This window comes from uncultured Arcticibacterium sp. (assembly GCF_964021845.1).
Lineage (GTDB): Bacteria > Bacteroidota > Bacteroidia > Cytophagales > Spirosomataceae > Arcticibacterium.
The window spans coordinates 288,358-346,028 of sequence record NZ_CAXHZC010000002.1 but is presented as its reverse complement, the minus strand read 5'-3'; the positions used below and the strand labels follow the sequence as shown (position 1 = coordinate 346,028).

54 protein-coding genes (2 of these 54 only partly in view) are annotated in these 57,671 nt (G+C 37.1%); 22 read left to right on the top strand and 32 right to left on the bottom strand.

Annotated elements, in window-relative coordinates; translation table 11 throughout:
* The 3 genes in view from AADJ06_RS08210 to AADJ06_RS08200 are tightly spaced (at most 12 nt apart) and all read right to left on the bottom strand, a layout consistent with a single transcriptional unit that may run on beyond the window.
* On the bottom strand, positions 1–829 hold the 5' portion of the coding sequence (locus AADJ06_RS08210; protein WP_341225947.1) for a S41 family peptidase. The gene continues 221 nt to the left of window position 1, outside the view; only the first 829 of its 1,050 coding nucleotides appear in the window; it begins with the start codon at positions 827–829; its stop codon lies beyond the left edge, outside the window.
* Between the two features lie 6 nt (positions 830–835).
* Positions 836–1,597 (bottom strand): hypothetical protein, encoded by a 762-nt coding sequence (locus tag AADJ06_RS08205; protein ID WP_341225946.1) that lies wholly within the window; start codon positions 1,595–1,597, stop codon positions 836–838.
* A gap of 12 nt (positions 1,598–1,609) precedes the next feature.
* Positions 1,610–4,048 carry a TonB-dependent receptor gene (locus tag AADJ06_RS08200; RefSeq protein WP_341225945.1) on the bottom strand — a complete coding sequence of 813 codons (2,439 nt, stop codon included), beginning with the start codon at positions 4,046–4,048 and terminating at the stop codon, positions 1,610–1,612.
* A 259-nt stretch (positions 4,049–4,307) separates the two neighbouring features.
* Between AADJ06_RS08200 and AADJ06_RS08195 the strand changes: the two genes are divergently transcribed.
* The 5 genes from AADJ06_RS08195 (at position 4,308) to AADJ06_RS08175 (ending at position 9,289) form a co-directional block, all read left to right on the top strand.
* Positions 4,308–5,132 carry a nucleotide-binding protein gene (locus tag AADJ06_RS08195; protein WP_341225944.1) on the top strand — a complete coding sequence of 275 codons (825 nt, stop codon included), beginning with the start codon at positions 4,308–4,310 and terminating at the stop codon, positions 5,130–5,132.
* Positions 5,133–5,392: 260 nt separating this feature from the next.
* Positions 5,393–6,406, top strand: a complete 1,014-nt coding sequence (locus tag AADJ06_RS08190) for a phosphotriesterase (protein ID WP_341225943.1) — start codon at positions 5,393–5,395, stop codon at positions 6,404–6,406.
* Between the two features lie 204 nt (positions 6,407–6,610).
* Entirely contained in the window at positions 6,611–7,333 is a 723-nt protein-coding gene (locus AADJ06_RS08185; protein WP_341225942.1) for a tRNA-uridine aminocarboxypropyltransferase, read from the top strand.
* 13 nt (positions 7,334–7,346) lie between these two features.
* Entirely contained in the window at positions 7,347–7,754 is a 408-nt protein-coding gene (locus AADJ06_RS08180) for a DUF3592 domain-containing protein (protein WP_341225941.1), read from the top strand.
* A gap of 95 nt (positions 7,755–7,849) precedes the next feature.
* On the top strand, positions 7,850–9,289 hold the full coding sequence (locus AADJ06_RS08175; protein ID WP_341225940.1) for an SDR family oxidoreductase: 1,440 nt from the start codon (positions 7,850–7,852) through the stop codon (positions 9,287–9,289).
* 39 nt (positions 9,290–9,328) lie between these two features.
* Here the strand turns inward: AADJ06_RS08175 and AADJ06_RS08170 are convergent, their stop codons facing one another.
* From AADJ06_RS08170 to AADJ06_RS08160, 3 genes are all read right to left on the bottom strand, one after another.
* Positions 9,329–11,107, bottom strand: a complete 1,779-nt coding sequence (locus tag AADJ06_RS08170) for a hypothetical protein (RefSeq protein ID WP_341225939.1) — start codon at positions 11,105–11,107, stop codon at positions 9,329–9,331.
* 88 nt (positions 11,108–11,195) lie between these two features.
* Complete coding sequence (locus tag AADJ06_RS08165; RefSeq protein WP_341225938.1) at positions 11,196–12,158, bottom strand: FecR domain-containing protein; 963 nt, start codon at positions 12,156–12,158, stop codon at positions 11,196–11,198.
* Positions 12,155–12,760: an RNA polymerase sigma-70 factor gene (locus AADJ06_RS08160; RefSeq protein ID WP_341225937.1), complete on the bottom strand. Its 606-nt coding sequence runs from the start codon at positions 12,758–12,760 to the stop codon at positions 12,155–12,157. The genes AADJ06_RS08165 and AADJ06_RS08160 overlap by 4 nt, the downstream gene beginning before the upstream one ends.
* Before the next feature lie 131 nt (positions 12,761–12,891).
* Between AADJ06_RS08160 and AADJ06_RS08155 the strand changes: the two genes are divergently transcribed.
* Positions 12,892–13,614 carry a head GIN domain-containing protein gene (locus AADJ06_RS08155; protein WP_341225936.1) on the top strand — a complete coding sequence of 241 codons (723 nt, stop codon included), beginning with the start codon at positions 12,892–12,894 and terminating at the stop codon, positions 13,612–13,614.
* A 74-nt stretch (positions 13,615–13,688) separates the two neighbouring features.
* On the opposite strand, the gene AADJ06_RS08150 is transcribed toward AADJ06_RS08155, so the two are convergent.
* On the bottom strand, positions 13,689–14,555 hold the full coding sequence (locus AADJ06_RS08150) for a DUF3471 domain-containing protein (RefSeq protein WP_341225935.1): 867 nt from the start codon (positions 14,553–14,555) through the stop codon (positions 13,689–13,691).
* A 134-nt stretch (positions 14,556–14,689) separates the two neighbouring features.
* On the opposite strand from AADJ06_RS08150, the gene AADJ06_RS08145 reads away from it, so the two are divergent.
* On the top strand, positions 14,690–15,652 hold the full coding sequence (locus AADJ06_RS08145) for a methylenetetrahydrofolate reductase (RefSeq protein WP_341225934.1): 963 nt from the start codon (positions 14,690–14,692) through the stop codon (positions 15,650–15,652).
* 63 nt (positions 15,653–15,715) lie between these two features.
* On the opposite strand, the gene AADJ06_RS08140 is transcribed toward AADJ06_RS08145, so the two are convergent.
* Together AADJ06_RS08140 and proS are read right to left on the bottom strand one after the other, a co-directional pair.
* Positions 15,716–16,144, bottom strand: coding sequence for a peptidylprolyl isomerase (locus tag AADJ06_RS08140; RefSeq protein WP_341225933.1), 429 nt, complete (start codon positions 16,142–16,144; stop codon positions 15,716–15,718).
* Between the two features lie 42 nt (positions 16,145–16,186).
* On the bottom strand, positions 16,187–17,656 hold the full coding sequence (proS, locus tag AADJ06_RS08135; RefSeq protein ID WP_341225932.1) for a proline--tRNA ligase: 1,470 nt from the start codon (positions 17,654–17,656) through the stop codon (positions 16,187–16,189).
* Positions 17,657–17,875: 219 nt separating this feature from the next.
* On the opposite strand from proS, the gene AADJ06_RS08130 reads away from it, so the two are divergent.
* Together AADJ06_RS08130 and AADJ06_RS08125 are read left to right on the top strand one after the other, a co-directional pair.
* Positions 17,876–19,120: a hypothetical protein gene (locus tag AADJ06_RS08130; RefSeq protein ID WP_341225931.1), complete on the top strand. Its 1,245-nt coding sequence runs from the start codon at positions 17,876–17,878 to the stop codon at positions 19,118–19,120.
* A 164-nt stretch (positions 19,121–19,284) separates the two neighbouring features.
* Positions 19,285–20,790 (top strand): hypothetical protein, encoded by a 1,506-nt coding sequence (locus AADJ06_RS08125; protein ID WP_341225930.1) that lies wholly within the window; start codon positions 19,285–19,287, stop codon positions 20,788–20,790.
* 1 nt (position 20,791) lies between these two features.
* On the opposite strand, the gene AADJ06_RS08120 is transcribed toward AADJ06_RS08125, so the two are convergent.
* Positions 20,792–23,290, bottom strand: coding sequence for a M43 family zinc metalloprotease (locus AADJ06_RS08120; protein WP_341225929.1), 2,499 nt, complete (start codon positions 23,288–23,290; stop codon positions 20,792–20,794).
* A 76-nt stretch (positions 23,291–23,366) separates the two neighbouring features.
* Positions 23,367–26,570 (bottom strand): PAS domain S-box protein, encoded by a 3,204-nt coding sequence (locus AADJ06_RS08115; protein ID WP_341225928.1) that lies wholly within the window; start codon positions 26,568–26,570, stop codon positions 23,367–23,369.
* A gap of 103 nt (positions 26,571–26,673) precedes the next feature.
* On the opposite strand from AADJ06_RS08115, the gene rsmA reads away from it, so the two are divergent.
* On the top strand, positions 26,674–27,447 hold the full coding sequence (rsmA, locus tag AADJ06_RS08110) for a 16S rRNA (adenine(1518)-N(6)/adenine(1519)-N(6))-dimethyltransferase RsmA (RefSeq protein ID WP_341225927.1): 774 nt from the start codon (positions 26,674–26,676) through the stop codon (positions 27,445–27,447).
* Here the strand turns inward: rsmA and AADJ06_RS08105 are convergent.
* Together AADJ06_RS08105 and AADJ06_RS08100 are read right to left on the bottom strand one after the other, a co-directional pair.
* Entirely contained in the window at positions 27,436–28,488 is a 1,053-nt protein-coding gene (locus AADJ06_RS08105; RefSeq protein ID WP_341225926.1) for a response regulator, read from the bottom strand. The two genes, rsmA and AADJ06_RS08105, sit on opposite strands and share 12 nt — an antisense overlap.
* Positions 28,485–29,684 (bottom strand): PAS domain-containing sensor histidine kinase, encoded by a 1,200-nt coding sequence (locus AADJ06_RS08100; protein ID WP_341225925.1) that lies wholly within the window; start codon positions 29,682–29,684, stop codon positions 28,485–28,487. The genes AADJ06_RS08105 and AADJ06_RS08100 overlap by 4 nt, the downstream gene beginning before the upstream one ends.
* A gap of 184 nt (positions 29,685–29,868) precedes the next feature.
* On the opposite strand from AADJ06_RS08100, the gene AADJ06_RS08095 reads away from it, so the two are divergent.
* The 3 genes from AADJ06_RS08095 to AADJ06_RS08085 all read left to right on the top strand — a co-directional run bounded on the left by AADJ06_RS08095 (position 29,869) and on the right by AADJ06_RS08085 (position 31,559).
* Complete coding sequence (locus tag AADJ06_RS08095) at positions 29,869–30,234, top strand: hypothetical protein (RefSeq protein ID WP_341225924.1); 366 nt, start codon at positions 29,869–29,871, stop codon at positions 30,232–30,234.
* Between the two features lie 30 nt (positions 30,235–30,264).
* On the top strand, positions 30,265–30,489 hold the full coding sequence (locus AADJ06_RS08090) for a DUF2905 domain-containing protein (RefSeq protein WP_341225923.1): 225 nt from the start codon (positions 30,265–30,267) through the stop codon (positions 30,487–30,489).
* Positions 30,490–30,605: 116 nt separating this feature from the next.
* Positions 30,606–31,559 carry a sugar phosphate isomerase/epimerase family protein gene (locus AADJ06_RS08085; RefSeq protein WP_341225922.1) on the top strand — a complete coding sequence of 318 codons (954 nt, stop codon included), beginning with the start codon at positions 30,606–30,608 and terminating at the stop codon, positions 31,557–31,559.
* A gap of 62 nt (positions 31,560–31,621) precedes the next feature.
* Here the strand turns inward: AADJ06_RS08085 and AADJ06_RS08080 are convergent, their stop codons facing one another.
* The 10 genes from AADJ06_RS08080 to AADJ06_RS08035 all read right to left on the bottom strand — a co-directional run bounded on the left by AADJ06_RS08080 (position 31,622) and on the right by AADJ06_RS08035 (position 41,766).
* Complete coding sequence (locus AADJ06_RS08080; protein WP_341225921.1) at positions 31,622–32,317, bottom strand: sulfite exporter TauE/SafE family protein; 696 nt, start codon at positions 32,315–32,317, stop codon at positions 31,622–31,624.
* Position 32,318: 1 nt separating this feature from the next.
* Positions 32,319–32,750 (bottom strand): FixH family protein, encoded by a 432-nt coding sequence (locus AADJ06_RS08075; RefSeq protein WP_341225920.1) that lies wholly within the window; start codon positions 32,748–32,750, stop codon positions 32,319–32,321.
* 64 nt (positions 32,751–32,814) lie between these two features.
* Positions 32,815–34,245: a cytochrome c oxidase accessory protein CcoG gene (gene ccoG / locus AADJ06_RS08070; protein WP_341225919.1), complete on the bottom strand. Its 1,431-nt coding sequence runs from the start codon at positions 34,243–34,245 to the stop codon at positions 32,815–32,817.
* An 11-nt stretch (positions 34,246–34,256) separates the two neighbouring features.
* Entirely contained in the window at positions 34,257–35,069 is an 813-nt protein-coding gene (locus AADJ06_RS08065; protein WP_341225918.1) for a cbb3-type cytochrome c oxidase N-terminal domain-containing protein, read from the bottom strand.
* Positions 35,070–35,081: 12 nt separating this feature from the next.
* Positions 35,082–35,264: a CcoQ/FixQ family Cbb3-type cytochrome c oxidase assembly chaperone gene (locus tag AADJ06_RS08060; RefSeq protein ID WP_341225917.1), complete on the bottom strand. Its 183-nt coding sequence runs from the start codon at positions 35,262–35,264 to the stop codon at positions 35,082–35,084.
* Positions 35,261–37,405 (bottom strand): cytochrome-c oxidase, cbb3-type subunit I, encoded by a 2,145-nt coding sequence (gene ccoN / locus AADJ06_RS08055; RefSeq protein ID WP_341225916.1) that lies wholly within the window; start codon positions 37,403–37,405, stop codon positions 35,261–35,263. Before ccoN ends, AADJ06_RS08060 begins: the two co-directional genes overlap by 4 nt.
* Before the next feature lie 17 nt (positions 37,406–37,422).
* Entirely contained in the window at positions 37,423–37,890 is a 468-nt protein-coding gene (locus AADJ06_RS08050) for a hypothetical protein (RefSeq protein WP_341225915.1), read from the bottom strand.
* A 167-nt stretch (positions 37,891–38,057) separates the two neighbouring features.
* Positions 38,058–38,195, bottom strand: coding sequence for a cbb3-type cytochrome oxidase assembly protein CcoS (gene ccoS / locus AADJ06_RS08045; RefSeq protein WP_341225914.1), 138 nt, complete (start codon positions 38,193–38,195; stop codon positions 38,058–38,060).
* A 3-nt stretch (positions 38,196–38,198) separates the two neighbouring features.
* Entirely contained in the window at positions 38,199–40,616 is a 2,418-nt protein-coding gene (locus AADJ06_RS08040) for a heavy metal translocating P-type ATPase metal-binding domain-containing protein (protein WP_341225913.1), read from the bottom strand.
* A gap of 79 nt (positions 40,617–40,695) precedes the next feature.
* Positions 40,696–41,766, bottom strand: coding sequence for a L,D-transpeptidase family protein (locus tag AADJ06_RS08035; RefSeq protein ID WP_341225912.1), 1,071 nt, complete (start codon positions 41,764–41,766; stop codon positions 40,696–40,698).
* 124 nt (positions 41,767–41,890) lie between these two features.
* Between AADJ06_RS08035 and AADJ06_RS08030 the strand changes: the two genes are divergently transcribed.
* Complete coding sequence (locus tag AADJ06_RS08030; protein WP_341225911.1) at positions 41,891–42,619, top strand: sulfite exporter TauE/SafE family protein; 729 nt, start codon at positions 41,891–41,893, stop codon at positions 42,617–42,619.
* An 8-nt stretch (positions 42,620–42,627) separates the two neighbouring features.
* On the opposite strand, the gene AADJ06_RS08025 is transcribed toward AADJ06_RS08030, so the two are convergent.
* The 9 genes from AADJ06_RS08025 to AADJ06_RS07985 all read right to left on the bottom strand — a co-directional run bounded on the left by AADJ06_RS08025 (position 42,628) and on the right by AADJ06_RS07985 (position 50,833).
* Positions 42,628–44,142, bottom strand: coding sequence for a hypothetical protein (locus tag AADJ06_RS08025; protein ID WP_341225910.1), 1,515 nt, complete (start codon positions 44,140–44,142; stop codon positions 42,628–42,630).
* Between the two features lie 8 nt (positions 44,143–44,150).
* Positions 44,151–44,645 (bottom strand): metallophosphoesterase family protein, encoded by a 495-nt coding sequence (locus tag AADJ06_RS08020; RefSeq protein ID WP_341225909.1) that lies wholly within the window; start codon positions 44,643–44,645, stop codon positions 44,151–44,153.
* 3 nt (positions 44,646–44,648) lie between these two features.
* Entirely contained in the window at positions 44,649–45,161 is a 513-nt protein-coding gene (locus tag AADJ06_RS08015) for an NADH-quinone oxidoreductase subunit C (RefSeq protein ID WP_341225908.1), read from the bottom strand.
* Positions 45,162–45,168: 7 nt separating this feature from the next.
* On the bottom strand, positions 45,169–46,092 hold the full coding sequence (locus tag AADJ06_RS08010; protein WP_341225907.1) for an aspartate carbamoyltransferase catalytic subunit: 924 nt from the start codon (positions 46,090–46,092) through the stop codon (positions 45,169–45,171).
* Positions 46,093–46,133: 41 nt separating this feature from the next.
* Positions 46,134–47,336, bottom strand: coding sequence for an ROK family transcriptional regulator (locus AADJ06_RS08005; protein WP_341225906.1), 1,203 nt, complete (start codon positions 47,334–47,336; stop codon positions 46,134–46,136).
* An 84-nt stretch (positions 47,337–47,420) separates the two neighbouring features.
* Positions 47,421–48,707, bottom strand: a complete 1,287-nt coding sequence (locus tag AADJ06_RS08000; protein ID WP_341225905.1) for a hypothetical protein — start codon at positions 48,705–48,707, stop codon at positions 47,421–47,423.
* 33 nt (positions 48,708–48,740) lie between these two features.
* Positions 48,741–49,061 carry a Dabb family protein gene (locus tag AADJ06_RS07995; protein ID WP_341225904.1) on the bottom strand — a complete coding sequence of 107 codons (321 nt, stop codon included), beginning with the start codon at positions 49,059–49,061 and terminating at the stop codon, positions 48,741–48,743.
* A 111-nt stretch (positions 49,062–49,172) separates the two neighbouring features.
* Positions 49,173–50,372, bottom strand: coding sequence for a prolyl oligopeptidase family serine peptidase (locus AADJ06_RS07990; RefSeq protein ID WP_341225903.1), 1,200 nt, complete (start codon positions 50,370–50,372; stop codon positions 49,173–49,175).
* On the bottom strand, positions 50,369–50,833 hold the full coding sequence (locus AADJ06_RS07985; RefSeq protein ID WP_341225902.1) for a MarR family transcriptional regulator: 465 nt from the start codon (positions 50,831–50,833) through the stop codon (positions 50,369–50,371). Before AADJ06_RS07985 ends, AADJ06_RS07990 begins: the two co-directional genes overlap by 4 nt.
* Before the next feature lie 92 nt (positions 50,834–50,925).
* Between AADJ06_RS07985 and AADJ06_RS07980 the strand changes: the two genes are divergently transcribed.
* From AADJ06_RS07980 to AADJ06_RS07945, 8 genes are all read left to right on the top strand, one after another.
* Entirely contained in the window at positions 50,926–51,510 is a 585-nt protein-coding gene (locus AADJ06_RS07980; protein WP_341225901.1) for a Maf family nucleotide pyrophosphatase, read from the top strand.
* A gap of 96 nt (positions 51,511–51,606) precedes the next feature.
* The gene (locus AADJ06_RS07975) at positions 51,607–51,855 is read left to right on the top strand and encodes a T9SS type A sorting domain-containing protein (RefSeq protein WP_341225900.1); all 249 of its coding nucleotides are present in this window, start codon (positions 51,607–51,609) and stop codon (positions 51,853–51,855) included.
* A 7-nt stretch (positions 51,856–51,862) separates the two neighbouring features.
* On the top strand, positions 51,863–53,050 hold the full coding sequence (locus tag AADJ06_RS07970; RefSeq protein ID WP_341225899.1) for a hypothetical protein: 1,188 nt from the start codon (positions 51,863–51,865) through the stop codon (positions 53,048–53,050).
* 199 nt (positions 53,051–53,249) lie between these two features.
* The gene (locus AADJ06_RS07965; RefSeq protein ID WP_341225898.1) at positions 53,250–53,774 is read left to right on the top strand and encodes an RNA polymerase sigma factor; all 525 of its coding nucleotides are present in this window, start codon (positions 53,250–53,252) and stop codon (positions 53,772–53,774) included.
* Positions 53,758–54,324: a hypothetical protein gene (locus AADJ06_RS07960; RefSeq protein ID WP_341225897.1), complete on the top strand. Its 567-nt coding sequence runs from the start codon at positions 53,758–53,760 to the stop codon at positions 54,322–54,324. Before AADJ06_RS07965 ends, AADJ06_RS07960 begins: the two co-directional genes overlap by 17 nt.
* A 1-nt stretch (position 54,325) precedes the next feature.
* Entirely contained in the window at positions 54,326–55,177 is an 852-nt protein-coding gene (locus AADJ06_RS07955) for a hypothetical protein (protein ID WP_341225896.1), read from the top strand.
* A 1-nt stretch (position 55,178) separates the two neighbouring features.
* Positions 55,179–56,501, top strand: a complete 1,323-nt coding sequence (locus AADJ06_RS07950; RefSeq protein ID WP_341225895.1) for a hypothetical protein — start codon at positions 55,179–55,181, stop codon at positions 56,499–56,501.
* Between the two features lie 10 nt (positions 56,502–56,511).
* Positions 56,512–57,671: the 5' portion of a hypothetical protein gene (locus AADJ06_RS07945; RefSeq protein WP_341225894.1), read on the top strand. It continues 196 nt past the right edge of the window; 1,160 of the gene's 1,356 nt are visible here — the first part of the coding sequence; it begins with the start codon at positions 56,512–56,514; its stop codon lies beyond the right edge, outside the window.

Below are 57,671 nucleotides of genomic sequence, written 5' to 3'. Positions count from 1 at the left end.
CTATAAAAGTAATTTTATCAAAAGCTCTCAAATGCAATAGAAGAATTTCCGCGGCACTTACCGTTATCTTGTCTGTGAGTACTATGAGGGGTTTGTCGTAATGTTCTTTGCCCATTACTTCTGTGTAGTATTCTCTTTTTTCGGAGAAATCGGAGTGTTTTGGGCCGTTTCTGTCCTGCACTGTGTAGACCAACTTTCTTTTATCTGCAAACCTGCCCGCTATGGCTTGTGCCAAGACATCTTCGCCGCCGCCATTACTTCTGATGTCTAAAATCATGGCTTTGCTGCTGCCGATATCTTTTAATACGTCATCCATGAAGTCGTGGTCTTCTAAGCTGATGTTTGACAAATACACATAGCCAATATCTTGGTCTTTTATCCTTCCGTAGAAATGGTTTTCTTCATCATCTTGGTTCGGAATGTTCTGTAAATTTTCTATGTACTTTTCTTTGACCAAATCCACACTGAATTCCTTTTCTATTCGCTCATCTTCTTCAGAGCCAGAAGCGTAAAAGTCTATGTCGCTGTTAAAATTTTCATGTACTCTCGCCACAAATGTGTGGGAGTCGTCTAGATAGCCAATCATACTTTTAAAAATATTAAAAAGCTCTTGGTCGGAAGTCTGCATATTCACCATTGGTCTATGGGCGGCATACACGCTGTCCCAGTCCCAGCCTCGTATTTGAAACAGACTATAATGTTGGTCAAAGTCTTGCCAAAATAGTTCAAAATTGGCCTCTGGATTATTGACAGCATCTTCACCGATTAAGATTTTTTCACAGGAGAAAAGTGTACTGATTATCGTGATAAGTATTATTACTTTTTTCATTAAAAATTAGAGTGTAAATTTGGTGGAAAGGCTTAATTGATTATTTGCTATTGCGGTTTTATCTGGAATTTCTGTGGTGTAATACCTGAATTGATAGGAGAGACCGACCGCCATTTTAGGGCCTAGCTGATAACTGTATTTCGCTTGCCAGTTTATGGCTTTAAAATCATTGATTGACGTAAGTGTACCTCGGTCGTATAAAATGATTTTTGCTGCTTTATCGGCATTGTCAGAAATGTATTTATCCCAGCCAGAGTATTGCGGCCTAACCATATAACCTACCAGGGGGATGCTTAGTTTACTCTCAAAGCTGTGTTTGGTTTTAAGCTTATAATTCAGGATGGCGGCAGCTTCCAAGCTATGGTTACTAAAGAAAGTGATGGCCTCTGTGCCGTCAAATAAATCAGCGTTGATGTAGGAATGTAACTGTCCACCTAGGTTTAGGTTAAGCCTTTTATTTAGCACATTTTTCAAATAGCCTAATTCCAGATTAACCTGATAATCGTTTGTGTCAAAAAAAATGGAATAATCAGATTTTAGTGTTGAAATAGCTCCGCTAAATTTTGCCAAGAAAATGTCATCTCCAGAATTTACTTTTCTGTATTCTACGCCGAAGGTTGTTCCATAGCTATGGTAGTTGACAGGGGAGAATACACGGTCTTTAAAGAACCCCTGATTTACGCCTAAATCTATACTCAGGCTTTTCTGCTGTGCTTTGGAAGCAAAGCTGCATAGGACTAAAATTATAATTGTATTAAAAATCTTCATGTTGTTCATCTCTTAAAAATACACCCTATAAATAACATTTGGCAGTAGAGACAGCGGTGCACCATAACCAATGTTATTTGGTTCGTCGCTGTCATAATATTCATAAAGTTTGGCTTGGGTATTATTTACGTTCATAACATCTATCGCAAACTCATGTGTAGTTTTAAGTTTATTGATTTTTAAACTTACCGAAGCGTTTATTTGGAACACATCGTCCAATCCCTTTTGATAGGCTTTAGTGAAATCATAATAGTTGTCGTTAATTCTATCTACGTTTAAGTTGCCCGCCTCATCTCTCAGCAGCGGTATTATTTTACGAGCTCCCACATAAAAGAATTTGGCATTAAGAGCCAGGGTTTTGTTATGCTTTTTGCCAAGTTGCACAAACTCTTTCCCGACCAAAGCATTAAAGGCGTAGTTGCCATTAAAACGTGTATTTCGCTCTATGTTTTCCAGCGATTTATATTTGGAGTTATATACAGAAGCGGTAAACATATAATAGAAATTATTAACAAAGAAACGCTCTATGGTAAGCTCTACACCATAGTTTTTACCAGTGCCAGCATTTACTAAAGCCTTGTCTCTAAAGCCCTCAGTTTCGTTAATGGTGGCGTAGTAACTGCTTGGGTCGTTTTCTACCGGTAGGTCATAGAGGTCTTGGTAATATACCTCGAGCTTTCCCATTAAGTTTTGAGTGAATTTTTTCTCATAAGCCAGTACGAAATGATTAGCCTTCAGCAGCTTCAAATTCTTGTTTGGCTCTGTTATTTGACCATTTTCATTTTCCACTTTTGCATAGTAATTAGAAATATGCTCCATGGTGCTGTGTTTGCCAAAACCTGCATTTAAGGCGGCTCCGTTTGGTAGTTGCCATTTCATGCTCAGGCGGGGCTCTAAAGAAGTTTCGTTGGTTAAAGGCACATAGAAATTATGCATACCAGACACAAAAGTGATGTTTTTGTTCAATCTGTATTTCCAAGCTACATAGCTTCTGTAGGTGCTAATGCTCTTATTAAAATCTATGGCGGTAAAGAGAGCTTTGGTTTCGTCTTTTGAGTATTGGGTTTGGTAATTATTGGTGGTATAAATGTATTTGGTACCTGCCTCTATTTTGTGTTTCGCGTTTATTTTGGTGTTTACTTTTACACCAATTCGCACACTGTGGTTGTTTAGCTTGCTGTTGTAGTCTGTATATTGGTTTGAAGTGGTATCTCTCAGGAAGCTTCCGTCTAAATCAAATAGCTGACCCGTGCTAGATTCATAGTCGGTTTCTTCAATGCCGCTGCCAGAATAAGCCATGGTGGTTTCTAAAAAGGTGTTATTGTTAAACGGCAATACATGGTTTAAACCTGCGGTAAACAAATTGTTTTTATTGTCGTAGGTACCATTGGCCGTGCCATCAAAAAGTAAACTTTCAGAGAAATATTCATCGTAATCATACGTGTAGTCTTCCGTGATGCTGCTTAAACCTCCCATACCGAAAAGCGAAAAAGCTCCAAGTTTTTTGGTGGGCAAATTGATTTTAAAAGCCGCATCTTGGTATTTGGGTACACCACCAAAATCTACCAAACCAGCACCATCTAAAAGTGCCAAAGAAGAGTAGCGATAGTTTATCAAATAGGAGCCAGCGTAGCCTTTCTTAAATGGACCTTCTAGGGTGGCGTCTATACCTAAAGCACCTATGCCAAAGGTATATTCTCTTTTTTCGTTGTTTCCTGAGCGAAATTTTACGTCAAAAACACCAGAAAGCACATCGCCATATTCTGGTGAAAAAGCTCCTGTGTAAAAGTCGGAGTTGGCGAGTAAATTACTATTCAGTGCACTAATAGGGCCACCTGTGCCTCCTAAAGCACCAAAGTGATTTGGGTTAGGAATTTCTACACCTTCTAGCCGCCACTGCACATATTTTGGCGAGTTTCCTCTTACCACTATGTCGTTATTTCCTTCTGGGTTGGCGGTTACACCCGCAAAAGAAGAAACCATACGGGCGGGGTCATTAAAAGAGCCAGCGTACCGCTGCGTTTCGTCCACGGTTACGGAGCGAGCACTTATTAAAGACATGTCGTTGTTCAAATCACCTTTGTTTTTGGTTGCTTTTACCACTACAGCATCCATTTGTGTGAGCGACTCCTGCATGGCCAGTTCCAGCACCACCTCTTTACCGGAAGTAAGGGTAATGTTTGGGATGATTTTTTCTTCATAACCCACATAGGTCAATTTCAAATTTACCCTACCAAGTGGCACTTGGTCAAAACGAAAGTTTCCGTCCACATCTACTGTGGTTCCTGCTATGGGATTAGTGCCTAGAATAGTGACATTGGCACCGATGAGTGGAAACTTGCCGTCAATATCGGTGATGTTTCCACGGAGGGTTTGTGTTAAAATTTGGGCATTGGTTTGGAAGGCGATGCACGCCAAAAGTAATGCAGTAATAAGTGATAGCTTTTTCATTGTCTGTTTTATAGTTTACCTCACCCCCAGCCCCTCTCCATGAGGAGAGGGGAGTGTTTTGTGGCGAATTCTATACATAGACAAGTGAGTGGGCTTTTACCCCTATTGCCGAATAATCAATTTATGATTTGGAGGTGTTTTTATTGGGCGGGAATGGGTATTTTGCGTTCATATCTATTTATGCAAGAATTTAAAATAACATATGGCTTTAAAACCTGACTTAATTCTTTTCTTTCTCCGGAATATACGAGTTTCGAATATGAAAACATTTGGTAGTGAAGTGGCTCATCTGTTTGAACACTTGGAGTTGGAAGTTAAGGACAACCAAGTTTTTGACAAGTATGAAGCCGAAAGAAAGAAATGGGAGGATTGGCCTAACCAAGGTGGTAGTTCATTTGGGAATTGGAGCCTACCGAGCCAATTCGAAGAAGCCAAGTCGCTTGTGTATGTCTTATATAGAAGAGTGGCTAAGCTAGGCCCAGTGGGTTATGATTTACCTGTCAAGATGATTTATAATTCACACGGAGATATAAATGGCATCGTATATAGTTTTAATGAACAATTTCTTGAATACTTTGAACTAGTTCTACAAGAAATAGTCAATGCCAATCCAGAGGTTGAGTCTAATGACGTCGAAAAAGTTGAAGGGGATACCGTATTTATTGTGCACGGACATGATAATGAATTGAAAACGGAAGTTCAGCTATTATTAACGAGGGCTGGAGTAAATAACATTGTTTTGCATGAACAAGCTGATAGGGGAAGGACAATAATTGACAAGCTAGTTGGTGAATCGGAGTCATCAAATTATGCCATTGCTTTACTTTCACCTGATGATTTAGTAAGTGATGGGACAAAAAGAGCAAGGCAGAATGTGATATTGGAAATAGGTTATTTTATAGGACGTTTGGGGAAGGAAAGAGTAAGACTTCTAAAAAGAGGAGAAATAGAAATTCCTTCTGACCTTCAAGGGGTTCTTTATGAGAACTATGACACTTCTGGTGCGTGGAAAATGAAAATTTGCAAGGAATTAATCGCTGTTGGAATTCATGTTGATATGAAATCAGTAGCTGAAAAATTATAAAAGCCCCGCCCGCTCCGCAAAGTCTTTTTGACTTTGCATAACATGTCTTTCGGTCTTCAGACCGTTGCGTAGAATTCACTTTAAGCTTGGTCTAATTTATAGGCTCTGCCATATTATAAAGAGATCTTAATCTCCTCCGAAATGATTATTGTAAATTTCATAGTCTGCCGAGAAGAGACGCTCCAATAGGAGAATAGTTTTTTTGCGTTTCAAGCTATGTGATATAAGTTAGAAATACTCAAATTAGATGACCTTACTTTATGAAAACTGTGGTAGTTAAAATTTTTCTAATACTCAATTTGGTAGTGTTACAGTTAGCTTGCCAAAATGATAAAAAGCTAAATCAAATAAACACCGTTAAAGGCCCCGTTGATGTGTCGGAATTAGGGATTTCCTTAACTCATGAACACATTATGTCAAACTTTGGCAGTGAAATGGATGAGGCCTTAAATTATGATAGCGTCAAATTGTTCAATCAAGTTATCCCTTATTTAAAAGAATTAAAAACATTAGGTGTTCAATCTATTTTTGACTGTACCACAGAATATTTTGGTAGAAGAGTTGACTTATTAGAGGTAATATCAGACTCCTCAGGAGTTCAAATCATCACTAATACCGGATTTTATGGAGCGGCAAATGACCGATACATTCCTGCCTTTGCTTATGAAGCTAGTGCTGAATCCATCTCAGAAATTTGGATTGATGAATTCGAAAATGGAATAAAAGGTACAGCTATTAAACCAGGTTTTATAAAATTGGCTTTTGATGACGGTATGCCCCCTTCTAATATTGACAAAAAACTATTTAGTGCTGGATTACTAAGCCATCTTAGTACGGGCTTGACTTTGGCTGTTCATACTGGAGCAAATTTGGAAGCCGCAAAACTCCAGATGGAGCTTCTCAGTGAATATAATATTCACCCTAGTGCTTGGATTTGGACGCATGCTAGTAAGCTGGGAAATGATGAAATATTAATTGAATTTGCATCTAAAGGAGCATGGATTTCGCTTGATGGGGTCAATGAAAATAATTGCAAAGAATACATAGAGAGAATGCAGCTTTTCAAACGAAAAAAATTATTGAATAAAGTATTATTATCTCATGATGGTAATAGCTTTCGCAATGGTGGCGGTATGAAAAAGTTTGAGGCGATTTTTAAGAACCTAATTCCTGAAATGCGTAAAAATGGATTTACGGAAGATGATATCAATCAAATAACGGTGCGGAATCCCAAAGAAGCTTTTGGTATTAAAATAAGAATGACAAAAAATTAGACTCGATTCTATCTAATAAAGGCTTTTCCCTTAGCGGGTTCTTGCCTGAGGTTCTTTCCGACGTTTTCAAATGAATATATTTTAATTTTCTCTGAAATGATTGTCGTATAATACAGAGTCCGCTCTGGTGATATGCCGCGAGAGGGGGAAATCAGTTAACTTTGAACCTCAGACAGAATAAGTTTAAAGAAGAAATACTCCATTTTGCAAGTAGAAACAAGAACCAATTGTTACCGATGCATGCGAACTTCAAGTTCATGCATTTGTAAACACCTTAAGCCTTTTGAGACTAAGACTCGTTTTATTATTCTCATGCACCCTAAAGAGTATAAAAAAGAAAAAAGCGGAACGGGGCATATGACAAAGCTTCAGTTGGAGAATTCAGAGATTATAGTCGGTGTAGATTTTACCAATAATAAACGTGTAAATGACATACTTAATGAGCAGCAAAATGATTCCTTTTTACTATATCCGGGGAAAGATAGTTTCAATTTATCGGTAAGAAAGAGTTCAGAAATGATTTCTTTTATGGGCGATAAGCCACACATCTTCCTTCTGGATGGTACATGGCCCTGTGCCAGAAAAATGCTTAAGCTGAGTAAGAACTTGCAAAAGCTAAAAAGAGTTAGTTTTGATAATAAGATTACATCAAAATTTATTATAAAGCAGCAGCCAGATGCCCTTTGCCTGAGTACTATTGAGTCCGTTTATACGGTCTTGAATTTACTTAAACAAGGTGGCATGGAAAATTGCGAGACGAAGGATTTTCTTGTTCCTTTTGAAAAAATGATTGACTATCAGGTGGAGTACATGCTAAACCCCAAAAATAAGAATCTTGGTTCTACTGAAAACCTAGTCATTACTCCTAAGATTAATTACAAGAAAAACCCTCAAAGAAGTGTTGTTTTTGAGCAGGAAGGAAATTAGAAAAAAAATGAAAATGATTGCATACGTATATACCGGTTTATTGGCCCTTGGGGTAGTGTTGTTTTATTTCTCTTATGTACAATTCTCCAAAACGCAGGAATTGGTAAATACGGGGGTAAAGACTAAGGCGGAGGTAGTAGATTTAGTTCCCGTTCGTGGAGATAAAGGTTATACTTATAAACCGGTGTATCAATATACTGACCGCTTAGGAAAAGAAACTTCTTTTATTAGTGATGTGGCTACCAGGCCGGCAGCTTATGAGGTAGGAGAGTATGTCAATATTATATATGCTCCAGATAGTGATTTCAGAAAAGTAGTTTCTTATTGGGGTTTGTACCGATATGCCATTCTGCTTTTATGTTTTTCCATTCCTCTCATGATTATTGGCGGAGGGTATTTTCTTTATGCAAGGGCTTTATAGACGAACTTAAAAGGTATTACTTTAAATTCTTTATAAGCTGAAAGGAAGGAAGCTTCGTAGCTTGACTATTGTCTTTTAAAAAATTCAGTAAATAGATGAGAATACTTTTAACGGGAGCTACGGGCTATATTGGGAAAAGGCTATTGCCTGCTTTGGTTAAAGATGGGCATCATGTTATTTGCTGCGTTAGAGATGTTAATCGCTTTAGTGTTCCTGATTCCATACGGTCTTTTATAGATGTAATTCAAGTTGACTTTTTGGATGCTAGTACACTAGTCAATATTCCTAAAGATATAGATGCTGCTTATTATCTCATTCATTCTATGTCTACTTCTAATAAGTACGAAGAGCTAGAAGAGGTGTCGGCTACCAATTTTAAGAATGCCTTAGGTGGCTCAGCCATAAAACATGTTATTTACTTAAGCGGAATAGCCAATGAAGATAGTCTGTCAAAGCACTTAAAGTCGCGTAAAAATGTGGAGGATATTTTAGGTGAAGGGGCGTTTAAATTGACAACACTCCGGGCTGGAATAATCATAGGCTCGGGAAGTGCTTCTTTTGAGATAATAAGAGATTTGGTAGAAAAACTACCCGTGATGATAGCTCCCAAATGGCTAAGTACAAAATGCCAGCCGATAGGCATTAGAGATGTGCTGATATTTTTGGAGAAATCATTGATGAATGAAAAAGTCTTTGACCAAAACTTTGACATTGGCGGCCCAAACATCCTGACTTATAAAGAGATGTTAATGGAGTTTGCTAGGTTTCGGAAATTGAAGCGTAGCATTTATACCGTTCCTGTCATGACCCCTCGGCTGTCTTCATATTGGCTTTATTTTGTGACTTCTACGTCTTATAATCTGGCCTCATCTTTAGTAGATAGCATGAAAATAGAGGTGGTTTGTAGAAACTCCAAAATCAATGAGCTACTTGATGTAAAACCAGAAGGATATATAGAGGCACTGGAAAGAGCTTTTACCAAAATAGAAGGGAATCAAATAGTTTCTAGCTGGAAAGATTCGCAAGTAAGTGGCGTAAAGCAGTTCAATATTTCGGACTTTATAGATGTGCCTAGTTTTGGCTGTTTCAAAGATAAACGTGAAAGAGTTATTCTTTCTAAGGAAAGTACGATTAACAAAATATGGAGTATTGGGGGATTGAATGGCTGGTACTATGCCGACATTCTCTGGAAAATAAGGGGTTTTGTAGATAAGCTTTACGGAGGAGTAGGGCTGAGAAGAGGACGAACAAATCCAAACTCTTTAGAATCTGGCGATGCCTTAGACTTTTGGCGAGTGTTATATGCCAATAAGGAAGAAGGAAGATTGCTATTATTCGCGGAAATGAAACTTCCTGGTGAAGCTTGGTTGGAGTTTAAAATTAAGGATAACAAGGTTATTCAAACCGCCACATTTAGGCCGCATGGCTTATTGGGTAGGCTTTATTGGTACTCTGTATTACCGTTTCACGGAATCGTTTTTAAGGGAATGATAAATGCAATTGCCAAGGGTGGAGAGGAAGTTTATGAGTTATAAACAATCCATTTATAACTCATAATGCTCCAAACATATGACCTATACCCCCTTATTGCAGATTCTCAAGCCAAACTTATAACCAAACCAGGTATAAAGATTAGAGCGGTAACCGTAGAAATCGCCTATATCATGTGATACGAGTAGCCTAGGTTCTGTGAATGTGAGGTCTTCACCGCTGGTGGCTAAGAAGTTTAGAGAAGGAGCCACAAACAAGGCAATGTGTTTGGTGATTTTGGCCTCAAGACCAAAGCTTACTTTAAACTGCTGGGTTGGATAGTCTACGTTGTCAAAGTCTTCCGGTAAGTAGGTCATTCCTGTGAAATCTAAATTTGACCCGAATCTTTTTCCGTATTGCCAAGAGGTTCCAAGACCATACCCTAAACCAAAAACTGGTTTGTTTTCTTTGCCATAATTAAAGGCTGAGCTAAAAATATTATAGAAGTTTTTGGTACCTGTTTTAAAGCTTATTTCTGTTAGATTTAATTCGGTAGATGCTATCTCTATTCTTCTATAGCCATTTTTATGAACATAGGTGAAAAAGCCAATTGGCGTTCCTTTAGCTTCATGAGAAAAGTTGAAAACACCTATTTGCGAACCAACTAACCTAGTAGCATAGTTAAAAGGAGCAATTTGAACACCCTTAAAAGTTCCAAGGGTAACGTTAGTTCCGCCCGAAATATTTACGCCGCTGGCGTTTTTTAGGTTAAGATTAAGGGAGCCACTGCTTATAAAACCGTCTGACTCGCCTAGGTTTATATTTACACCACCAGCTATTTGAACACCCGCGGTTCTTTGTCCCACCACATTTAAAGCACCAGCAATCTGGACACCAGTCATATCTTTTCTGATGATGTTAGCCACCGAGCCTATTTCTAATTTACTCACACTTCCTGTGTAGCCAGCTATCACATTAAAAGAGAAATCATTTGCTACAAAGGGACTTAACTTTTGGTTGGTACCAATAAAAGGTAAAAGAGATATTTGAAAAGGTCGGTAAAGGCTGTCGTTAATATTATTTCTGTGAAGAGCCTGTTTGGTACTTAAAAACCAATCTATAAACTGTTCTTTCCCGTTTTGGTAGGTTTTGTCTACAAAAGCCAGTTCGTCACTAATGTCAATATTGGTTGCTAGTTTTTTCTTTTCAGTTTCTGGAACGGGTACAGGCTGCGGTGTCGGTACTGAAACATTTGGTAGTGTGTCTTTTTTGATACCAACTGAAGCTAATGGGGCTACATCTAGTGTTAGCTGTTTTTCTCTTAGCTCTTTAGCTAAATCCACATTCATCTTAATATCCGTTCTTTCAAAAACATTTACTAGTGCCGTGCTGTATGATTCTTTCGAAAAGCGGAGGTCTATGTCTTTCTGGTTTCTCGGAAGCTTTATTTTATAATAACCGTAACGGTTAGATAGGGTGGAGGCCAACGTAAGTGGCTCATAAATACTGGCGTTTGTTATCTTTTCACCGGTCTCGGAATCTTCAATGTAGCCCATCACGAAAAAGTCTTTTTTTTCCTGTGGTTTAGCTTTCTGAAGAATAACATATTTCCCTTTGGTACGAATCTCAATATTTGGACCTAAAATATCTGTCAGTATAACTGCAACACTCTTTGAGCTAGCTTGATAGTTTATCGCTTGATTTGCTGAAATATGATGGGCATTGTAAGAAAACTGTAATTCGGCTTTAGTTTCTATGTTTTTTAGAGCTGCATCTAGGGGAGTGCTTACAAAATTGACAGAGATACGTTTTGATAGCACATCGCCTTGACCAAAAGCTGTATGGTAAAAAAGAACGGCGAAAATAAGTATTAGCTTTTTCATTAATTTGTGTTCCTCCCAATACATGTTACGGAAGTTTTTTTTCATAATTTGATGTCTAATAAATAGACAAGCTGAGCTAAAGAAACCCCTATTCCGGAATCGTATTTTTTACCAAAATATAAGATTTGTCTTTGCTTTTCACTTTCAGGTCTAATGTTTCCGCTATAATCCCTAATGCTTCAAACAGGTTTTCGTTTTCAAATTTGGTGGTGAGAGCATAGTTCTCCCAGTTGCTCCCTTCTAATTTGATGTCGGATTTATAGCCTTTATTTAAAGTGTTTACCACTTCTTCTATCTTGGTGTTCTTAAATTCAAACACTTTAGTTTTATAAGCGAAAATATTTCTATCAAATATAGCTGCCGCAGTAATGGTGTCTTTTTTGCTTTCATATATGGCTTCATCACCTTTCTCCAAGACTACCTTTTTCTTCGCTGTTTTCTTGAACTCTACGCGACCAGAGTTCACGCTCACTTTTACGTTTTCATCTCGGGCGGTTACGTTAAAAGATGTTCCCAAAACTTTTATTTCGGTGCCGTTAGCTTCTATTATAAAAGGTTTGTCGGGGTTTTTCGCAATGTCAAAAAATGCTTCGCCAATTAGTTTGATACGTCTCTCGCCAGATTCAAACTCCTCTGGGTATTCTAGAAGAGAAAATGAGTTTAAAGTAATGGTACTACCATCTGACAGGGTTTTAATTTGGGTTTCAGCCTCTGATTTGAAAGATAAGTATTCAGTAGGCCTATTATTGGTTAAAATTAAATATGTACTTACAAGAAGAACCCCCACGGCTACCGCGGCAATTCTCAAATAGTTTGGCTGTTTTTTACGAACCAGAAGTTTTGGCTCAATTTGCTCCCAAGCTGCTTTTACATTTGGTTCAAAGTTTTTGACTTCGGCGTTTGACGCAGTCCAAATTTGATGATATTGCTTTAGCAAAACTTCATTTTTTTGGTCTGCTTCTAGCCAGCTGTTAATTATTTCTAACTCCGCGGCAGTGGCGGTGTGGTCAAAATATTTGGCCAATATGTTATCGTCTATTGTCCTTTTCATAATCCTAAACAAATTAAAAGAAGACTCACTAAATAAGGGGCTAGCGAACTTCTAAGTATTTTCAAAGCTTTGCCAATCTGGTTTTCCACGGTTTTGATAGAAATGCCCAGCTGCTCTGCTATCTCTTTATATTTTAATGACTCCATCCTGTTCATCACAAAGATTTTTTGACATTGCTTTGGCAAGGTTTCAATAGCCGCTGCTATTTGTATTTCTAACTCTTTTCCTTCCAGCGTTTCTTCTACGTCACTTTGATATTTGATGTCAAAAAACTGGCTATGCTGCACATAACTAGCTTTTACTTTTTCATGCTTTATCAGGTTGAGACTTTGATTGTGAACAGACCTGAATAGATATGATTTTAGCGAACCTGAAATAATGGTTTGCTCTCTTTTCTCCCAAAAGTTGACAAATACCTGCTGCACCAGGTCTTCTGCTTCTTCCTGCCTTTTAAGCATAGAAAAAGCATAACGAGATAAGTCTGCATAATAAGTGTCAAACACCCGTTTGAAGGCAGATTTGTTCCCTTTTCTTATTTCGAGAAGATATGATTGCTCGGTCTCCTGCAAGTTCTCTAATATAGGTTTAGCCAGTGCAAACATACATATTTGGTCTTATTCATTTGGTATATGACAGCTAAAGGGTAAAATACCCCCATAAAAGTTTTTTTATTTTGAATAGGGGGAAGCCAAGGTTTGATTGTCCATTAGGTAATCAAGAACAAAAATCAAACATGAAAAAAATTAAGCTATTTACTTTATTGACCGCACTAGTGGTTTTCTCTAAGGCCTGTGTAAGTATTGATTTTGACGGAGTTTCTCCTGATAATGAAACTGAAGTTTACGATTTGGGCAGTTTTACTGAACTGGATTTGGGTTCAGCCTTTGAGGTGGTTGTAGTACCATCTTCGGAGTTTAAAGTAACCGCCACCGGAAGTTCAACTAATTTAAATGACCTAAACGTACGGGTGGTGAATAATACGCTAAAGGTAAGTTATTATAATCGTAATATTTTTAGGCCTGTATCTAGAAACAAAATGGAGCTTCTGATAGAAATGCCAGAACTAAAGGAGGCGGATATTTCAGGTGCAGCCACAGTATATATTGAGGACTTTGATTACTTCTCTACTTTAAAGTTGGATTTAGGCGGAGCCTCAAAAGTAACTTTGGATGTGGAGGTTGGAGACCTTGATGTGGACATTAGCGGAGCATCTACAGTTACATTAAAAAGGGGGGTTCCGGTACTTAGTGCCGACCTTTCTGGTGCGTCAAAGTTAAATGCTTATGATGCAGATTCGGAAGAAGCTTATCTAAAGCTATCAGGAGCCAGTAAGGCAAATGTTTCTGTAGCAGAATACCTTAAAGTAGATGCTAGCGGTGCCAGCACTGTAAATTATAGAGGACTTCCAAGAATAGATCAAGACCTTTCTGGAGCGAGTAAAGTGAAAAAAAACTAAATATTTTTTAAGCTGTGAACCAAAAAAAACTCCACCGTTTGGCGGAGTTTTTTTTATGAAATTTTGTGCCACGCTTAATCTGCAGATGGGTAAGCCGTCATTGGTTGGCCGTCATACGTTAAGATAACCTCACTTACCGAGCCTGCTTCATTTAATTTGAATTTTACAGTACCAGGTACTCCTTCTATGTCAAATAAATGAGCTTCGTTTGTAGCTGTTAAAAAAGCTTCTCCTTGTTCTGTTACGCCATATATCTTACCATCTTTTATTTCTGTTTGAAGACTCATATCAATGTCTATGAAATTGAAATTTCCAACATACTTCTCAAGCGTGTTTTCTTCAGCCGGCATTTCTTTTTTACCTTCTAAAGTCATTCCTTGACTCTCCACATTGATTTTTAAGCTAACCACGTCGCCATTATCATTTCTTTCAAAAATAAAATCACTTTGATAATTTTGTTCAAAAAACTTATCGTTCACACTTGTGTTTTCAATGGTCGCTTGCCCGAACTCTGGTACATCAATGCTTAGTTGACCATTGTCTTCGCCTACGGTTACTTTAGAAACTGGGCCACCTCCTTCAAAATTATATACACCGGCAAAGTCTGATAAAGGAGCGAACTGACGCGTGCCTGTGACTTGCCCTCCTTCCATACTTAATACTACGTTTTTTATAATACCTTGCTCTGCAGTAAAACTTACAGTGCCGTCCACAGATGCTAGGTCAAAAACGTTTTCTTGGTCTGATGCTAAAAGTTCGGAATCGCCAGCACCTACTGCTTCTCCCCAAAAAGAGTCACCATTCATACTTATGATAATGGTAGAAAAAGGAGCTCCTTCTACATTGTATTTTCCAATATACTTGTCAAATTTTGTGGCATCTTGAGCATAGCTAGTGCAAACACCCACAGCTAATAAAGCAAAAGTCAATAGTTTTTTCATCTGTTGTTTCCGATAATTAGGTTGTTTAAAAGATAATTTCTCCAAAATTTACAAAGTTTATTAAATACCTCGTCTACAAATTTGTAAGAAAGGTGGATTATCTATTTTTGCGGTGCAAATCATTTAAAACAGAAATGGCCAAAGTCACAGAACATATTGATAATGCCAAAGGCAAAACCCTTTTTTCAATAGAAATTATTCCGCCATCAAAAGGAAGCAATAGTATTGGAGACTTGCTTTCGGGCATAGAGCCTATGATGGAGTTAAATCCACCTTTTATAGATGTAACTTATCATAGGGAAGAGTATTTAATAAAAGAAATGCCAGATGGAGGGCAAAAGGAAGTAAGAACTAGAAAACGTCCTGGTACCGTAGGTATTTGTTCTGCCATCATGCATAAGTTTGATGTAGATGCTGTGCCTCATGTGCTGTGCGGAGGCTTTAATAAAGAAGACACGGAAGACTTACTTTTTGATCTAAGCTATTTGGGTATTGATAATGTGATGGCCCTTAGAGGTGATATTGCAAAGCCTTTTAATGTGTTTAAACCTAAAAAAGGTGGACATCAATACGCTTCACAGCTGATTAGTCAAATAAAAGATATTAACGCAGGAAAATACCTGTATGAAGAGTTAGAAAGCGAAACACATCCTGACTTCTGTATAGGTGGTGCCGCGTATCCTGAGAAACACTATGAGGCTCAGAGCATGGATATAGATTTTGAAAACCTGAAAAGGAAAGTGGATGCAGGAATGGATTACATAGTCACTCAGATGTTTTTTAATAATCAGAAATACTTTGATTTTGTGAATAAATGCCGAGCAAACGGCATCAATATTCCTATAATTCCTGGTCTTAAGGTTTTAGCTACTAAACGTCAATTAGAAATATTGCCGGAGTTGTTTTTCTGCGATATGCCAGAAGATTTAAGAAAGGGCGTAAATGCTGCAAAAGATAATGCAGGAGCAAGAGAAGTGGGAGTGGAGTGGTGTGTGCAGCAGTGCAAAGAACTAAAAGAATACGGTGTGCCTGCTCTTCATTTTTATACCATGAGCAAGTCGAATACTACCTTGGCAGTAGCTAAAGAGGTGTTTTAATAAGAAAGGCGTTGACAATACCAGATTGTCAACGCCTTAAACTTTTACTACCGAATGCTGTGATTAAGCACCTGGCTGAATAGAAACTAACTCTAAATCAAAGTTCAAATCTTGACCCGCTAATGGGTGATTTGCATCTAACTTAATTGAAGTCTCTTCTACCGCTACTATTTTTACAGGAACGTTTTGCTGACCATTGTTCATAGTCAATGTTCCACCTACTTCTAAAGGAATTTCACTTGGAATTTGAGCTTTCTCAAAATCAAAAATCATTTCTGCATTTGGCTCGCCGTAAGCTTCTTTAGCTGGAATGTTTACAGTTTTTTTATCACCTTCTTTCATTCCTAAAACGCCGTCGTCAAAACCTTTGATAACCATTCCACCACCAACTTGGAATTCTAATGGCTCACGCCCTTCAGAACTGTCAAATTGACTGCCATCGTTTAAGGTTCCTTTGTAATGTACTTTGATTGTGTCACCTGCCTTTACCATCTATCTATATATTTGATTAAAAATTCTCTTTGTTACGCTGTGTTAATATGCTTTCGCAAAAAGGACTCTTTTTGAAGACGGATTACCCGTTAAAATGCATTTACCCTCTTCTTTTTCAGCGTCTAAAGGTATGCAACGGATGGTAGCCTTAGTAAGTTCCTTTATTTTGTCTTCGGTTTCGGAAGTACCGTCCCAGTGAGCAGAAAGAAAACCTCCTTGCTCTAGTTTTGTTTGAAACTCTTCCCAGGTATCTACTTCATGTGTGCTCTCGGTTCTGAAGTTCAATGCCTTAGCGTAAATAGCTACCTGAATCTCGTCTAAAAGTACTGTTATGTATGCTGAAGCACCTTCTAAAGGCTTTTGTTCTTTACTCAGGTTATCTCTTCTAGCTACTTCAATCAAACCTTTTTCTAAGTCTCTCATGCCCACAGCTACTCTCACAGGTACACCTTTCAGTTCGTATTCTGCAAACTTCCAACCTGGTCGTTGGTCTGAAATGTCAAACTTAACAGAAACACCATTTGCTTTAAGCTCATTAATCATTGGCTGAATTAGCTCTGTAATTTGGTCTAGCTGCTCGTCGTTTTTATAAATAGGAATGATTACTACTTGAATAGGGGCAAGTTTTGGAGGTAAAACCAGTCCTTGGTCGTCTGAATGAGCCATAATCAGAGCACCCATTAAACGTGTACTTACACCCCAGGAAGTTCCCCAAACGTGTTCTAGTTTCCCTTCTTTGGTTTGAAATTTAACGTCAAAGGCTTTTGCAAAATTTTGACCTAAAAAGTGAGATGTTCCAGCCTGCAAAGCTTTACCATCTTGCATTAAGGCTTCAATGCAAAGGGTATCTTTAGCTCCGGCAAAACGCTCATTCGCTGTTTTTCTTCCTTTTACCACAGGTACTGCCATCCACTCTTCCGCAAATTTTCCGTAGATGTCTAGTATCATACTAGTTTCTTCTACAGCCTCTTTTTTGGTTGCATGAGCGGTATGACCTTCTTGCCAAAGAAATTCAGATGTTCTCAAGAAGATCCTAGTTCTCATTTCCCATCTCACCACGTTAGCCCATTGGTTTAGTAAAATAGGTAGATCTCTATAAGATTGAATCCATTTTTTATAACTGCTCCAAATGGCCGTTTCAGAGGTAGGTCTTACTATAAGTTCTTCTTCTAATTTGGCTTCAGGGTCTACTACCACGCCATTGCCATTTTCGTCATTTTTTAACCTATAATGTGTAATTACCGCACACTCTTTAGCAAATCCGTCTACATGACTTGCTTCTTTTGATAAATAAGATTTAGGTATAAAAAGAGGGAAGTAAGCATTGCTGTGCCCTGTTTCCTTAAACATATCGTCTAATGCACGTTGCATTTTCTCCCAAATTGCATAGCCATAGGGTTTAATAATCATGCAGCCTCTAACATCCGAATTTTCTGCTAAATCGGCATTTTTAACTAGTTCATTATACCATTCTGAATAATTTTCACTTCTTAAAGGAAGCCCTTTTGCCATTTCTCTCGTATTTAAATTATAATGATTCTTCAGCCTATTTTTATAAGGCTATTTAAAGAGGTTGCAAAGATAAGTTTTTTGGGTAGCTTTGTATGTATCTAGAAGTATTGTTCGTTATTCTATTGTTGTGTTGATTATTTTTACGTACTCACGCAACCATTCAGCGAGTTTTTGCATCTTAGATATAAGATTGGTTCAGTCCTTTTAAATAATACGTTTATGAAAAATATAAAATATATCGCTTTGTCATTGTTTGCAGGTGCAGCTATCACTAGTTGTTCTACCAGCAAAACTTTAGTTAGTTCGGGTGAGTATGATGATATGTATGGCACATCATCTGATGCTCCTGTGGCTTACGCTCCTTCAGTTTCAAATTCTAATGCATACGCTCCAGAGTATCTTTCTGAATATAATGATGCCTATGACCGTGTACCAGTAGAAACTTCTGTGGTAGGTGAATCTGTAGAAGGTACAGATACCTACTTTGATGAAAATTATGTTTCTGCCAATGCTTTAAAAAGAGCACATACTCCAGATGCAGGTTATACTTCAGGTTATGCTGAAGGATACGCAGAAGGATGGAATGATTATGCATGGAGTGGCTCTAGAAATTTAAATAGCTGGAATTCTTTCAATAATCCATTTGGTGGTTATGGTTATAATTCTTTCGGATACTCTCCTTTTGGATTTTCTCCATTTAATTCAGGTTTTGGCTCTTATTTAGGAATGGGTTCTATGGCCTATGGAGGTTTTTATGGAATCAACAGTTTCGGTTTCGGTGGTATGAATTCATTTGGGTACAGCCCATTTGGTTATAACTCATTTGGATATAGTCCATGGGGTTACAGTTCTTTTGGAAGATATTCTGCATACGGTGGAGGTTTCGGAAGTCCTTATTATGGTGTTCAGCCAGTGCTAGCTAATGACTCTAGAGCTTCTGGGAACAGAAGTTATGGTCCAAGAAGTAGTGGAAGAGCTTCAAGCATGTATAATGATGGTTTTACTAACACTAGAAAACCGGTAACATCAACATCAAGCGTAAGACGTGGAACTGTGGCGAGCTCAAGGTCGGCGGCAGCTTCAAACGCAAGAACGTACACTACCGCAAGCAGCAGACCTGCTTCTTATGATGCGTATTCAAGAAACGCAGCAAGAAGCGTTAGCTCAACTAGGAACACCGCTAATTCAGGTTTAAGCAGAAGTTCTGCTTCTCCTAGGTCTAGTAGTGCAAATACTTATTCTAGAACAGCTACTAGAGCAAGAAGTTATACGCCGAGCACAAATTCTGGAACATCTAGAAACTCTGGGTACTCTAGAAGTAGTACACCTACTAGAAGTAATTCAGGTTACTCAAGACCGGCAACTTCAACAAGAAGTTCAAGTTCAGCGGGTAGTTACTCAAGAGGAAGCTCTAGTTCTTCAAGCTCGAGCAGAAGCAGTTCTTCTTCTGCAAGACCTAGATAAAATAGCTTTTAGAAAACCACTCAAGGTGGTAGGTCTTTATAAATTTTACCCCGCTGATTCCAAACGGACCTTTGGCGGGGTATTTTTGTGAAATTTAAGCCGGAGGAAATAGAAATTGGATTTTGTACGTTATGAAACCACTTCTATCAACAAATACAAATTATATGAAAAAGTTAATATTAAGTTTATCTATTACTTTACTTAGCCTGTCACTTGTGCAAGCTCAGTACGGTGAAGACGCTTTCCGTTTTTCTCAATACAATAATTACGGAACTGCAAGAAGTTTAGGCATGGGAGGAGCGTTTACAGCATTAGGAGGTGATGCTAGTAGTAGTATAGTAAACCCTGCTGGTCTTGGTTTCTATAACAGGTCGGAGTTTAGCATAAGTCCTGTTTTTAGAAACTTAACAACTACTTCAACTTACCTAGGAACCTCATCAAACAGAAGTTCTTCGAACTTTGGCTTAGGACAAGCGTCAGTAGTATTTAGTAAGCCAGGACGTAGTGGTAAAATAAAGCGTTCGAACTTTGGAATAAGTTATAATACACTTGTTAATTTCAACAATGAGCATGCCTATTCTGGAACCAATGAAAGGAGTTCTATAATGGATGCTTTTGCCTTAGAGACAAGTAATAGTGGTGCTACTCCTACTGATTTAGATAATGAGTTTCAACCGAGTAATGTTCCAAATCAAGGATTTGCAGATACAAGAGAGGCCATGTACTATTGGAGTTATCTGATTAATCCTTTTGAAGATGGGTACACAGTAGGTGAACTTACCTTGCCAGTTTATCAAGAGGGCGTTGTTTCGGAATCTGGAAATTTGGGGCAGTTAAATTTATCTTATGCCGCCAACTTAGGAGACAAAACTTATTTGGGAGCTAGCCTAGGTCTGCAGACCTTAAACTATAACATGGAGAGTGATCATTATGAACAGTTTGATAATGCGGAGGTTATTAATGAATTTATGATTTCAGATGATTTAATAGTCAGTGGTTTTGGTGCAAACTTGAGCTTGGGAGCAATATTTAAAGCTTCAAGAAATGTTAATGTTGGTGTAAACTTAACTACGCCTACCATTTTAGGTGCCAAAGAAACTTTTTATTCTACAGTACAAATTAACCCAGTAGAAGGAGCTATTGAGCCAGATAATTTATACACTACTGTGGAAAGCCTTCCTAATGATTTCAAATATAACATTACTTCGCCGCTAAGGGCAAATGCTGGCGTTTCATATATGTTGCCTAAAAAAATAGGTATGCTAAGCGTTCAAGCGGAATATGTAGGTTATAAAGGCATGGGTATTAAAAATAAAGATCTTAGCCAATGGTCTGATGAGCAAACAAATGCAATAGCCAGTGATTATAATAATGTGGTAAATATTAAAGGTGGGTTGGAACTTAGAAAATCAAACTTCCGGTTAAGAGGTGGTTTGAATTATCTGGGGGACCCAATAAATGCCAATGATGGTGTGGATAGAAGTAAGCTTATAGTTTCTGGAGGTTTAGGTTATCGCTCACCTAAGTTTTTTATAGACGCAGCTTACTCTGCAAATACCTTTGATAGTGCTTATACACCTTATGTTTTGTCAAATGAAGTAGATTTTGACTCTTCTTTGATTTCTAATAAGAGCGGTAATTTATCTTTTACAATAGGTACTTTTTTCTAAACTAACGCACTACAATAGTTTTGTAATAAGTTTCTGTACCACGGGTCAATTTTATAATATAGCTTCCAGCGTTTAAAGCTGGAAGCTTTATTCTTGCTAGGCCATTTTGAAACAAGGGTTTTCTTTTTAACTGCAAGTGTCCGGTAAAGCTGTAAAGCTCTAAGAGTAAGTGTTCGTTCGTTTCGTCCAGTCTTAAGTCTAAATAGTCTTTCGCTGGAATAGGGAAGGCTACAAATGCATTTTTTGGTTCTTCATTTAAGGCAAGTGGTAGTATCACCTGCACTTCTACACGGCCAGAAACAAAACCATTTCCACAGTGGTTGTTTACTTTTTTTAAAGTGTAGGCAGTGGAGTTATTTGGCTTCACATAATATTCGAAGGTCTGGCTTTCGGCTGTTAGTAAAGTACCATCTTCCATTTCTAAATTCCACGGGGCTTCTCCTGTCAGGTCAAATCTTAATTTTGTAGAATCCCCATTAACAATAGTGCCGCCCCCGCTCATGTTAGCCGTAACTGGTGGTTTTATTTGAACCTCTATCTTACTCCTTTCGCTGCTGCATCCTTTCTCAGATATTTGAGAAACATAGTAATAAAAAATACCTTGTTCTGCAGTTTTAGGTGTAATAGAAGGATAGGGAATGCCATCATTTTCTGCAAAATACCATCTTAAACTATCTCCTTCCGCAGTTAGCGAAGTAGCAGTGGAATTAAAACAATATTTAACCGGACTGATTATTTTTGGCTGGCTTGGAGCTTCAAAAATATTAACCTCAAAGGTTTCGCTGTAATCTCCTAAACCATCTCCATTTATCTTTAAATTAAAGGTCTGTCCCTCTTCTATCTCATCTGGCACTGTAAAGTTGACAGATGTGGTGGAGATAGTCGGTTTTACGATATAGCTTTTATTCTGTCCGTTTAAAACAATAGTGTAAGAAGAGATTTTGTCAATATTTAGCCCCCTGGCGGGGATTTTAACAACGGATTTTTTACAAATATCAGTAACAAAAGAACTGGAAATAGAAATAGCAGGGGGAACTACTTCAATAGTGACTTTAGTGCTATCTATGCTTAAAGCACAGGCTCGGGTCGCAGTTTCTAAGGAGAAAGTACTGGTTTCATTTATTAGGGTGGCTATGGATAATTCAGGTACATTAATGTTTTCGAATATTCTGCCGTCAGATAATTCAAAACTCCAAGGGCCACCTCCTACAGTTTTTACTTTTAGGTTGACAAACTCTCCACTATTAGTAATAGTGCGATTAGAATAAAGCGAAATTTGTCCTTTAGTTTTTATCTGAATATTTTCAGTAGGGAAACTGCTCACTTCAGGGGAAGAGCTTTTTAAACGGAATCTATAATTTAAACCCGGAACCAGTTCTTCAGGAATAATAAAGTGTAAGCTGTCTTGATAAAAAGTGGCTTCTACGTCATGGAAATTATCTCCTGTTTGGTCTGAGAATTCAAGCGTGTAATGATTGTCACTTTCGAATGTACCACTGGCTAAAATTCCAAGACTTACTTTTTCTCCTGCACAGTATACTTGTTTTTTAGGGGCTTTTAAGCTCACAAAGTTTGCTTCTAAACTCGTGATTTGATATTCAGCACTTGGCGACAATCTGATGGCCAAAGCAGCTTCCATTCTTTCATATTGCTGTTGCGTAAAATTATCACCACAGCCCACATGATATGACATTAAATTATCATAGACAGGAAGGTAAACTTCTCCATTGGCATCTACTAAACCTTCTGGGAATGCTTGAGAGCAATTAACGTTTGTGAAATTAGAGAGCCTTTCAAAAGGATCGGAGGGTGTATCACATATTTCGTCACCTGTGTAAACACAGTTTGTGTTTATGCCTCTAGTGACCAGCTCCCTCTTTGTGATGTCAGCATGGTTTCCGTCTTGAAAAGTATGTAAAAGCCCAAAATAGTGACCTAATTCATGCAGAAAAGTCTTGTCTTTTAATATTTGGAAGTTTTCAGGACTGTTGTTTTGATAACTTAAAATAACGCTATTGCTTCCAGCTTTATAGGTTGGGAGGGCACTGTAGCCATTTAAAGTGGAGCCATCTTTATTAGTGATAGATTTGACAAAGTATATGTTTATGGCATCTGAAAAGTCATACTCATTTCTTAATTCTAGTTCGTCAGCACTTTTAAACGATTGAAGTTTGCTGTTGTAAACGTCTTTTACTTCGGCGTTTTTTAGAATAAACTGAATACCTATTTCCGCAAAGTAAAGGTTGGCTCGGTTTAAAAGTATATTAACCTCTGAGCGTCCAAAAGCGGATAGGGCAGTATCAGAATGAACAATAACCGCATTTACAGCGAGGTTATAATTAGGACGGCGTAAGTTTTTGGTATTGTCTTGTAAGAGCGATTTTAGCTCTACTTTTTCAAAAGGGCTAGGGGCAGTTCCACAGCTTAGCTGAGCATTAGTGGTAAAACTAAAACCAATAAATAGATAGACCGCAGTGGCTATCCATTTGGTAAATTTCATTCTATAGATTCACTTTTCCTGATTTTCTAAGTAAGCACTTAGTGTAACAAAGTTACTAAAATGCTTTTAATAAGAATTATAGGCTGTTAAAATCTTTTTGTACGGCAATGAATTCTGCTTTAAGTAAATTGAAATTTTCTTGAAAATTTTCAAGATTCCCTGTTTTGGCTGGAATTTCAATGGCCTTAACTATCTCATGAATTTTCATTAACCCTATGGTTCCCGAATTACCTTTTAGCGTATGAAGCTCTTGCTGAATGGTTTTTACATCATTCTTTTTAAAAGCGTCCTCTGTATTTTCAATCTGTTCTGTAGCTTCTTTTTGAAAGTCTTGAAACACAGAAATTAGCATTTCCTGGCCAACCATCTCTTTTAAACCATCAATAACTGTTCTGTCAAAAGAAGGAACATCATCTAAATTAAAAGCTTTCACCTTTTTAGGTTTTGCATTTGAAACATTTTCCCCTCTCACCATGTCTTCCACGGTTTTTATTAAAGTGGCGGCTCTAATGGGTTTGGAAACATAGCCATCAAAACCGCTATTAAGGAACTTCTCTCTGTCGTCTTGCATAGAGTAAGCGGTCATAGCCACTACTTTTGGCAGTGTTTTGGCAAAGCGTTCTCTAAGTATTTTAGTAGTTTCAATGCCATCCATTTCAGGCATTTGAATATCCATTAATATGAGGTCAAAGTTTTGAGCAGCTTCGAAAATAGCGATGGCATTTTTGCCAGAATCGGCTTCTTCCATTTCACAGCCAGAGCGTTTTAGTATTTCTCTTGCTACTTTTCTATTAACGTCGTTGTCGTCTACCAGTAATATTTTGGGATGTATTTCTGTGAAGTAATCTGTAAGTTTTATGCTGTCGTCCGTCGATTTACTCTCCTTAGATGGTCTTCTTACTTTTTCAAGTTTACAGGTAAACCAGAAGTTACTTCCTTTTCCCACTTTTGAGTTTACACCCATTTCGCCTTTCATTCTTTGGCTTAGTTCTCTAGAAATTACCAAGCCCAGACCTGTTCCGCCAAAAGATTTGCTGGTAGAATTATCTAATTGTTGAAACGCATTGAAAAGTCTATCTTGGTCTTCCTTGGTGATACCTATTCCCTGATCTATTACTTCAAATTTGATTTCAGATATTTTATCTTTTTGTTCTACAAGACTTACTGTAATTTTGATTTCACCGTTTTCGGTAAATTTTATGGCGTTCGAAGTAAGGTTTGACAATATTTGAAGAATTCTTGTTTGGTCAGCCTTTACATATTTGGGAACATCGCTGGCAAGTTCATATTTGATGGTATCTCCCTTTTCAAAGGCCTTTTGGTTAAAAAGAGCAATGAGTGTTTTCAATATTTCTTCTAACTCAAAATCTACCAAATGAAGATCCATTTTACCAGCTTCTATCTTCGATAAATCTAGGATGTCATTCAGAATGGTTAAAAGGGTTTGAGAAGACTTTTTGATTGTATTTACATAATCCTTTTGCTCCAGTTCAAGTGGTGTTTCATTCAAAACATCTATCATACCAATGATGCCATTCATTGGGGTTCTTATCTCATGGCTCATATTGGCCAAGAAACGCTCTTTGACTGCAAGAGAATGCTCGGCCTCCGTCTTGGCTATTTGTAACTCATTAGCATAATTTTTAAGCTCCGTTATGTCACGGGCAATTCCCTCTACAGCGTAAGGAAGCCCCCGTTTGTCTTTAATCATTCTGATGTTTAACATGAATTGACGCACAGAACCATCTTTCCTTTTTACGGTAACATCAAAATTGGTAATACTTCCCGTTTTTAAAAGTGTTTTAATGTTTTGCGAGCTGTCTTGAGCATTTTCAAAGAACTTATCTACTTTATTTCCAATAACTTCTTCTAAAGAATAACCAGTGTGAGTCAATACTGAAGGAGAAATCATGGTGACGTTTCCGGCTAAATCAGTACGGTAATAAATGTCAATAAATGACTCAATGATATTTCTGAATTTCTCTTCACTTTTTTGAATAGAAAGTATAGCCTTTTTCTTTTCAGTAACATTTCTGGCTATACCAGATACTTCGGTGATTTTACCACTATCTGTAGACATGATAGGGTTGAGGTAAAACTCATACCAATCTTCGCCGCCGTCAAGACCACCCCAGTGCATTTCAAAATATTGGGCTTTACCCTGAAAAGCTAGGCTGTACATCTCTCTAAGAAATGGTCTATCTTCTGGGTTGATTAACTTCCAACCCACTTTTTCAATACTCACGTTTAAAGCAGGTGGTTTGCCAAGCTGCTCCTCTATAAGTTTTGCATAATTTTTATTGAAAGAGCTTAAGTGTCGCTTATTATCAACAGTCCATATTTGGTGCGAACTACTATCAAAAACGGCATTTAATCGAGCTGTTTGTATAAAAAGGTCTTCTTGAGATTTTTTTCTTACCAAAGCAAGAGCTACCTGACCCGACACGAACTCTAAAAGCTCAAGGTTTCTACTGCTAAACTTGGTGGCATCAGTGTATGATTTGATGCCAATTACTCCCGTGGTTTTGTCATTGACCTTTAAAGGCACAATTACCTGAACTTCAGGAAGCTCTTTTCCGTAAAGGAAGATCTTTTCAGTTTTGACCAGTTCTTCAAACTCTTCTTTATAAAAAAGCAATGGCTTGTTTTGCACCATGGCATATTCTACAATACCACTTCCTAGTTTTCTTCTGTCTTCCACAGGTGTGGGATACTGTTCATCTACTCTATAAGGAAAATATATGGAGCTATCTTCTGGCTCATATATAGCCACAAAGAAGTTATTGGCATATATTTTTTTCTGAAGCTCTTCATGCACCATTTTTAAAAACTCTTTTAAATCTTGAGTCTTTAAGTTAGCTTGAGCTATAGAGTAGTATAAATCTTGAGCTCTTTCAGCTCTTCTTCGCTGCGTAATATCTCTAAAAAGGCATCTATAATTTACGACCTCACCATCTTCAAATCTACTGGTTATTTCTCCTTCTAGATAAACCCTTTTGTCATCTCTGTTTCGGGTAATCATCTGAAAGTTTGATACAGGTTTCCCTTGCTGAACTAGCTGTAGCCTACTTTTTACATCTTTTACAGACAGCGGATGTATGATGTCCATAAATGACATGCTGATAACCTCTTCTGAAGCAAAACCATAGGCTTCTCTAAAAGCTTTATTGACAAAAAGGAATTTTAATTCTGGTGATAGCATCATCACCACTTCGGAGGTGTTGTCAATTAGGTCTTGAAGTGGGTCGAATTCTGCAAATGCTGTCTTTTTTTTTGGCATAGAAGCGATGAACTAGAAGTATTTTAAGGATATCCTTGGAGTTAATAAACAGCTAAAACTAAGAATTAATAGCTATTTTTGGGGCTAATTATCCGTTTTTTTAATGGCAAAAGTAAGAGCTAAAAAACATCTTGGTCAGCATTTTTTAACCAATGAAGGCATAGCGAAAGATATTGTTGAATTGATTTTGCCTGAAGGTAGGTATAAAAAGGTTTTGGAGATAGGCCCAGGAATGGGTGTATTGACCAAATATTTATTAGAACGTGATGACATGGAAACGCATGTGGTGGAGCTGGACGGTGAGTCTGTGGTTTACCTTAATGAGCACTTTCCGGCACTAAAAGGCCGTGTTTATAATGAAGATGTGCTGAATATGTGGCTTACCAAAGAGCTAGCTTTGGAAGAAAATGAAAAAATAGGTGTCATTGGTAATTTTCCATATAACATTTCTTCACAGATATTTTTCAAAGTTTTACAAGACAAAGACATTGTAGACGAGGTAGTTTGTATGCTTCAAAAAGAGGTGGCAGAACGCATAGCGTCAAAACCTGGAAGTAAGAAATACGGAATTTTAAGTGTGCTTTTGCAGGCTTATTATGATATAGATTATCACATAGATGTACCACCAATTTCTTTTGACCCACCACCAAAAGTGGATTCTGGTGTAATTAGATTGGTAAGAAATAAGAATTTGACGCTCGACTGCGACGAGAAGAAGTTTTTCACGGTAGTGAAAACTGGTTTTAACCAACGCCGTAAAATGCTAAGTAATGCCCTAAAACCTATGGGAATAGATTTTGAGCATCCTAATCTTCAAAAGAGAGCGGAACAACTTACTTATCAGGAGTTTGTAGAGCTTACCAACTTAATTTCTTAAAGCTTTAAGTTTCTCCATTTCCAGAATTCTGATTTTACCTGAAACTATTTCAATCAGTTTCTCATCTTTAAAGTCGGAGAGGGTTCTGATGGCAGTTTCAAGCGAAGTGCCGGCTACATTTGAGATGTCGTCCCTACTTATTTTGATACCCACTTTTAAGTTTTCTGGGTTCATAGGTTCAAAGAATTTTACCAAAGCTTCTGATACTCTTTTTCTAACAGAGTTATAAGCCAGCTTTATGAGTTGTTCTTCGTTCTCCTTTATTTCTTTAGATAATATACCAATGAATTTCTGAGAGACTTGTCTGTTTTTATGCAGCAAATCGTTAAAGTCGGACTTGGGAATAAGTGAAATTTCACAATCCTCAATAGGAGCTGCGGACTCTGAATAAGATTCATCAGTCATCAGGTTTACATGCCCAAAATAGTCGCCTTCACCATAAAGGCCGACTATCAGTTCTTTTCCGTCTTCATTGGTTTTATAGGTCTTTACTCTGCCTTTTTCAATATAAAATAAGTAAAGCGGATATGCTCCTTCGCGGTAAATCTCAGACTTTTTAGGGTAGTTTCTTATTTCTCTATTTTGGTTAAGAATTTTAAGATCTTCATCGCCACCCACATCTTTGACAAGCTCTTCTAAGCCTTTCATTTGCTTATATTTTTTGTCAATAAGTTTCTGTTTTTTGAGTCGACTTTCTATGGCGTTTAACAGCTCGGTTTCTTCAAATGGTTTTGTGATATAATCATCTGCTCCCATTTCCATACCTCTTCTGAAGTCTCCACGGTCTGCTTTTGCAGTAAGGAAAATGAATGGAATTCCTTCGGTTTTGACATTTTTAGAAAGCAAATGTAGCACACCATAACCATCTAAAACGGGCATCATTATGTCGCAGATGATTAAATCAGGAACGCTTTCCAATGCTTTTTCTACACCAATTTTTCCGTTTTCGGCCGAGATGACTTCAAAACCATCAAGCTCTAAAATCTCGGTGGTGTTTTCTCTGATTTCTAAATTATCTTCTATTAAAAGTATCTTTTTCATGATTCAAGTATTTTAGGAATGGTTAAGGTAAATTCACTGCCTTCATTGAGTTTGCTTTTGCATTCTACACTTCCGTTTAACAGTTCGGCGTATTGATTCACAATAGAAAGCCCGAGGCCGGTACCTTGTATTTGACCTGCATTTTCTGAACGGAAAAACCTGGTAAAAAGGTTTTCTAAGTCTGACTCAGGAATGCCTATTCCTTCGTCTTTTATACTTATTGAAATGTCGTCACTAGGAGCTGTTACCAAAACGTATATATTGGTTTCCATGTCTGAAAACTTTATGGCGTTTGAAAGTAGGTTGCTTAAAATATGTGTTAGCAACTTAGGGTCTTGATTAATTTCAATTTCGTTTGGCTCATTTACGTCTAAAAGTATCTTTTGACCAGGCTTGGCAATAAGGTTTAATTCAGAAACTAAATCTTCCAAAAGCTTATTTAAGTTGAAAAAACAAGGTTTAGTGACCAGTTTACCTTCGTCAATTTTATTGACAGAAAGTATATCGTTTAATATGTCTGTCAGGTTTAAAATTGATTTTTTAATTCGGGAGAGATGTTTTTCTTGTTTAGGTTTATCTTCTAGTTCAATATACTTTTCTACTAAAGTGAGTGATGAAAGTACCGTAGCTAGAGGTGTTCTAAATTCATGCGATGCTGTTGAAATAAACCTTGACTTTAACTGGTTTAGCTCTCGTTCTTTTTGAAGCGATTCGTCTAATTTTTTCTTCGTGTTTTCTAATTTTTCAATGGCTTCCTGAAGAATTAGCGTTCTGTCTTCAACCTCTTTTTCTAACTTTAATTGATAGTCCTTTGCCTGTACTTCAACTCTTTTACGCTCTGTAATGTCAATAATAAACGCAATGACCATAGGTCGGCCATCTATATTACATGGGCTTAAACTTACTTCTACCGGAAATTCACTACCATTTTTTTTCTGAGCATATAGGTCTAAACCTGCTCCCATAGACCTTGGATTTGGCTTTTTATGGTATTTTTTAACATGTCCTTCGTGCGAGTGTCTAAACCTTTCAGGGATTAGTGTATCAATTCGTTTTGATAATAACTCTGCATCTTTATAGCCAAAAAGCTTTTCTGTGGCTGGGTTAATACGCACTATCTCACCTCGTTCATTAGTTATAATGATGGCTTCATTCGCATAAAGGAAGACGGCGTCAAATTGATGAGAACTATTCATAGGGAATTAATGGGTTCTTAAAAAGCTACTGCAAGTAGAGTTCTTAAAGAAGCCTAAAATATGACAATTATCATAAAAAGATATGATAAGAAATACTGTCGAATTTGATTTTTGAAAATGACGAGGCTCATATTTAGTGAGAATAGAACTTTCCACATTTGTCTTAAAATCAGAACCTATGAAAATGATTAACAAATTGGAAGTGTTGCCTAAGATGAGTATTGCGGAAGTGGAGACCAAGTTTAATATACTTTTTCCTTTTTTGACTATAGAGTTTTTTAGAAATGGAGAGAGTATTGAAGGCAATTTTCGCTGGAAAACCATTAAGGACTATGGTAGAAAGAAAATTCAAGAGAGTTTCTCAATTGAACCACAAATGACTGTTCATGAGATGGAAGAAATGTTTTGGGAAAAACTAGGACTTCAGGTTTCGGTGTTTAGAAAGGTGGGTAAATCTATTTTGGAAACTAGCTTCACCTCGGGTTGGACACTAGAACATCAAAACACAAAAGGTTCTGAGCTTCAAAGGGCTTTTGCTTCTGGACATTAGACTGGTATCTTTGTTTTGAAACTATTAACCATGAATCAAAACTTAGGGAAATACATCATATTTGCAGGTATAACCATTCTAGTAATAGGTGTTCTGGTTTATTTTTTTTGGGATAAACTAGGCTGGTTTGGTAAACTGCCAGGAGACTTAACCTTTGAAAAAGGTAATACCAAAATCTATTTTCCGGTGCTTACTATGATTTTGGTAAGTATTGTGCTTAACCTTGTTATTTACCTCGTTCGTCGTTTTTTCTAATACATTTTTAGCCCATCATATCTTTTAGTCGATTAAAATGAAGTTTTGACGCTTCTGCGAAACGCAAAACTCCTTTCCTTTTGTAATTTAGGTTTAGTACAAACTAAAAATTACCAATGGAACGTCGTCAATTTTTGAAATCTTCTGCTGCTTTTGCTGCGGCTTCAAGCCTTCCTCTTAATTCACTTTTTGCTCAGCAAACTGCTGAAAGAAAGTTTAAACTAGCTCTTAATCCTGGCATTATTGGTGTCAAATCTAACCTAAGTGAAACCTTAGATTACGCCATCAAATATGGTTATGAAGCTATAAGCCCTTACACATCGGAAGTAATGAAGTCTTATTCTGACGCCAAGCTAAACGAGCATACAGCTAAGATGAAAGAGCACGGTATTTCTTACGACAGTACTAATGTGCCAGTAGATTTTAGAAAAGATAATACTACGTTTAATAATGATTTTAAGGACTTAGAGAAATTCTGTAAAGTCATGTCAAAACAAGGAGCAACTAGGATAAACACTTGGATAATATCTAGCCATGATGACTTGACCTATAATGAAAACATGAAGCAGCATGCTTACCGACTAGGTGAATGTGCTCGTGTAATGAAAGATTATGGGATTAGGTTTGGCTTAGAATACCTTGGCACCAGAGATTTATTGACCGCCATGAGGTACCCTTTTATAGCGAGTATGAAAGAGGGTAAAGAGCTAATTGGCGAGATAGGACAGAGTAATGTGGGTTTTGTGCTGGATAGTTTTCATTGGTATACCGCAAACGACACACTTGAAGACATAAAAAGTCTTAAGCCTGAAGATATAATTACCTGCGATATTAATGACGTTAGAGCGGGTTTTGAAAGAAAAGAACAAACTGATGGGAAAAGGGAATTACCAATGGCTACTGGCATCATAAATATCAAAGAATTTATGGAAGGGGTTATTGCTATTGGTTATGACGGACCTTTAAGAACCGAGCCTTTTAACAAAGAACTGAATGATATGGAAAATGAGGCTGCTTTAGAAACTAATATGGCGGCTATAAAAAAGACATTGGCTACCGTAGGATTATAAAAAGGATAGGCCAGCATTTGAAAAAATCAAAGCTGGCCTTTTTTTAGGTTAGAAGGTTGGTTTTAAGGTATGAAACACTGAACTATAGCCTTTACGCCTTGTCCGTGAAAGTCTGGGTTTTGGGTAGTAATTCCTCTAAATATTAGCCAGCATGCTAAGAGGGCATAAGTGGCGGGAATTATATTTTTTATGCGGTTTCCAAATCGTTTTTTTATCCAGCCACTTCCTAAAGAAATGGATAGCATCATGGGAACTGTTCCGAGTCCAAAGAGTGCCATAAAAGCCGCTCCTGAAAGTGCGTCTAACTGAATAAATGCTCCTGCCAGTGCAGCATAAACTAAGCCACAGGGCAATAAGCCGTTAATAGTCCCGAATACGAGCTGACCAGTAAAGTAGTTGGCTTCAAAACTCTTACGGAAACCAGATTTTAGCTTTGATGTAAAGCTGCTTAACTTATTGTAGAGGTATTTATTCTGAATGAAATTTCCAGAGACTAATAGGCCAATAAGAATTATTAAGCCGAGCCATACGGAAAGCACTCCTTTAGAAATAAAGAAAGTGGTGTTTTGGCCAATAAAGCCAATAAGTAAGCCAAGTAGGGCATAAGTGAGTACTCTGCCAATATTATAGAGTGTTCTGCCTAGGAGAAAAGTGGCGTATTTTTTCTTATCATTTGGAAGTAAAAGAGTCAAAGGACCGCACATGCCAGCACAGTGTAAACTGCCAAAAAATCCCATAACCAAGGCAGACCAAAGCATATTAAATGGTTATTTTCTGCTCTAAGTAATATTTCTTTGTGTCTTTTGACCAGTTTAGTTTTAAAACCCAAAGTCCTTTCTCAAGCTTATCTGTGGAAACGTTTAGCGTATTGTTTAGGCTTAATTTAAATGGAATAGAGATGTCCATGTCGCCGTTTGATGGTCTGTAAAGGCTTACTTCTCCTGATGATTCGCTACACTCCTCTGGGAATGTAATGGCTAATCCTGTTTCTGTATAATCGATAATCGGCTCCACACTTAAGTCATATGTGTTTTGAGTTTGGTCTATTTTATCTTGGTAAGCTAGCTCTTGTTTATAATAATCAGCACTAACTAAAAAGATGTCTTTCTGCTGAACGCACATATAAACCAGACCAATCATAAAGACTACGAAACTGCTATACAATAGTGCAATACCTTTTCCCCAACTCATATTCTTGTTTTTTTGTAGATTGATAAATTCTTACTCGGTAATTCTATTTTTTTATAGTCCAAAGCTATTTCGCCACCGGTCCAAAGAATGTAGTTTCTATAGTCTCTACATTTTCTTCTGCGTCATACAGCTCTATTACCACTTCTGTTTTAGTACTGGTAACTTTTCCTTTTTCTAGTTCTATAAAGAAAACCACTTCTCTTTTTTCGCCGGAAGGTAATTTAATGCTGCTTTCTGCACCCACTACTCTTAATTCTCCTGCTGGTTCTACTAATTTCATTTGAACATTTATCTCCTCTTGAGACTTATTGACCATTTGGGCATTGTACAGGTTTGTAACTGTACCTTTTTCAGTAGTTTGATACAACTGACCAGGTACTCGCATGACCGTAGTTTCTATATCAGCCCTACCTATGATGAGTAAAGCTTCAATGCCGATTAGTAAAGTTAGAACAATACTGTAGGCAATAGACCTTTTTGAGAACTTATAAGGAACTCCTTTTTCTACCGATTCTACAGAAGCGTATCTTATCAAACCTTTGGGCTTGTTAACCTTCTCCATAACATCATCACAGGCATCTATACAGGCGGTACAGTTAACGCATTCTAGTTGAATTCCATTTCTGATGTCAATACCCGTAGGGCAAACCTGCACACAAAGCTTACAGTCTACACAGTCGCCTTGTGCTTGTGTTTCTTCTGGAGCATTCTTTTTTATTTTGCCTCTAGGCTCTCCTCTTATGTAATCATAAATTACGGTCATGGTGTCTCTGTTTACCAGTACACCTTGTAACCTTCCGTAAGGGCAAATAGCGATACAAACCTGCTCACGCAATTTAGTGAACACAAAATAGAAAATACCTGTAAAAACCACCAAGCCAATAAAACCAGAAAGGTTTTCAGAGGGAGATTGAGTAATGAGTTCTTTCACACTTTCTATCCCAATAATATAGGCCATGGTCATATGGGCTATTAAGATAGAGAAGGCAATAAAAATGATGTGTTTAAGTGTTTTTCTCCAGATTTTGTCAAAAGTCCATGGAGCTTCGTCAAATCTCTTTTGAGCTCTGCCGTCACCTTCTAGCCAGTTTTCTATGGGTCTGAAAATCATTTCCATAAATACGGTTTGAGGGCAAAGCCATCCGCACCAAATTCTACCAAAAGCTACGGTGAAAAGTGCGATAAATAGCACAAATATTATCATTCCTAAACCAAACAAAACGAAGTCTTGTGGAAGGAAATATTGACCAAAGATGACGAACTTCCTTTCAAAGAAGTTCATCATCAATAAGGGTTGTCCGCCAATTTTTATAAAAGGACCACTGATGAAAATGGTAAGAAATACGATGGTGGCCAAGAGCCTTTTATTAAGAAAAGGTCCTTTGGCTTTTTTAGGATAAAGCCAGATTCTCTTCCCGTCTTTGTCTACAGTGGCTAGACTATTACGGTATTCATCATCTTCGTATAACTCTTCAAAAACATCAGTGGTAGGCATTGTCTTTTATTTTAAAGTACCTCTTCGGCTTCTGCTGGTTCTGCAGTGGCCTCTTCAGGCGTGTATTTATCACCTTGGGCAGCTTTTCCATTTGGAGGATTAGTACCTTGAAGTGTAATAATGTAACTACTCACTTGCTGCATATCAACAGGCTTTAAAGTAGCTTCCCAAGAAATCATCCCTTTTTCAGGAATACCATATTTTACTGTTTGATAAATACTACTTACGTCTCCGCCATGCAGCCAGAATTCGTCAGTCAAATTTGGTCCTACACCACCTTCACCTAGGTTTCCGTGGCATACGGCACAGTTTCCGTCATAAATAGTCTTACCTCTAGTAATTTGTGTTTCGTCGGTAATAAGTTCTACGGCACTTTCATCTATAGTGGTTTCCGGGCTATTTTGTTGAGCTAAAGCTTTTTCTTCAGCTGCTTCATTCATAGCTATTTCGTACTCTTCTGTTTGAAGTGGGCTCCATTTCCAAACATGATAGTTAAACATATAGACTACCGCGAAAACGATTCCTGCGTAGAACATACCTAACCACCAAGGTGGAAGGTGATTGTCAAGCTCGTGAATACCGTCATAATCATGGTCCATTAAAAGTTCAGATTCCATTTCCATTGGTACCTCACCTTTAATTTTTTTCCAGAAGGAATCTAAAGAAAAGGCCTTAGTTTCAATGCCCGCTTTCTTGTATAAGATAGCTTGAGCAGTGAGAAACACATTGATAACCAAACCAAGAAGTATGATGGCAAAAATGATGAGAACAACCAACAGTATAAATTGGAATAACTGTTCTCCAGTTTGTATTGAAAAATTCATAGACTGATTGGTTTAAGCTTTAGAACCCTTTCTTTCGCTGTCGCCAAAAGGAAGGTTTTCCATGTGAGTAATGTATTTTTTGTCAGACTTGAATACAAAGATTGCAAGCAGAACAAAGAATATGAAAAATATGCTTAGCGATATGATGGGGTAAATACTTACTCCTTCTATATCAGATAGGTAGTTCTTTATCATCGGTTTACTTTTATATCGGTTCCTAATCTTTGTAAGTAGGCTATTAGAGCCACAATTTCTTTTGCCTCGCTAACCTCTATTCCGCCTTCGGCCAAATCTTGTGAAATCAATTCTGCTTGTTCTAGCATAGTGCTTGTAGCATTTTCAATCTCTTTGTCAGAGTATGGAACGCCAAGGGTTTGCATAGCCGCTAATTTGTCTTCTATCAATTCCGTGTCAACGTCATTGTCAAACAGCCACGGGTAGGCAGGCATAATAGAACCTGGAGACATACTGCTAGGGTCTAGCATGTGGTTATAGTGCCAGCTGTTAGGGTATTTACCTCCTTCTCGCTGTAAATCTGGACCCGTTCTTTTTGACCCGAATAAGTGAGGGTGATCATAAACTAGTTCACCAGCTTTGGTGTATTCTCCATATCGCTCTGTTTCACTTCTAAAAGGACGAATCATTTGAGAGTGGCAGTTATTACAACCTTCTTTGATATAAATATCTCTTCCTTCTAATTCCAATGGCGTATAAGGCTGTACAGAAGAAATAGTAGGAACGTTAGAATCAACTATCCAAGTAGGGACAAATTCTACAACCCCGCCTATTAGCACTGCTACAAAAGATAGTACTGTGAATAAAACGGGCTTTCTTTCTAAAATAGCATGCCAGTGACCGCCTGTGATTTTTACCTTTTTCTTTAAAGCTGCAGCCTCTGCATATTCCTCTTCTTGGAAAACGCCATTACCTGCGGTTTTGATTAGGTTATAAACCATTACAAAGGTTCCTATCAAATACATGGTACCACCAATAGTACGCATTACATACATCGGAAGAATCTGTGTTACGGTTTCTAAGAAGTTTGGATAAGCTAAGAAGCCATCAGTATCAAACTCTTTCCACATTAAACTTTGCGTGAAACCTGCCCAGTACATTGGCAATGCATAAAACAAGATTCCTAGTGTAGCTATCCAAAAGTGAGCATTTGCCAGTTTGGTAGAGTATAATTTCGTTTTCCACATTTTCGGAATTAGGTAGTATAACATTCCAAAAATCATGAAACCGTTCCAGCCAAGAGCACCTACGTGCACGTGGGCCACGGTCCAGTCTGTATAGTGCGATATGGCGTTTACGTTTTTAAGCGAAAGCATAGGGCCCTCAAAAGTGGCCATACCATAGGCTGTAACTGCTACCACAAAGAATTTAAGAACTGGGTCTTCTCTTACTCTGTCCCAAGCACCACGTAGTGTCAAAAGACCGTTCAGCATACCACCCCAAGATGGAGCTAAAAGCATAATAGAGAAAGCCACACCTAAACTCTGAGCCCAATCAGGAAGAGCAGTATATAATAAGTGGTGAGGACCTGCCCAGATGTAGATAAATATTAAAGACCAGAAGTGGATGATAGACAGTTTATAAGAATAAACTGGTCTGTTAGCCGCTTTAGGTAGGAAGTAATACATCAAACCTAAAATAGGGGTAGTTAAGAAGAAGGCAACAGCATTATGTCCGTACCACCACTGAACAAGGGCATCTTGAACACCTGCAAATAAAGTATAACTCTTAAATAAAGTAACCGGAATGGCTAGTGAGTTAACAATGTGTAAAAGAGCAATGGTAACAGCTGTAGCTAAGTAAAACCATATGGCCACATACATGTGACGCTCTCTTCTTTTAATAAGAGTTCCAATTAAATTGGCGGTGAAAATAACCCAAACTAGTGCTATGGCTATATCAATGGGCCACTCGAGCTCTGCATATTCTTTTGATGTGGTTAAACCTAATGGTAAGGTAATGGCTGCAGCTACAATAATAAGCTGCCAACCCCAAAAGTGAAGCCAGCTAAGTGTTTTGCTAAACATAGGAGCCTTACTAAGACGCTGTAGCGAATAGTAAATACCTGCAAACATGCCATTTCCTACAAATGCAAAAATGACTGCATTGGTATGCAGAGGTCTCATTCTACCAAAAGTAGTGTAGGGCAGGTTAAAGTTGGCAGCTGGGAAAAATAACTGAATGGAAGCGGTCAAACCCGCAAGCATTCCTACAATTCCGAAGACTACCGTGGCTATTAAAAATGCCTTGACAATCTTATTGTCATAGTGAAATCCTTCTAAAGACTCACCTGATTTGTCAGTGGTAACGTTTATATCCATAAACCTTGATTTGTTGTTTAATTATCAATTGTAAAACTAGAACCGCACGTTTTTAGGAAACATGACGTGCTTCGTAAGCATTTATGACATTGGTCATATTTACCTTCAAAGTCTCTAGCGAATTTAATTAATGTGCTTTTATATTCCTTATAATTAGTTCGGAAATATGCTATTTCGTTTTTGAAGTATTGGTGGTTTTTTATACTTTCTATATTTCCTGAAACTACCTTTTTTGAGGTACTGTTTTGGAGTATGAAAAGTAAGTTAAACTCTTCTAAAAGTCTACTAGTTATAGTTTTTACAGTGTTGGAGTCCTGAGAAAGTTTGGCTACTTTAAGAGCATTTTTGCTATCGCCAATGGTTTTGGTTTTCAGGTGATTAACTGTTGTTAGAATCGAGCTTATTTCTTTTTCAGCTTTAAGAAGCATTTTTTCATAAGCGTTAAGCTCTTTGATATGGAGCAAAAGCATTTTGCTACTTGTCATTGTTCTCGTTTTAATGAGTGTTTATTGTAAAGACCCAAAAGTAGAAGCGAGCTATAAAAAGAAGAATGAGGTAGGTAAGGCTAAAGTATGATTTTAGTCACATGGAGTATTCTAAACTTAAAATGAGCATTTGAGTTTAGAAGTTATGCGTTCAAAGTTTTTTTTGGTTAATCGTCTCCTAAAATCCTCATGGCAGGTGTTTCGGTATCTTCAAATTGACCATCATCTGTAGCCCAGAAAAATGCTAATAAGAAGCCTCCTGCTACTAAAAGGGCTAAAATAACTAAGAGTATAATTATAGACATGGTTTATACTAGTTTAAGTTTTTTTGCAGAAATATGTGTTAAAACTATCGCAAATAGTACTACAGAAATAGAGCTAAGTGGCATAAATATAGCTGCTACTACAGGTGAAAGTTGCCCTGTAACGGCCCAACTAATGCAAATAAAATTATATACTAAAGATAGTAAAAAACTAAGTTTAACAATGTTTACTGCTTTTTTACTAAACAGAAGGAATTTAGGAAGTAGCTTGAATTTAGCGGCGTCCATTATGGCATCAGAAGCTGGAGTGAAAGCTTGGGCATTTTCTGAAATAGCTATGCCCACATCACTTTGACCTAAAGCTCCTGCGTCATTAAGTCCATCGCCTAGCATCATTACGTTTTTATTTTGATTTTGGAGTTCGGCTATGAAGTCTAACTTTTCTTGTGGTTTTAATCCGAAGTGGAGGTTTTCTGTCTCAAAAAAGCCTTTTAGGTGTTTTTTGTCTTTACTATTATCTCCAGAAAGAAGCTGGGTTTTGTATTCACCGTTTACTTCTGTTAAAACTTCACTTAAACCTTCCCTATAACTCGGCTTGATTACAAAATAGCCTTTCAATACTCTATCAATTTTTAGATAGACGGAAGCTTCCTTTACTCTCTCTGATTTAGGGATTTTTAAGAAATTAGCACTACCTAATTTAATGTGCTTTGATTTCACAAAGCCTTCTATACCAGCTCCTTTGTGTTCATAGAAATAGTCTGCTTTAAATATGTCTGCTTCTGCCATATTGGTAAAAATTATTTTACTAATAGGGTGCAATGATTGCTTTGTTAGGCTTTTTATTAATGCTTTTTCTTCTCTAATTATAGGTTCACCCATATAGCGAATTTCAGAAGAACTGCTTTTTGTTAAAGTACCCGTTTTGTCAAAAATTAGCTCGTCTATTTCAGACATTTGCTGAATTACTACGGGGTTTTTTACATAAAAGTTATTTCTCCCAAAAATATTCATAACAGCTCCCATAGTAAAAGGCATAGAAAGAGTGAGAGCACATGGGCATGCCACCATTAAAACTGCAGTAAGTGCTGGCCAAACTAGAGTAGGGTCATTAAACTGCCAATAGATTCCCGTAGAAATAGCTATACCTAGCGTAATGTAGGTGAAGTATTTGCTGAAAGCAGCAGAGAGTTTAGTGTCTTGTTTAACTTCATTTTTCTTTAATGCCGCGTTATTCCAGAGCTGCGTTAAATAACTTTGAGACACTTCTTTTTGAACTTCAAGACAAATGTTATCTCCTTTTTGGCGACCGCCAGCATAAATAAGTTCGCCTTCATTTATTCTTATGGGTTCGCTTTCTCCTGTAACAAAACTGTAATCGATATATGCTTTACCTTCCGTTAATATGGCATCTGCAGGAATTAGTTCTTCATTGTGTATAAGCATAACCTCGCCTTTTTTTAGGCTTTCTACGCTTCTGTAATCTGTAGATTTATTTGATGCAACTTGAACAGCAAGTGGGAAGTATGATTTGTAGTTTCTTTCGAATGAAAGAAACTCAAAGGTTTTGGTTTGAGTCCATTTACCTACTAAAAGAAAAAGCACGAGCCCAGCTAAACTATCCCAGTATGCTCCTCCATGGTTAAAGAAGGTTTCATACAAACTTCTAAAAAATAGGGCTGAAATACCCAAAGATATAGGGATGTCTACACTGAGAATCTTGGTGTTTTTGGCAAGCAACTCTTTTAAAGAAATATAGGCTCCTTTTAAATAATCAGAAGCTCCATAGAAGAAAACAGGCAATGCCAATAGGACATTCAAATAAAGAAAGAAGGATTGATATTGGGCATCAACGGCATTATCTAAGTCTAAATTGAAGTATTCTGGAAAGCTTAACAGCATAATGTTTCCAGCACAAAAACCTGTTACAGCTATTTGTTTTAATAGCTTGTTAGATTTTTTAGAAACGTTTTTAGCAGAATTGTTTAATGAAATTAAAGGTTCATAACCCAGCGTAGCTAGCAACTCTACTATTTCTTTTAAAGAAGTATCGTTAGGACTGTAAGCGAGTTCTAATTCTTTCTTAGTGAAATTGAGTTTAGAACTGATAACTCCCTTTTTTACTTTCTGTAGGTTTTCTAAAAGCCAAACGCAGGAGCTACAGTGTACATCCGGAAGATATAAATTCAGCTTATGTAGGTTATTAGATTTGAAATCGAGGAGTTCATCCACTATTTCATTAATTCCTAAATACTCAAATTTGCCATCGAAGTTTTTACTTTTTAAACTTACTCCAGCGTGCTGGTTAAGGTCATAGTAAGTACATAAATCTTTGTCTGATAGTATTTCATAAACCGCTTTACAGCCTACGCAACAAAAGTTTTTGTCATCAAAATAGACGCCAGACTCTTGGCAATTTTCCCCACAATGATGACATATAACTTTTTCTAAAACTGCTGACATACTCTGTAAATTAGTACATTACAAATATGACTAGTACTAAAAGGAGGAAAACTGCAATTCCTCACTAAGAAATATGACCTTAATCATATTTGACTATTTTGTAGTAATCTTTAACCGACTTCCATGTTCCGTTTTGGTCTATATAATCAGTAAAATACATAACAAATATAGGTGTGTTTTGTTTTAATTCAATGATTCGTGGTTTTTGATTAATTAGACATTTTTCAAGCAAATCATCATCAATACTTTCTTTAGGTTCAAGGAGTTTTGCTAAGTCTAATGGTCTTTCAAGTCTTATACAGCCATGGCTGAAAAAGCGGCTATCCCTACTAAAAAGCCCTTGACTATACACTGTATGAGGCACATCATGCATATATACACTGTATGGGTTTTTGATATTGATTTTTAGAAGACCAAGGGAATTATCGCAGCCAGTACCTTGACGGAATTTATATTTGAAGTTTTTGGCGTTTACGCTATCCCATTTGATAGTGGTAGGGTTTATAATTTGATATTTTTCGTTTAACACCTCAAAATTGTTTCGATCTAGGTAGGAGATATCTTCTTTGACTTTAGGGAGTATTTCATTTAAGGCAATGTTTTTGGTAGCGGTCCAGTAGGGGTAAACCATCACTGCATCTGCTTCTGTAGCCATAATAGGTGTCTTGTTTTTTGCGGTACCTACTATCACATTCATACTAAGCCAAGGCTGGTTGTTTTTATAAAAAACGAGTTCGTTAGATGCTACATTAATAAGAATAAAGGAGTCATGTTTATACCTGTTTAACCACCTAAAGAAGTTCTGAAATTCGCCTAGTTTATAGTAATCTGGATGATACTTATATTTTAAACTTGAAGTATATTCTGAGAAGTCGGGTTCTAGGTGGCTTAAAAAGGGTTCAATGGAAGAACTTTTGGTAGCTACTTTTAACCATTGCTCTACATTAGAACTGTCAATTTTTTCTTTGAGTGCATTATAAGAAAGGAGTTTTGGGGTTTTGCCAAAATGAATTTGATAGGCTAATTCATTTATAGTATTTCTGGCATTTAGTGGCAAACTAATATTTCTTTCATTCGCTAATAATGGAAGGTTATCCTGACTATAAGCCGAAAAACATATTAAAGTAAATAGTAGTAAAAGCTGTTTCATGAAATCAAAGCAAGCCTATATTTGACTATGATAATATATGTTTAAACATGACTATTTATGAGCATGCTCATAAAAGAAGCCTTATATAATTCCGCTATTTGATAATTGTAAAACATCAAACCTTTTGAATATCGCTGATTTACTTTTTTATTTTCTCACGCTACTAGCCGAAATTTTGGGAACAATAGGTGGGTTTGGTTCCTCCGTTTTTTTTGTGCCTATGGCGGGCTTTTTCTATGATTTTCAGGCCGTTTTAGGGCTTACAGCACTTTACCATGTCTTTAGTAACCTTTCTAAAATAGTCTTATTCTTTAAAGGCATGGATAGACGCATATTTCTTATAATAGGTATACCGAGTATTATTTTTGTGGTTTTAGGAGCTTACTTATCGCAATTTTTAAAAGGTGATATTCCGGCACTAATACTTGGGCTTTTCTTAGTGGCCTTTTCGCTTTTTCTTTTACTTAAGCCAGATTTTACACTAAAACGCAGTAACCAAAACGGTATTTTAGGAGGAAGTTTATCGGGTTTAGCTGCTGGAGTATTGGGTACAGGTGGTGCTATTAGAGGACTAACTTTAGCTTCTTTTAATGTGGAAAAGGCCACGTTTTTGGCCACATCTGCTCTGATAGATTTTGGTGTAGACTCTAGCAGGTTTGTGGTTTATTATTCACAAGACTATATCACTAAAGATATGCTGTGGAAAGCCCCTGTCTTATTGATTATCTCTTTTTTAGGTACCTGGCTGGGTAAGAAAATGCTCAATAAGATTTCTCAAGAAAATTTCCGGAAAATAGCTCTTTGGTTAATCTTAATTGTTGGTATTACTAGCGTAGTAAAGTTTCTGTTATAACAGAAGACCTATTCATAAGTAAGCTTACTCAGGTAGAAAACCTGCTTTGAATTTATGGCAGAATTTTTACGAACGCTTTGAATTCCGTAAGCCAAGAAAGTATGACCGTACCAGGCCGAAAGTTCACTTTGGTAAGTGTCTAAAATTCGTTGATCTTCTTCTTTCAATTCTAGCGGAAGTTCTTCTATTGTTTCCGCATTTTTATCAATGATAGATGTTTTAATAATTCCTTCATCAGGGTAGGCAATAACGTATTTATCACCCACTACAGAAAATTGGACTTTGTGATCTAGAGTTCTACTTTCTAGGTCTTTAAGGCTTATACTGTTATCCCAGATAAGCTTCCCGTTTTTATCAAAATTCAGGATAAGAGCGTGTGTATACCTGAAATTATTATAGGTATAATAGTTGTTATCTCCCCAGCGGTAATTTCTTCCTACAGAGCTATAGCTCGAAATGTAGTTTTTATATTCAGGATAAAAGACTTCCGCCATAATGGTCATCCCATCTGGGCTTTCAGTAGGGTCTTGAAGAATTAGCCTTTGTCTAAGTTTAAAGTCTTTTCCTTTTAAATTTTTCTTTTTTATCCTAGACTTTAACCTGTTTTGCCTTTTCTCGGGCATGTAGCTTAAGAAATTTTCTAAATCCACAAAGTCGTAATACTTGGTTTCTTCCTCGCGGCTTAGGCTATGCGTATAAAAACCTACAGAGTAGTCGGAGCAGTTATCGGCATAGTTTCCTGCCAATACATAATCGCCATTCGGTATTTGAATTAATCTTCCGTTAAGTGGGAGCTTGTTCTTTTCTCCCAAAGTTTTAGTACCTATAATTTTACCATCATAGTCATACACTTTCAAAAACAGCTTACAGTTTCTGGAATTCTTTAAAAGTACATAAACTAAGCCTTCGGCATCATTTACCTCAATATTATTTAGCTTTAAGTTGTTTGAGTGAATTTCAGGAAAAACTTTGGCAGTATTTGCAAAGAGGTTTATCATTTCTACCACAGGGCGGTCATTATATCTTCCACCAACCAATGCCTTGCTTTTTAAAACAGAAAATAGGTCAATATCCATAGCAGTAAGTAATCTCGATTCGGATATTACATAATCTCCTGTAGTGATATCTAGTCTGAGTATGCTAATGTTCTCTTTTTCTTCTTCTCTAAAAAGGCAGTAAAGGTAGTTTTCACTTTCAAAATATTTGACGAGTTTAAATAAAAGTCCCGGCTTGTAGCTGTTAAACCATACTTGAGTTAAGGTTGTGTCGTACTTAACAAAGTTGATTTCGACTCTTCTTCCAAAGTTATCTGACTTACTGTTAAGCATTAGAACGCCTTTGTCTCCAAAAGAAATAACATTAAAGCCGTCGTTTTCCGAGTCTTTTAATTCTATTTCAATCCGCTTTTCAGTAACCAGTTGAGCATTTGTGTTATATGATATACTGATTAGGCCTATGAGGCATAAGAGCTTCCAAAAGGGAGCTTTGGTTTTTTCTATAATGTTAGTGGTATTAAATGCCATCAATAGCTTTATCGTTTGCCGAGCTTAATCTGTTCTAAATTTACAATTTTTTTGTTTTCAACCGTCATTATCATCACATATCGTTCTTTATGAAAACCCTGCTTTCCGGCTGCTCCAGGGTTAATAAAAATAATGCCGTTTTCTTGGTCTTTAATGACACATTTTTGATGAGAATGGCCACATATTAGAACATTAATTTTATGCTCAGATATAAGCCGTTTTGTGACTTTATTATACTTTGGAGGCATTCCCACAATGTGTCTTAATAAAAAACGAAGTCCTTCTAAATCTATTACTTCATTTTCTTCTAAATTCCACTGAATTTCTTTAGAATCAATATTTCCAAAAACTGCAATGGTAGGTTTTATTTCATTCAGCGTTTTTAAAATAATTTCATCACCTATATCTCCCATGTGCCATATTTGGTCACAGTGGGCAAAATGCTCCGCCACTTTTGGGTCTAAATAACCGTGCGTGTCAGAAATAAGACCTATAACCGCCATGGCCTAATATTTTACCTTTATGCCATGATATGTTTCCATTTCTTGGTAATCTTGACGCAGCGGATAGCCCAGCCAGTCGGCAGGTAAAAGAATTCTTCTTAAATCTGGATGGTCAGAGAAATTGATTCCTAAAAGGTCAAAAGCTTCTCTTTCATGCCAATTTGCCGTTTTCCAGATAGAATTGAGCGAAGGCACGCTTGGTAGCTCTTCGTTTTCTTTTGGTGTACGGTCTATAATTACTCGAATGATAAAAGACTTTTCAAACGGGATAGAAGTGAGATGATACCATAATTCCATACTATTGTTTTCTGGACCATTATCAATAGCCGTGATACAATTTAGTAGGTCAAAATAGAAGCGTTCGTCGGTATATAGGAACTCACATATTTTTACTAAACTGTTTTTGTCAATAACAATGTAGGGTTGAATAGCTTCCGACTTCTTATCCAGAATACTTTCAGATCCAAATTTGGCTTCAATGGCTGAACTAATATTTTCAAAAGCAGAGAAATCCATAATTGACTTAGTTTTTTTGAGCTAAGAGATATAAAACGGCCATTCTAACTGCCACACCATTCTCTACTTGATTTAAAATAATAGAATGTTCTGAATCGGCAGCATCTGAGCTAAGTTCTACACCTCTATTAATAGGGCCAGGGTGCATCAATACAATCTCTTTATCAAGTCTGTCTAGCATATCTTTATTTATTCCAAAGTATAAAGAGTACTCTCTTAAAGAGGGAAAGTATTTTATTTGCTGACGCTCAAGCTGAATTCGTAGTACATTCGCAATATCACACCAGGCTAAAGCTTCATTTACGTCATGCATTACCTTTACACCTAAACTTGGGAGGTGTTTTGGGATAAGAGTGCTTGGCCCGCAAACTAACACTTCTGCACCTAATTTTTGAAGGCAAAAGATATTTGAAAGAGCTACTCTGGAGTGAAGAATGTCACCAATGATAGCTACTTTTTTACCTGTCAAATCTCCAACAGCCTCTTGCATAGAATAGGCATCTAAAAGAGCTTGGGTAGGATGTTCATGCGTACCATCTCCGGCGTTAACAATGTTCGCCTTAATTTTATTTGAAAGAAAGTCTGGTGCTCCCGGACTGCTATGACGCATGACCACCATGTCTACTTTCATTGATAAAATGTTATTAACCGTATCAAGGAGTGTTTCTCCCTTTTTTACGGAACTAGAGGCGGATGAGAAATTTATAACATCTGCTGAAAGTCTCTTTTCTGCTAGCTCAAAGGAGAGTCTAGTTCTAGTAGAGTTTTCAAAAAAAACATTGGCAATAGTAATGTCACGTAGCGAGGGAACTTTCTTGATTGGTCTGTTTATGACTTCTTTAAATTCCTTAGCTGTTTCCAGAATTAAGCCGATATCGGAGGTCTGGAGATGCTTGATTCCTAATAAATGCCGGGTACTTAATGATTGCATTCGGAACTGAAATGTTTCACAAATTTAATTAAAACTGTGGTCTAGCTGGCATAAAAATCCATCATCCTTTCAAAAACGAATGACTTTGTTCCAAAAACCTTCGCTTCTTCACTTAAAGGAGATACTTGTACAGCCAAATTCTGCTTAAAAGGAGCCAGACAGTACTTTTGAATCGATTGCATTAAAGTGGAAACAATAAGGTCTCCGGCTGTTTTTAATATGCCATCCACTATAATTATTTCAGGATTAAAAAGGTGAACTGCTGTAGAAAGTCCTTTTCCTAACTCACGACCTATGTCATATATAATGTCAATACTAAACTCATCGCCTTTTAATGCTGCGTTTATAACATCTTGAAGTTCAATTTCTTTTTTGAGCTTTAGTAATGAAGTCGCTTTTCCTTCCTTAATACCTTCTTGAGCTCGGGTAATTAGAGCAGAGGCAGATGCCACCGTTTCTAGGCAGCCTACTTTTCCACACTTACAAAGCTTCCCGTTTGGAATAACTTGGATATGCCCAATTTCACCGGCAAAACCATCGGTTCCTTCTACTATAACACCATTATGCAAAATGCCCAGTCCAACTCCCCAATCCAAGTTGACCAGCAAAGCGTTCATCTTTTCTTTACCAAGTCCAAAATGGTGCTCGCCTAGCAATGAAGCCCTTGTATCATTTATACTAAACACTGGTAACTTATACCTTGAATGTAAAACTTCTCCAAAAGAAAGGTCGTCTTGGTTCAGGTTTAGGTGTGTAAAATTGAGTCCTTTTTTAGTCTCAATTAAACCAGGAGCAGAAATACCAACTGCCCAAGTTTGCGTGTTAATTTTAAGCAAATTGTCAATTTCCTTACAAACCTCGTTGAGGTATTTAACATCAGCAATTTTGATTTTTAATGTCGTTTTGGTGACAATTTCATTTCGCAGGTTTAAAAAAATGAAATTAGTTTCATAAAGGTTAACATCTATAACCAAAATGTTTTTCTTATGAGGGTTAAGATCATAAAAAACAGGACGTCTACCTGATTTTGTTTTAGCTGAGCCTGTTTCCATCACCCATCCGTTTTCCATTAAATCTGCAAGCATGGAAGTTATAGATGGTACGCTAGTGTGGAGCTCCTTTGCCAAACTGGCAATAGAAGTGCTTCCGTTTTTATAGAGGTTAGCTAAAATCTTGGCGTAGCTTCTTCTTTTTTTGCTATCAACGAGTGATTGCGGTGAGAGAAACAGTGGATCTGAGGACATATTCCTAAAAAATATTATTAATACTAGTCCAAATGTAAACTTTTACTCCGAAAATGGCTTATTTTTTTATTTATTTTAGGAAGTCTAGTATTCTTTGATAACTCTTAGGCTATTTATTCCTCTTGGAACATATATTTTGCCCTTTTGGTATTCAATCATCTTTTTGGACTGCGGGTCAAATTTTAAGAATTCAATTCCCCCGAAAGAAAAACCAAATGTTAGATATTGGTAAACTGAGAAAGCAATATTTCTACCTGTTTTGTCGAAAGCGACGGAGGCTGGCAAAATTCCGTCAATCGGAAATTCAAGTTTATTAGAGATAGAGCCGTCATGCCCAAGGTAAAGAACCGATAGCGATGATTCTCCTGAGTCTGCAAACTTCTCAGGAGGATAAAAAGAGCGTTTCAGGTTATTTACTAAAATGTAATTTCCTTCTGGGTGAATTTCAAAGCCCAATGGATTTTCGCCTACGGTGGCCTTAGAAAGCAGGAAATGGCTTTGAGTATCCATGTTAAATTTGATCACAAAGAGCTCTCCTTTTTCTTTTGACTCTTGATTGGTAAGTTCCTTCCTTTTGTCTAACACTAAAAAGTATTTTCCATCAGGTGTAAATTTTCCCATGGTTGGTTTTCCTCCTACAGTAACTGGTTCGCCAACATTTTCTAAGCGTATAATTTGCTGGGTAGGACCATCTCGAAGCACTTTTATTAAGCCTACTTGTCCTTCGCCTTCATTTATATATGCTAGGTAATCACCACTAGAATGCCATACCACATCCACTATTCTGCCGGGCTCAAAATTATTAGGCTTCTTAATTATTCTTTGTGGTTTTCCTGAATTGTCTAACTCGAAAATTTGAATTTCTTTTCCGTATTGGTCGCAGCTTACGGCCAAATAGTTATTCTTAGGGCTTATTGAGATAGCACTTGGGTTTTCGCCAACTGGAAATCTGTATTGAGACTCAGGTTGATTAAGGTTTTCAATATTTACCACCGTTACATATTTTCCCATGGGAAAATCTTGCTCCATGTCGGTAAAAGAAGTTTGGTCAAATTTAGTTTCCCCTTTAGTTTCTAAAATGTAGGCTAGTTTTTGATTTGAAGAAATAGCAATGTTTCGTTTGCTATTAAGTACGGAGTTAGAAGCTTTATCACTTTTTATTTGAGCTGGGTTTCCATAAGATAACGGAAAAGTGAGGCTTGAAAGTTGGTCGGTACTTTCACCGGTCTTTCGCAGTTTGCCATCTATAAGCGTAAATGCAGACATGTCGGCATCAGACAAAAAGACTAAGCCTTTTGCGTCAAAAGTGATGTTTTGTGCAAAAGCCGACTCAATAAGTAAGGTGAAAATTAGAAGGAAACACTTTTTCATTAATTATTAGGAATGGTGAGAGAAACAGAGAGCTTATAAGCCCTCTGCGTCGTAGACTTGTACTTTAGTCCATAAATGAGCACAGGTGTCAATAAACACTAGATGCTTTGGATGTACCTGATATTCATCATGGTCTGCCTTATTTTTAAAGATAAAAGTAATGGAAAAGTCGTAAGTAGAATCTATAACTTCTCTGTTAGTATCTGCAGGCGAACCAACGTGTGCAGTAGCAATAAGCTCATTTTCGGCAAGCTTTAAAACACCTGCTTTTAAGGCAGCACGATGTTCTGCATTGTCTTTCTCTTTAAGCCAAAAGAATACGGTATGAACAAAACCTTTCTGTAATGATGACATATAGTTATTTTTTTAGCAAAAATAGCCACTCAAATTTAGAATAGAAGCGTTCTTGTGATTATCTACAGAACTAAGTCAGTAAAAACCTGTTCATTTAACTCTCCTAACTTACTAATTACTAGCAGCTTTATTACTAGAAAACTCTTGTAAAACACCCAAAAAGTAACTAGAAATAGTAGAACCATGGTCACCATCTTCTACTGGAATAAGGCTAACATTGGCACCCTTATTTGTCATAGCATTAAAGGCCGTTTCTGAGTTTAAGAAAGGGACGTAATCATCTGCTGTGCCATGATAGAGAATAACTTTGGCATTAGGTTTCCAATCATAAATGTCATTTGCAGCCACTGCAGCTATTAATTCGGGATTGTTGCCATTGTTTACATCGTCTTTAAACTGATCAGTAGCTGTTTCTTTTAAGCTAGTTTCAATAACTGCTTCAAGGCCTTTTGACTCAATTTCCGATGCGTAGGGTTCCTTAAAGTAATAAGACATTGGTTTATTCAGACCGTAAATCTCATTATAAGTTCTTAAAACCCAGATATAAGAGCGGTTATTTGCTAAAGCAGAACTTCCACCTTCGTTCAATAGTTTTTTGAAAGTGGCGGTTTTATTATAAGCACCAGCTCCACAAACAGAAACTTTTACTTTTAAAGCTCCGCCTAGTTTTTCCTCAATCCATTTATGTGTAGCCATGGCAGCATAGCCTCCTTCAGAGTAGCCACCTAACATTAATACATCATTCCATACTATACCTTCTTCGTCTTTTACCATTTCTACCATGGCTTGGATGAAGTCTGCTCCTGGTTCGCCTAGTCCCTCATAATGCTCGTAAGGGTGGGCTAAGTTTTTTGATTCTCCATAACCTACATAATCAGGCATCCCCACTATAATTCCGGTGGAAGCCATGAAAGAAGCTAATGTAGTTTCTGTTTCAAATTTGAAATATGAAGGTGCATCTGCCTCATTAAATAGGGTACCATGGTGAAGGCTGGCCATGGCTAAATTTCCAGTAATGTCTGTCGGAATTAGAACAGCTCCAGAAGCTAAAATGGTGTTTCCATAAACATCTTTAGTTTCGTACGTGATTTTGTACTGTTTTATACCTGACTGAACAAAAAGCAGCACAGTGGAACCTTGTTCTCCTAAAATAGGTGCAATTTTCTCTTTAAAGGCTTCTTTTTCTAAAGTACCTACTAGTTCTACACTCTTTAAGTGTTGATTTTCTTGAACTTGTACATCATCAGAATCGCATGAGACGAAAAAGACGAGGCTAAAAAGGAATAAAAAGGCTAATTGGGTTTTTCTCATTGTTCGTAGATGTCTCTAAAGTTATCAAGTAATGTATTGAGTGTCTCTAAATCTTTTTTGCTCATGCCTTTGCGATCAAACATTTCTGATTGTATGTCTGTTGTAACTTTTTCTAAAAAAGCAAGTCCTTTCTGGGTAATAGTTACATCGCAGGCTCGTCTGTCATCAGCCCTGAAATCTCTACTTACGTACTCCTTTTGTACGAGCTTATCTACTAGCCTAGAAGCATTAGACATTTTATCTAACATTCTTTCTATGATTCCATTAATGGTAATGGGCTCAGGATGGTGCCCTTTTAGAATTCTTAAGACGTTATATTGTTGAAAGGTTAAATCCTGATTTTTTAGCGTTTTGTATTGTAAATCGCAAATTCTATTGTTTGTAAACATGATGTTTACAAAAGTTTTTTCAACAGGGTTTTTAAATGCTTTTGTTTGCTTTATATCTTTTTCTAATGTCATAACTTTGTTCGCCTATAGATTTATGTATGTTAAAACACTTAAAATAGACTTGAGACTTATCAACGCAAAAACCTTAAGTTTTAGTTCTTATTATGATTAAATTATCAAAGCAATTAATATTAGGTTCGGGCTCACCAAGAAGAAAAGAAATACTTGAAAATGCAGGTTTTAGTTTTGAAGTTGAAACTAAACCAACTTCTGAGGAGTTTGACGCCAAGCAAAGTGCAGAAGAGATTCCCGTCTTTTTGGCGGAGCAAAAGCTTAAAGAGTTTGGTGAAGATTATTCTGATAAAATAGTTTTGTGTTCGGATACGGTGGTGGTTTTAGATGGTCAAATTTTGAATAAACCAGAAAATGAGCAAGAAGCTACCGCAATGTTAAAAGCGTTGAGTGGTAAAAAGCATGAAGTTATTACTGGAGTAGCTTTCAAAACGGGTGGTATGGTAGAAAGTTTTTATGATACCTGCCTAGTTGATTTTGAAGAACTAACAGCTGCCGAGATAGCCTATTACATTAGAGTGTGTAAGCCATTTGATAAAGCAGGAGCTTATGGTATTCAGGATTTTATTGGAATGATAGGCGTAAAAAGTCTTCAAGGCTCTTTTTATACGGTCATGGGTTTGCCAATTCATTTGGTTTATAAAAACTTGAAAAGGTTTATTCTCTCGCCAGCCTAGCTCAATTAGTCAGGCGTTGAAATTGATATTTCTATCATGGCTTTTCTTGTTAATTAGTGCTTTAAACTTAATATTTGCCATTAGAAAGGCTAAATTATGATAAAAGACGATGTGGTAATATATCTTAATGAGGAAGATTTAAAGGTATATGTTAAAGTGGCGAAGGATATTGAAACGCATTTTCAACTTCAAGATTTGCCTGGGAAAATTTTGCAAGAAGCTGTACATGACAAAGGCTTGCATGATTTTGACCTAACGGGTTTAAAAGATGGTAACTACTTTGTGATAGTAAATCAGGGTGATTTTATCCGCTCAAAAAAGGTGGTTTTAGGCTACCAACCTTGATTTAAATATGAAATCAATACTTCTATTTTTGGTGATATTTTCAGAGAGTAGTTTAAGCTCTTTGGCTTCATCAATAGATTCATTATCACATGATAGTAATATTCAAAACACTGTTTTAGAAAAGCCAGGACTTAGTGCTTTACTAAAAGTAGGAGGGTATTTGAATGCTAATTCGGCTCGGACTAGCTATAGCTCTTTTAAATTTAATGGTCATGTAGAACTAGGTTTTGGAGAAAACTTGAGTTTAAACTTGGGTATAGAAAGCCATGAAAGCTGGACTGCTTATGCTAACGACTTAAACGCGGTAGCCGAAATAAGATATTTCTTTGACCCTATTTACAAACTAAAAACAGGAGCTTCATTCAGTGGGACTTATTTGGCACCTTCTTTTTCTTACATATTAAATAATGGGAGCTTAAACGAGCTGCCTTTTTTGTTTGCAGGTTCTCCTGAATCAAATCGTCCTTATGAAACCAACTATGCTTTAGGTTTAAAATTTGGAAGGCAATTTCAAGGCTTTGTAGATTTTGGTGTTTTTGGAGGAATTGAAAAGCTTCAAAAGAAAAGTAGGGGTAAGGTTAGTTCGGGAATTCTCAAAACTTACAGTTCATTGGCTTTGCCAATAGGAAACGGTGACTTTAATCAACTTTGGAGAGCTAATCTTAATCAAAAAGTAGATAATTCTTATTTGTTAAAATTTGGTATTAATGACGTTTTAAGCGTTTCAAAGAAGGGTTTCTTCTTTCATCCGAAAATTGGCTATGAATATGGTTTCGGAAAATCAGGACTTTCGGTGAACCTGACAGCCGAAGCATTTAATTATAGGGCTAAGTTTTTAGATGTGAGCGATTCTGAAATTTCTACGGAGTCTTATTTACGTCAATACATTTCATTTTTCTTCTCTCCAGAACTCCGATATTACCTTGGGCATAAAGGAATAGAGCAGGGTGGTTCTACTTTGGAAGGCCTTTATTTAAAAGCATCTGCCCAAGTTATGACGGGTACTGAGGAGGTTAAAAGACAATTTTGGGAGTATGATAAATTCTCTTCTTTTAATTTGGGTTTAGGCCTTGGTGCTCAAAAAATGCTCATGGGAGGCATACTTCTAGATGCTCATGCTGGTGTTTTTAATGATAATGAGCTAGCAAATAATATCTTCTTCGGTGGAGGTATTGACCTTTACTGGGTGAAATAGTTCAGACTTGTTTTTTTCGAAATCAATCGGTTTTGAATTCTTCTCTTTCTACTAAAGAAATACTTTTCATTGCTAATTGGCTTTTTAAGCCAGACTAGAAGGTATTCTGTATTTGCTAAACCTGATTTTAATCGGATATTTATAGACGCATACAACCATTCTTCCTCTTTTCTGCACTTTAATACAAACACCACGCTGAATGACCGAAGCCAAGCTTGTAAAAGGCTGTATTTCTAAAAATCGCGAATGCCAGAAGTTACTTTATGAAAAGTATAAGACGGCTATGTTTACGCTTGCCTACAGGTTATGTGGTGATTTTTCGGAGGCGGAAGATGTGCTTCAAGAAGCTTTTTTAGAGGTTTTCTCTGGCATTAAAAATTTCCGGATGAAAAGTACACTTGGAGCTTGGATTAAGGTGATTGTCAGTAGAAAGGCCATAAATAAATACCGGAAGAGGGTGATTTTTGAAGAACTGGATTCTTTAGCTGCCGAAAAGGAAATTGTTTGGGATAAGCAATATGACGGAGAGCTGCTTCAAAAGGCTTTACTGATGCTGCCAGAAGGTTTCAGAACAGTGATAGTGCTCTATGAAATAGAAGGTTATAAACACCACGAAATTAGCGAAATGCTGGGCATAGCGGTTGGTACTTCTAAGTCTCAGCTTTATCATGGCAAAAAGAAATTGAAAGAATTGGTTTTAAAATTAGATGGAACACAAGGATAAAAAAGACATATCGCAACAGCTGAAAAACCTCCAAGAGTTTGTTCCTCAGAATGACCTCTGGTCAAAGGTGGAGAAGAAGCTAGACCAATCTGTTTTAAAACAGAACCTAGAAGACTTGCCTCTGTATAAGCCTAAGGCGGATTCTTGGCTTAAACTAGAAAATTCTTTAGATAGAAATAGCCGAATTAAATGGTGGTCGGTGGCTGCCTGTGTATTAGTTGTTTTTAGCTTTTCTGTCTTTTATTTCCAATCCAAAGAAGACTTGGTTTATGCTCAAAAAAGTATAGAAGAGATAAAGATTTTACCTGAAAACCTGAGCTCTGAAAAAGCATACAAGGAGATTCTAGCTTTTTGTGAAATTCAAACCGTGGCATGTGACGATCATGAATTTGAAAACCTAAAAGCAGAATATGAATATCTTAAAATGGCGGAGAGTGATTTGAGGGAAGTGATGGGTGACTATAATATAGATGAAGGCTTATTGCAGCAGCTGGAGGCCATAGAAAGAGAAAAAACACAACTTATAAATCAATTGGCAAAACTCATATAATATGAAAAAGCTAATCTTATTTCTGGGAATCTTGCTTTGGTTTCCGCGGGTTTCCATTGGTCAGGTGAAACTACAAATCATTACTAAATCCATACAAAAACAATTAAGTGCTAAAGGACTCACACAAATTCAAATTACCGCAGAAAGGGCAGATGTAAAAGTAATAGGATGGGATAAAACCACCATAAGTTTTAAAGTCAATATTTCTACCAAACATCCTAATAAAGAAGTAGCCGAAAAGGAACTCGCTTACATGGACTTCTTAAATCAAAAAATGGGCAAAACTTATTTTTTAAGGAACTACCTGGTTTTGAAAAAAGGACAAGCCAAGCCTCAGTCAAATTATGATGCAGAATACATTATTTACGTTCCGAGAAACTTAGAAGTAAAGCTTAGTAATAGCTTTGGCGAAGTAGCATTGAAAGGACTCAAAGCAAGTCTTGATTTAGACCTAAAGTTTTGTCAAACGGAAACTTTAGACTGCGAAGGAGCTGCTAAAGTGAAGTCTTATTTCGGTGAAAATACCATGGGGAAGGGTATAAAGGCACTTAACCTTAATACAGACCATAGTACTAATTTGGTGACTTCTCATAAGTCCGGATTTAAAGGTGATATTACGTATGGAAGTCTGACTTATAGTTATTTACCAGAAGGGCAGGAGATTGTAATTTCTAGCAAAAATGCTCTCATAGAACTGTCGAGTGCAGACTGGAAGCGTGCTGGATACAAACTAGATTTAAAGGGTACCTCACTTCAAATACCAGAAGCTTTAAAAGGGCTTGAAGTTTATAATGAAAAGGCCTCCACCATGTTAGAAATTGAAACAAATTCAGGCAACTTGAAAATTAAATAAAATGAAAAAGTTATTACTTCTATTTTTTGTTGCGAATCAGGGGCTTTATGCTCAAGACAGTACCTATATACAGTACAGTTCAAGTAGGGTTAATGCCTTTGAGCAAGTGAAACTTGTAGATGCCTTTGAAAATGCTTTTGGCTATGATAAAGAGGTGAAAATAAGAGTTAAGGGTGGGCTAAAGAGTTTTGATAATTTTGTTTTTTCTACGCAGAAAACGTGGATGATTTCTGGTGAGTTTAAGCTATTTCCTCAAAATTCTGTTAAGCTGGATTTTTATCAAAAGACCAGGTCAGCGGATTTTATACCGAGTTATTTGATTGCAAATTTAGAATATAGGAAATATCTCAAAAAGAAAGTGGCCAGTACAAACTTATCAGGAAAGTATGTTTCACTCTCTAAGACTTTTAACTTTTCTGATTTTGAGTCTATTTATGGGAATCAAATTTTGGGAGGCTTTAACTTTAGTTATGATCAGAATATATACTCGGCAGGAAGAAGTGTTGCTGATTTGAGATTTGGTCAGCAATTTGGGAGCTTTATGGATATGGGAATAAAGATTGGTGTAAAGCGGGCAAAAGATTCTTTTTTAGATGAGCAAGGGGTGCTGAATTATACTGAAAAGGCTAAAAAGTATATGCCATATTTGAGTAGTTATTCCAGTATCAGTCTTGGTTTAGATTTTCCAAGGGAAAAAGCGGTTAAGGAGTTTTGCTCTTTTCTGAATTGTAATGAGAAAATAAACCACCTTTTTAAGGTAGACTTTTCGGGGATGTTTTATGTAGACCAATTTAAACAGAATGTCCAGACCGGAATAGCATACGAGCAGAAGCTGGGGAGCCTTCCTGTTTCTATTTCATTGGGTATGAACATTGGAGCACAGCGTTATGTAGCATACAATCAGGTGGGGCAAATTGAAGTAGAAAGGGAAGGCTGGCAAAATTATATGATTCCAAAATATGAAGACAAAAAGGTTTCTAGAGAAAATTTGACAGTCGTAGCCACCGCTGAGTTGCGATATTATCCACTTCAGAAAAAGCAAGTATTAGCAGGTAAAGCACAGGAAGGTTTGCATGGGCTATACGTTGGAGCTTATGTCAAAAGAGGACTTCTTGATAGTAGATTTAATAGTGAAAAATTTGTCAATTGGGTTGGTGATACGAAGCAAATCTCAGCTTGGGGGCCTTTAGTTGGTTTTCAGAAAAAGGTAGGTTCTAAACATTTTATTGATGTAGGAACTAGGTTCGGTGATGATACGGCAGGAAATATAAGTATTGGAAGGCTGACAGTTAATCCTTATTTCAAATTTGGGTATGCTTTTTAAATCTAGGAAAATGAAAAAACTACTTACCTTATTTCTAATACTTCCTTCGCTTTTAGTAGCCCAAGATAGTACCTATTTAAACTACAACACAGAAATTGTAAAAGAGTTTGAACCAGTAAGGTTACATGAAGAGTTTGATAAAGCATTTGGGCAAAACTCTGACAAAAGATGGCGTTTTAAAGCAGGATTGTATGATTATAGCCCTAGATTACCTATTGCTTACAAGGGTATGGAGTTTTCGACGGAGTATAGGCTGATTGATAATCTATCTGCACGCTTGCTGCTTAGTCAGAAGCCAACCACTAAATTTGATGGCTACCAGCAGTGGAGGTATGGCGTGGAATTTAGGAACTACTTTAAGAAAAAAGGTGCAGCAAAGAACCTGAATGGAAATTACCTTGCTCTAAGTTTTCTATACAAAAAACATGATGGCGATGGTGGTATCAGGGTGAATTTTGGGATTCATCCTGACCCTCCCCAAAACTCAAAAGGCGGGTATTTAGCTCCTTTCAATATTTCACCTTATGCTAATGGACACAGTCAAGTTAAAATCAGTCTTGGGAAGCAGCTGGGCTCGCTATTAGACTATTCTCTAAGTTTTGGAATGAAACAAGTAAGACCGAAAGTAATGGGAATTGATGGTTTGTATTTTAGAAATAGTTCAGCCAGTACTTTCATCCCATTTTTGGCTACTAAAGCGGCGGTAGGGATTGGTTTAGACTTTCCAAGGAATAAAAAGGAATTTGACTTTTGTGAGTTTATTAATTGTCAAAAAGAGGTAAAAAGTATGCTGAAAATTGATGTTTCAAATTTACTTTATCTCGATTCTTACTTTAGAAACATAAGTAGTAATTTGTCCTATGAATATAAGTTAGGGCATTTGCCTCTTTCTTTAACTGGAGATGTAGGTTTCAGCTGGGCTGGGCTGAAATTTTATCCTTATTCTGGCGAAAATGTCCTTTTAGGCTCGCAAGAGTCGGGTTTCTTTGAAAGACCTAAATTTGAAGATGCCGAATTAAAATGGAATGATAATTTTTATTTCAGTGCAGGTCTAAGCCTGAGATATTATGTAACACAAAAGCATGATGTAGCCACAGGCAAAAGTGCCGAAGGTTTGTTTGGTTTGTATCTTGGTTCATTTGTAAAGTTGGCACAGGTAGGTTCACCTAA

Excerpts from the sequence above, each read along its gene's own strand:
- AADJ06_RS08175 (WP_341225940.1), top strand. The coding sequence starts at position 7,850 with ATGAGAATACTTTTAACGGGAGCTACGGGCTATATTGGGAAAAGGCTA.
- AADJ06_RS08025 (WP_341225910.1), bottom strand. The coding sequence starts at position 44,142 with ATGGCATTTAATACCACTAACATTATAGAAAAAACCAAAGCTCCCTTT.
- ccoN (WP_341225916.1), bottom strand. The coding sequence starts at position 37,405 with ATGGATATAAACGTTACCACTGACAAATCAGGTGAGTCTTTAGAAGGA.
- ccoG (WP_341225919.1), bottom strand. The coding sequence starts at position 34,245 with ATGCCTACCACTGATGTTTTTGAAGAGTTATACGAAGATGATGAATAC.
- AADJ06_RS08120 (WP_341225929.1), bottom strand. The coding sequence starts at position 23,290 with ATGAAATTTACCAAATGGATAGCCACTGCGGTCTATCTATTTATTGGT.
- AADJ06_RS08140 (WP_341225933.1), bottom strand. The coding sequence starts at position 16,144 with ATGGTAAAGGCAGGTGACACAATCAAAGTACATTACAAAGGAACCTTA.
- AADJ06_RS07995 (WP_341225904.1), bottom strand. The coding sequence starts at position 49,061 with ATGTCATCATTACAGAAAGGTTTTGTTCATACCGTATTCTTTTGGCTT.
- ccoS (WP_341225914.1), bottom strand. The coding sequence starts at position 38,195 with ATGTCTATAATTATACTCTTAGTTATTTTAGCCCTTTTAGTAGCAGGA.
- AADJ06_RS08200 (WP_341225945.1), bottom strand. The coding sequence starts at position 4,048 with ATGAAAAAGCTATCACTTATTACTGCATTACTTTTGGCGTGCATCGCC.
- AADJ06_RS08160 (WP_341225937.1), bottom strand. The coding sequence starts at position 12,760 with ATGTTTGCACTGGCTAAACCTATATTAGAGAACTTGCAGGAGACCGAG.
- AADJ06_RS07990 (WP_341225903.1), bottom strand. The coding sequence starts at position 50,372 with ATGAGAAAAACCCAATTAGCCTTTTTATTCCTTTTTAGCCTCGTCTTT.
- AADJ06_RS07980 (WP_341225901.1), top strand. The coding sequence starts at position 50,926 with ATGATTAAATTATCAAAGCAATTAATATTAGGTTCGGGCTCACCAAGA.
- rsmA (WP_341225927.1), top strand. The coding sequence starts at position 26,674 with ATGGCAAAAGTAAGAGCTAAAAAACATCTTGGTCAGCATTTTTTAACC.
- AADJ06_RS08040 (WP_341225913.1), bottom strand. The coding sequence starts at position 40,616 with ATGTCAGCAGTTTTAGAAAAAGTTATATGTCATCATTGTGGGGAAAAT.
- AADJ06_RS08080 (WP_341225921.1), bottom strand. The coding sequence starts at position 32,317 with ATGCTTTGGTCTGCCTTGGTTATGGGATTTTTTGGCAGTTTACACTGT.
- AADJ06_RS08010 (WP_341225907.1), bottom strand. The coding sequence starts at position 46,092 with ATGCAATCATTAAGTACCCGGCATTTATTAGGAATCAAGCATCTCCAG.
- AADJ06_RS08105 (WP_341225926.1), bottom strand. The coding sequence starts at position 28,488 with ATGAAAAAGATACTTTTAATAGAAGATAATTTAGAAATCAGAGAAAAC.
- AADJ06_RS07950 (WP_341225895.1), top strand. The coding sequence starts at position 55,179 with ATGAAAAAGTTATTACTTCTATTTTTTGTTGCGAATCAGGGGCTTTAT.
- AADJ06_RS08195 (WP_341225944.1), top strand. The coding sequence starts at position 4,308 with ATGAAAACATTTGGTAGTGAAGTGGCTCATCTGTTTGAACACTTGGAG.
- AADJ06_RS08005 (WP_341225906.1), bottom strand. The coding sequence starts at position 47,336 with ATGTCCTCAGATCCACTGTTTCTCTCACCGCAATCACTCGTTGATAGC.
- AADJ06_RS08115 (WP_341225928.1), bottom strand. The coding sequence starts at position 26,570 with ATGCCAAAAAAAAAGACAGCATTTGCAGAATTCGACCCACTTCAAGAC.
- proS (WP_341225932.1), bottom strand. The coding sequence starts at position 17,656 with ATGGCAAAAGGGCTTCCTTTAAGAAGTGAAAATTATTCAGAATGGTAT.
- AADJ06_RS08020 (WP_341225909.1), bottom strand. The coding sequence starts at position 44,645 with ATGGCGGTTATAGGTCTTATTTCTGACACGCACGGTTATTTAGACCCA.
- AADJ06_RS08095 (WP_341225924.1), top strand. The coding sequence starts at position 29,869 with ATGATTAACAAATTGGAAGTGTTGCCTAAGATGAGTATTGCGGAAGTG.
- AADJ06_RS07960 (WP_341225897.1), top strand. The coding sequence starts at position 53,758 with ATGGAACACAAGGATAAAAAAGACATATCGCAACAGCTGAAAAACCTC.
- AADJ06_RS08065 (WP_341225918.1), bottom strand. The coding sequence starts at position 35,069 with ATGAATTTTTCAATACAAACTGGAGAACAGTTATTCCAATTTATACTG.
- AADJ06_RS07955 (WP_341225896.1), top strand. The coding sequence starts at position 54,326 with ATGAAAAAGCTAATCTTATTTCTGGGAATCTTGCTTTGGTTTCCGCGG.
- AADJ06_RS08035 (WP_341225912.1), bottom strand. The coding sequence starts at position 41,766 with ATGAAACAGCTTTTACTACTATTTACTTTAATATGTTTTTCGGCTTAT.
- AADJ06_RS08015 (WP_341225908.1), bottom strand. The coding sequence starts at position 45,161 with ATGGATTTCTCTGCTTTTGAAAATATTAGTTCAGCCATTGAAGCCAAA.
- AADJ06_RS07975 (WP_341225900.1), top strand. The coding sequence starts at position 51,607 with ATGATAAAAGACGATGTGGTAATATATCTTAATGAGGAAGATTTAAAG.
- AADJ06_RS08090 (WP_341225923.1), top strand. The coding sequence starts at position 30,265 with ATGAATCAAAACTTAGGGAAATACATCATATTTGCAGGTATAACCATT.
- AADJ06_RS07965 (WP_341225898.1), top strand. The coding sequence starts at position 53,250 with ATGACCGAAGCCAAGCTTGTAAAAGGCTGTATTTCTAAAAATCGCGAA.
- AADJ06_RS07970 (WP_341225899.1), top strand. The coding sequence starts at position 51,863 with ATGAAATCAATACTTCTATTTTTGGTGATATTTTCAGAGAGTAGTTTA.
- AADJ06_RS08085 (WP_341225922.1), top strand. The coding sequence starts at position 30,606 with ATGGAACGTCGTCAATTTTTGAAATCTTCTGCTGCTTTTGCTGCGGCT.
- AADJ06_RS08125 (WP_341225930.1), top strand. The coding sequence starts at position 19,285 with ATGAAAAAGTTAATATTAAGTTTATCTATTACTTTACTTAGCCTGTCA.
- AADJ06_RS08150 (WP_341225935.1), bottom strand. The coding sequence starts at position 14,555 with ATGAAAAAACTATTGACTTTTGCTTTATTAGCTGTGGGTGTTTGCACT.
- AADJ06_RS08100 (WP_341225925.1), bottom strand. The coding sequence starts at position 29,684 with ATGAATAGTTCTCATCAATTTGACGCCGTCTTCCTTTATGCGAATGAA.
- AADJ06_RS08075 (WP_341225920.1), bottom strand. The coding sequence starts at position 32,750 with ATGAGTTGGGGAAAAGGTATTGCACTATTGTATAGCAGTTTCGTAGTC.
- AADJ06_RS08155 (WP_341225936.1), top strand. The coding sequence starts at position 12,892 with ATGAAAAAAATTAAGCTATTTACTTTATTGACCGCACTAGTGGTTTTC.
- AADJ06_RS07985 (WP_341225902.1), bottom strand. The coding sequence starts at position 50,833 with ATGACATTAGAAAAAGATATAAAGCAAACAAAAGCATTTAAAAACCCT.
- AADJ06_RS08205 (WP_341225946.1), bottom strand. The coding sequence starts at position 1,597 with ATGAAGATTTTTAATACAATTATAATTTTAGTCCTATGCAGCTTTGCT.
- AADJ06_RS08170 (WP_341225939.1), bottom strand. The coding sequence starts at position 11,107 with ATGAAAAAGCTAATACTTATTTTCGCCGTTCTTTTTTACCATACAGCT.
- AADJ06_RS08190 (WP_341225943.1), top strand. The coding sequence starts at position 5,393 with ATGAAAACTGTGGTAGTTAAAATTTTTCTAATACTCAATTTGGTAGTG.
- AADJ06_RS08145 (WP_341225934.1), top strand. The coding sequence starts at position 14,690 with ATGGCCAAAGTCACAGAACATATTGATAATGCCAAAGGCAAAACCCTT.
- AADJ06_RS08165 (WP_341225938.1), bottom strand. The coding sequence starts at position 12,158 with ATGAAAAGGACAATAGACGATAACATATTGGCCAAATATTTTGACCAC.
- AADJ06_RS08180 (WP_341225941.1), top strand. The coding sequence starts at position 7,347 with ATGATTGCATACGTATATACCGGTTTATTGGCCCTTGGGGTAGTGTTG.
- AADJ06_RS08000 (WP_341225905.1), bottom strand. The coding sequence starts at position 48,707 with ATGAAAAAGTGTTTCCTTCTAATTTTCACCTTACTTATTGAGTCGGCT.
- AADJ06_RS08050 (WP_341225915.1), bottom strand. The coding sequence starts at position 37,890 with ATGACAAGTAGCAAAATGCTTTTGCTCCATATCAAAGAGCTTAACGCT.
- AADJ06_RS08060 (WP_341225917.1), bottom strand. The coding sequence starts at position 35,264 with ATGATAAAGAACTACCTATCTGATATAGAAGGAGTAAGTATTTACCCC.
- AADJ06_RS08130 (WP_341225931.1), top strand. The coding sequence starts at position 17,876 with ATGAAAAATATAAAATATATCGCTTTGTCATTGTTTGCAGGTGCAGCT.